Genomic DNA, 55994 nt, shown 5'->3' with positions numbered 1-55994 from the left:
GACTCCCCGGGTGGCGAGGTCAACGGCTGCGCCGAGTTCGCCAACATGATCTACGAGGCCCGCGGCATCAAGCCCATTCTCGCCTATGCCTCGGGCGACGCCGCCTCCGGCGCCTACTGGATCGCCTCCGCCTGCGACCAGATCGTGGTGTCGGAAACCTCCTCGCTCGGATCGATCGGCGTTGTGGCGGTGTACCGGGGTGGCGAGGCGGCCTCGGATCGGGTGGAGATCGTCTCCTCGCAAAGCCCGCTGAAACGGCTGGATCCCCAGTCGGACGAGGGACGGCTGCGACTGCAGGCCCGCATCGACGCCATGGCTCAGGTGTTCATCGACACCGTCGCGCGTAACCGCGGCGTCGACCCGACCAAGGTGGTGAAGGATTTCGGTGCGGGCGACGTGCTGGTGGGCCGCAAGGCGGTTCAGAACGGCCTGGCCGACCGCACCGGGTCGCTCGAGAAAACCATCGCCGACATCCCGGACAGCAAACCCGCGGGCAACCCGTCACCCGGGCCGTCCCGACAACCCCACACATCGACTTTGCAACACGAGGAAACCGTCATGGATTTGGAAACACTGCAGGCGGAGCACCCGCAGCTGGTGGCCGCGCTGATCGCCCAGGGGGTGGATCAGGGGCGCGCCCAGGAGCGCGAACGCATCGGCGCCATCGTCGGTGCCGAGTCGGCCCAGGGGCGTGAGCAACTGGCCCGGCACTTGGCCTTTGCCACCGACATGCCCGCCGAGATGGCGGTGGCCGCGCTGGAGGCGGCTCCGGTGCAGGCGGCTCAGGCCCCAGAGACACCGACCGCCACGAGCGGTTTCGAGCAGGTGATGGCCGCCATGGGCAACCCGGCGATCGAGCCGGATGGTGATGACGAAGAGGACGCGCTGGAAGACGTTGCCAAGCGCCTCGCAGCCTATCGATAGGAGGTAAGACGTGACGATTCCAGGCATTGCTGCAGGGTTCACCGATCAGGGCGCCACGCGGCCCGACAACCTGATCGCCGGCGAGTACCCCAGGGTGAGCCGGCTGGTCACTATCACCGGTGGCGTCGCCCTGCCGGTCGGCGCCGTGCTGGGGCGGATCTCGGCCAATGGCCGCTACCGCATCAGCACCCTCGAGGCCGAGGACGGCTCCCAGACGCCGGATGCGATTCTGGCGGAGGCGGTGGACACCACCGCCGGCGACCGGCAGGCCGTCGTCTATTTCACCGGTGAGTTCAACGAACTGGCCCTGTCCCTGGGCACCGGCCACACGCTGGACAGCGTCCGGGAGGCCTTCCGTGACCGCAGTCTGTTCCTGCGCAAAAACCAACCGGTGTAAGGAGCGAGCACCATGATTGATATCTTTTCGACGCACGTCCTGAACCGGACCGTGGAACACCTGGAGCGATCCGCCTCCTTCCTGCTGGACACCTTCTTCGGCTCGGTGCAGACCGAGGACTCCGAGGAGATCCACTTCGATATCGACAAGTCGCGTCCGCGCCTGGCGCCGTTCGTCTCGCCGCTGGTGGCGGGCAAGGTGGTCGACGAGGAGGGCTTCGAGACCAAGAGCTTCAAACCGGCCTACGTGAAGGACAAACGCCGCTTCGATCCCAATGCGCCCCTCAAGCGCCTGGTGGGCGAGAAGATCGGCGGCGCCCTGTCGCCCCAGTACCGGCGCGAGGCGGCGCTGAACAAGGCGCTGGTCAACCAGCTGGAAAACCTCACCCGGCGCGAGGAGGTGATGGCCAGCGAGGCGTTGCGCACTGGCAGGGTCACCGTCTCCGGCGAGAACTACCCGACCGTGGTGGTGGACTTCCAGCGCGACCCGGCCCTGACCCTGGCTCTCAGCGAGGGCAACACCTGGGACCTGCCGGCCACCAACGTGCTCGACGACATCGAGGACTGGGCGGCGCTGATCCAGAGCAAGTCCGGGGTGGCGGCCCGCACCGTGGTGATGGATCCCAAGGCCTGGCGCCTGTTCAAGAACAAGGACAAGGTGGAGCGCCTGCTGGATATCCGCCGAGGCACCGGCATTACCCTCAGCGTCGACCCCATGGTACGCGGCCAGGGCAATGAGAAGGCCCGCTACGTGGGCTCCATCGGCGACTTCGATTTCTGGGTCTACAACGACCTCTACGTGGACGATGACGGCCAGCCCCGGAACCTGCTGCCGGACTACACGGTGCTGATGGCCAGCCAGTCCATGCTGGAAGGCACCCGGTGCTACGGCGTGATCCAGGACGAGAAGGCCCGTTACAAGGCCAACCGCTACTTCGCCAAATCCTGGCTGGAGGAGGACCCGGCGGTGCGCTGGCTGCTGATGCAATCGGCGCCGTTGATCGTGCCCTACCGTCCCAATGCATCCTTCTGCGCGACCGTTCGATAGGAGGCCGGTATGCAGATCATTCCCCTCATTGCCCTGCGCGTCGGACGCGCGGAGCAGGCCGCCACGGTGCTGCCCGGCGAGCCGGTGGATGTTCCCGAGGACGAAGCCCGGCGCCTGATCGACCGTGGCTTCGCGCGACCGGGTGAGCCCGTCGCCATCGACACCGCCGAGCTGATCGATGCCATCGTGGACGCCATCGCCGATCTCGATTCCGAGTCCTTCGGCAAGGACGGCAAACCCAACGTGAAGGCCATCGAAGCGGTGCTGGGGCGGGACATCACCGCTGCCGATCGCGACCAGGCCTGGGCGACCTACCAGCGCCTCGCCGCCGACACAGCAGACGATGAATAGCCGGGCGCGTTTCGCCCGCGCCATTGACAGTCAGTTCCGGCACCTGGGCCGGGAGGCCACCTATATCCCAGCAACGCAGGCGGCGATGACCATCCGGGTGATCGCCCGGCGCCCGGAGCAGTTGTTCGAGCTGGGTGAGGGGCGAGTGCACGGCGAGGATGCCGAGCTGGAGTTCCGTGTCTCGGAAGTGCCGCAGCCCCACCGGGGCGATGAGATCCAGCTCGAGGGCCGGGTCTACCGGCTCGAAGCCGAGCCGCGGCTGGATTTGCACCAGCTGGTGTGGATCGCACCAGCCTTGCCGGTGGAACGAGAGTGACAACGGAGTGAACCATGTTGGCACTGCAAATTACCCCCAAGCCGCCGCTGTCCCAGTGGCCCCAGGCGCTGGCCGCCAGCGAGGACCAGACCCGCAAGGCGGCGGTGCGGGCGTTGAACAAGACGGCGCGCTGGCTGCGTACGCAAGTGACGCGGGATACCGCCCGTTCGCTGGACGTCAAGGTGGGTGCGGTGCGCCCGGGCTTGGTGCTGCTGCGGGCGCGCAACAGCCGACCCGAGGCCGGAGTGGCCCTGGCGAAGACGGCCGGCGTGATCAAGGCCGCGGCCCTGGGCACCCCACGGCAAACGGCAAGAGGGGTGCAGGTGGGTCGCCGCCACTGGGATCACGCCTTCCTGGCCGACATGCCGAATGGACACCAGGGCGTGTTTCGGCGCCGCGGCAAGGCGCGGCTGCCCATTCAGGAGGTGCAGTTGGTGGTCACCGGGCGCATGGCCAACGTCATGGAGGATCTTTCCGATGGGCCGGCCTTGCGCCACTTCGAAACCCTATTCCAGCGCGAGCTGCGTTACTTGTCTAGGGTCGCCTGATGGACCGATTGACCCTGCTGCATCAAACCCTGCTGGAGGGGCTGGCGCAGATCGCCGGCGTTCGGCACTGCAGCCCCTTTCCCAAGCGCCGGGACGAGGTGCGCCTGCCGGCCATCTTTTTGGATCTGGCAGAGCTGGAGCCGGCCCGGGATCCGGGGACCGGCGAACTGGCCCTGATCACGCACTGGGAGGCGCGAGTCCTGGTCTCGGACCGGCAGCCCGAGACCGTGCTCTGGAGCCTGGTACAGGGCGTGATGCTCTGGCTCTACGATCACGCCTGGCCGGCGCTCAATGTCGGGCGTGCCAACCTCAAACAGGCAGCCCCCGATCATTTCAGCCCGGAGTACCAGGGGCACCGCATCTGGCTGGTGGAATGGACCCATACCCTGCGCGTGGGCGACAGCGTCTGGGCGGGCGAGGGCATCGTTCCAGACACCGTCATCCTCGGCTGGAACGGCGAAGCCGGAGATCAACTGGAGCTGACAGGCGATGACCCTGACGTTTGAAGTCACCGAATTGCACCGGCGGCTGGCCAATCTGATCCGGCTGGGGCGCGTCATCGCTGCGGATTACGCCGGCGACATCCCGCGCCTGCGGATCCGGATCGGTGAACTGGAGACCGCCTGGCTGCCCGTGATGACGTCGCGGGCCGGCGGGGACAACTGCTGGTGGCCGGTGGAGATCGGCGAGCAGGTACTCGTGCTGTCGCCCAGCGGCGATCTGGCCCAGGGAGTGGTGCTGGGCTCGCTGCATCAGCAGGCGTACCCGGCTCCGGGGCATGCGGCCCATGTTCACCGGGTCGTCTACGGCGACGGTGCCGTCATTGAATACGACCGCAAGGCCCATGCCCTCAAGGCGGTGCTGCCGCCCGGGGCGACCACCCAGCTGATCTCGCCGGGCGGTGTGCGCATCGTCGGCGACGTCGAGGTGGAAGGCCATATCCGCGCCTCCGGTGACCTCACCGACCACACCCGCTCGATGCAGGCCGACCGGGAGATCTACAACGGTCATAGCCATCCAGGCGTGGTTTCAGGGCCGAGTTCAACCGGTACACCTGATCAAACGCAGTAGGTGATGACCTATTTGCTGGTGACGCGTTGATCATGTTCTTTGAAAGCCGCGATCAACTTATCGTTGAAGTGAACGGGGGAGCACAGCCTTTCAAGAAAGGTTGCTGAGTCCTCGGCAGTGAGCTTGATTGCCTGAGGTTCTTCGCTGATTGATTGAGGCGACTTGTGAGGCCGGCTGTGTTCTCTTGTCGAATCCACAACTCCCTCCTAGTCAATTGAAATTACTTGATGTGCAGTTGGGGATCCTGCCTGGCATGCAAGACCCGAACAATTTGCACCTGAAGCTCCTGCAAGCGGTAGAAAACCACATGGCTGTCAACGGAAAGACTGCGCATGGCGGGCAGTAGCTCGTCGCGCATTACGCCCATTTCCGGGTGTTCAGTTAAGTGCCACAGCTGTTCCTTGATATGCTCAAGGTAACTGGTTGCCCGCGATATTCCCCAGTTGAGGGCTCCGTATTGGTAGATCTGTTTTAAGTCATCGCGAGCAACGGGGGATATAACCAGGGTATAGGCCATCATGCAGTGTCGAGCCTATCCCTGGATGTCTTGAAAGAGCGCATCCAAAGCGCCTTTTGACCGGATGGCCACACCTTCGCCGCGATCGAGCTGATCCAGGCCAGCCTGCAGTTGCTCACGCAGACGCGCGAGCTTGATCTCGTGAATCCAGTCCTCGTGGGTCTCCATAAAGCGCAGCGCCTCGCGAATCACTTCGCTGGCGTTGTTGTAGAGGCCGGTCTCGACCTTGGCCTTGACTCGGGCTTCCAGTTCGGGGGTGAGAGAGACGTGCATCTGCCTGCTCCAAAGTTCACGTGTCTAACTGCAAAGGTAGCACAGAATACAAATATTGTCAAAGTTTGTATGGACGGAATGAACCGAATCACCGGCCAATGGTTGACCGGTGAGGCCCACTTGCGCCAGTCGATCGTCGACATCCTGACCACACCCCTGGGTTCGCGGGTCATGCGGCGGGACTACGGGTCCCGGCTGTACCAGTGGGTGGATGCGCCCATGAATCGCAAGACCCTGGTGGAGATCTACGCGGCGGCGGCCGAGGCCCTGCGCCGGTGGGAGCCGCGTCTGGAGGTCAGCCGCATCCAGGTGGAGCAGATCGCCTCAGGTCGTCTGCATCTCTTGCTGGAAGGCGAGTACCGTCCCAGCGGCCGACCCATACGACTGGAAGGGATAGAGGTATGACAAAACGACAGGATTGGCGTTTTGCACGCCCGAAGGGCGCCTGTCAGGGTGCCGCACAGGGAGGTGCGGCATGACAGGTTTCAGCGCCATCGACCTGGCCCGACTGCCCTCGCCGGAAGTCGTGGAAAGCCTGGACTACGAGGCGATCCTGGCGGCCATGCTGGAGGACTTGCGGTCGCGAGCGCCGGGGTTTTCCGCGCTGGTGGAGAGCGACCCCGTCTACAAGATTCTCGAGGTGGCGGCCTACCGGGAGTTGCTGCTCCGAGCCCGCATCAACGACGCCAGCCGCGCTGTGATGCTGGCCTACGCCCGGGGTGCGGACCTGGATAACCTTGCCGCCTTCTTCGGCGTGGAGCGCCAGCTCATCGATCCCGGCGATGCCGAGGCCATTCCACCCGTGCCACCCCGGTACGAATCCGACGACCGGCTGCGCAAGCGGGTGCAGCTGAGTCTGGAGGGGCACAGCACCGCCGGCCCGGTGGGCAGCTACGTCTTCCACAGCCTGGCGGCCAGCCCGCGGGTGAAGGATGTGGACGTGACCAGCCCCGAACCCGGCAAGGTGGTGGTGACGGTCCTGTCCACCGAGGGCATCGGCATGCCGGACGACGCCTTGCTGGCGGCGGTGGCGCAACGCCTCGATGCCGAGTCGGTCCGCCCGCTGACGGATCAGGTAAGGGTCCAGAAGCCGCGGATACTGAAATACCGCGTGGAGGCCGAACTGCGGCTCTACGAAGGGCCGGATGCTGAAGTAGTGCGCCAGGCGGCGGAAGCGGCCGCCCGTGACTATGTGGCGCGCCACCATTTGCTCGGCAACGACATCACTCTTTCGGGTTTGTATGCCGCGTTGCATCAGCCCGGTGTCCAGCGGGTGGTGTTGCAACAACCCACACGCGATCTGGTGATCGCTCCGCAGGAGGCCGCGTGGTGCACCGAGGTGTCGGTGCAGACGGGAGGTAGGGATGAATAAACGACAGGACTGGCGTTTATCACAGCCGAAGGCTGCCCTAAGGGTGGCGCACAGGGAGGTGCGCCATGAATAACAGCCTGCTACCGCTGAATGCCACGTCCAGTGAGCGCGCGCTCGAACAGGTGACCGAGCGCGCCAGCAACTTGCCGGTGCTGGTCCAGACCCTGTGGGACCCGCAAACCTGCCCGGAAAACCTGCTGCCCTGGCTGGCCTGGGCGCTGTCAGTCGATGCCTGGGACAGCGATTGGCCCACCGTCGTCAAGCGCAAGGTCATCGCCGAGAGCGTCGTGATCCACCGGCGCAAGGGCACCGTGGAGGCCGTGCGCCGCGCCATGGCCGTGTTGGGAGTGCAGGTGGAGCTGCGCGAGTGGTTCGAGATCGACGGACCACCCCACACCTTCTCGGTCACGGCTTGGGCCGGTGACAACTTTCGGGAAGACGACGCACCGCTGCTCACCGCCGACTACTACCGGTCGCTGAAACGCGCGGTGGATACGGCAAAACCGGTGCGCAGCCACTACGACTTCAAGGTCGGCGCCCGTTTCGGCGCCGAGCTGGGACTGGCCGCCGTCGCTCAAACGACGGCGCGAACGCGCGAGGCCGGAGAGGCCCATTACCTGGGTGCGAGACTCGCCGGCGCCGTTCACCTGGGCGGCTTTCAACGCCTCTATACCGTCTTTCGTGTAGCGATGGAATCCGTATGAGCACAGCTTTCAAACCGGTGATCACCCAGGCGGGGATCACCGCCGTCTTCAATGCCACCCATTCCGGCCTCCAGGCCAACATCGTCGAGGTGGCCCTGGGGGATCAGGGCTGGTCGCCGGAGGCTTCGGCCACCGCTCTGAAACGCGAAAAGCGCCGGATCCCGATCAGCAACGGCAACCGGCTCTCCGACAACCAGATCCATATCACCGCAATCGAGGACGGGCAGCTGGCCTACTGGGTGCGCGAGATCGGCTTTTATCTCGACGACGGCACCCTGTTGGCGATCTGGAGTCATCCGAGCCAGCCCCTGGCCTACAAGGCCGCCGGGGTGGATCTCCTGTTGGCCTTCGACCTGGCCCTGAGCGCCCTGCCGGCGGACAGCGTCAAGGTGATCGGCACCGGCGGGGTCAATCTCTCTCCGGCCACCACGGAACAGTTGGGCGTGGTGCGGCTGGCGACCCTGGCCGAGGCCAAAGCTGGCACTGTGCCAGACGAGGCCGTCACCCCGGCCGGGATGCGCGCCCATGGTGACGCCCGCTATGCCCGGGTATCCCATCACCATCCTTGGGATCAGATCGACGGCAAGCCGGCGGCCTATCCTCCGTCTGCGCACCAGCATGGCTGGGCTGAAATCGATGGTAAGCCCTCGACCTACCCGCCGGCGAGCCACAACCACGACGGTCGCTATGTGCTTCTGGCATCACAGACGCGTGTGACCTACGGTCGCCTGCAAACCACCGCACGCCGCTCCTCGGTGGGTTGGTGGAACGGCTATGACAGCACGGCGTACAACTACGTCGATATCTACCCACCTTACGGTTACACCATGAGTCACCTGATCGGATTCATCGCCAGCATCGGCGCGGTGCACTACGCGGGTGAAGTGGACGACAACGATTCCATTTGGCTGAAGTGGCACCGGCAGAGCGACAGGGTCCGCGTAGTGTGCAACAACTCCGAAAACCGTGCTGCCTCCCAGATCAATTACTTGGCACTTTGGAGGAAGTGATGGCTTGGCTGGAAATCGATGACGGCATCATACTGGGTGTCCACAATGAGCGCTGCGAATCCGAACTCGAGTGGGTGGAATTCGACGGCGAGGCCAACCCCGGCGACGGCTGGGTGGATGGCACGTTGATCCCCGCTCGGGAAGACATCGCACCGGAGGAGCTGCGCCGGCGCCAGGCCCGGGCGCACATCCTCGAATACTACCCCGAGTGGCGCCAGCTCAATGTCCTGCGCGCGGGCGACAGCGAAGCCATCGTCACCATGGGTAAGTTCATCGATGCCTGTCGCAATTGGTCCAATGATCCTGCCGCCGATCCGGCGGATCTGGCCGCGATCCAACCCTGATAATCCCCTGGAGACTCTCATGGCAGAACAGTTTTTACACGGCGTGGAGGTCGTCGAAATCGACAGCGGCCCGCGTCCGATCCAGACGGTCCGTTCCTCGGTGATCGGCCTGATCGGTACCGCACCCGAGGCGGACGAGGCGGCCTTTCCCCTCAATATGCCGGTGCTGATCGCCGGCAAGCGCGGTGAAGCCGCCGCCCTGGGATTGCGCGGCACCCTGCTGGCGGCGCTGGACGACATCTTCGACCAGGCCGGTGCCATGGTGGTCGTGGTGCGCGTGGCGGAGGGTAGTGCTGAACTGGAGATGGACACCCTCTCCAACGTGATCGGCGGCATCGATCCGGAGACCGGGCAGTACCTCGGAGTGCAGGCCTTTCTCGCCGCCGAGAGCGAGGTCAAGGTCACGCCGCGCATCCTGATCGCACCGGAGTTCAGTCACCACCCGGCGGTGGTGGCGGAGCTGATGGGCGTGGCCGACCGGTTGCGTGCGGTGATCATCGCCGACGGCCCCAACACCAGCGACACCGAGGCCATCACTTACCGCGAGCGGTTCGGCAGCCCGCGGGTCTACCTGGTCGATCCCTGGGTGAAAGTGTGGGATACCCGCAGCAACGGCGAGGTGGCGCGTCCGGCCAGCGCCCGCGTGGCCGGCCTGATCGCCAAGTCGGACAGCGAGCGAGGCTTCTGGTGGTCGCCCAGCAACCGGGAGATCTACGGCATCACCGGCACGGTGCGCAGCGTGGATTTCGCGCTGGGCGATGCCAATGCCCGGGCCAACTTCCTCAACGCGCACGAGGTGGCCACCATCATCCAGAAGGACGGCTTCCGCCTGTGGGGCAACCGCAGCTGCTCGGCCGACCCCAAGTGGGCTTTCCTGAGCGTGCGCCGCACCGCCGACATGATCAATGAGTCGCTGCTGCGCGCCCATCTGTGGGCGGTGGATCGCAACATCACCAAGACCTATCTCGAGGACGTGCTGGAAGGGGTGAACGCCTACCTGCGCCACCTGCGCACCGTGGGGGCCATCATCAACGGCCGCGCCTGGGCGGACCCGGCGCTGAACAGCCCCGACCAGATCGCCCAGGGCAAGGTCTACATCGACTTCGATTTCACGCCGCCGTACCCGGCGGAACACATCACCTTCCGCAGCCACCTGGTCAACGACTACCTGGTGGAAGTGCTGCCCGAAGCGGCTTGAGGAGGCGACGATGCTGGATGACATCCTGAAAAACATGGCGTTGTTCGTCGACGGCCGCGGCTATGCGGGCAACGTGGAGGAGCTGACCCTGCCGAAGCTGACCCTCAAGACCGAGGAGTTCCGCAACGGTGGCATGGACGCGCCCATCGAGGTGGAGATGGGCATGGAGAAGCTGGAATGCGAATTCACCCTGACCCGCTTCGACAAACAGGTGCTGAAGCTGTTTGGCCTGGCGCCCGGCCAACTCACTCCCCTGACCATCCGTGGGGCGGTGGTTTCTGACTCGGGAACCCAGACCGCGGTGGTGGTGAACCTGCAAGGCATCGTGCGGGAGATGGATCCGGGCAACTGGAAGCCCGGTGAGAAGGCCACCCTCAAGGTGGTCATGGCACTGCGCTACTACAAGCTGACCCATGGCAGCGAGGTCGTCCACGAGGTCGACATTCCCAACATGGTGCGCACCATCGGCGGCATCGACCAGTTGGCCGCGGTGCGTAACGCCCTCGGTATCTGAAGCAGGAGACACTCATGGACCAACACACCTATTACGTGATCAAGCCCACCACCCACAACCGCAAGAAGGTCAGCTACGGCGACGAGCTGCTGCTCACCGAATCCCAGGCGCGGCCTCTGCGCAACGGCGGTTTCATCAGCCCGGACAAGGCGGCCGCCGAGCGGATCGGTGAGCTCGTTCGGGAGGTGCAGGCGCTGAAGGCGGGTGACACCGAGACCGCGGACACCGACACCGATTCGAACAAAGAGGACGCCGCCCAATGAGCAGCATCGAAGTGGAACTGCAGCACCCCATCAGCATCGACGGCGCGCAAGTGAAAATCCTGCGCCTGCGCCGTCCCAAGGTGCGCGACATGCTCGGTGTCGAGCAGGGCGCCCGCAGCGATGCGGAAAAGGAGATCCAGCTGTTTGCCAACCTCTGTGAGGTGACGCCAGAGCAATTGCTGGATCTGGACATGGCGGATTACGCCAAGCTGCAGAAAGCCTATCAGGATTTTTTGTCCTGACGCCCCGCGACGCCCGTCGCGCCCTCGTCGTCCTCGCCAGCCACACCGGCTGGTCCCTCACCGAACTGCTCGAACTCGACGGCCATGAACTCATGGCCTGGCTCGACGTATTGCCGAAAAGGAAGGATTTACAGCCATGACCGCGTCGTCCTTCAAGCTGGCGCTCCAGATCGGGGCGACGGTGGGTCAGAGCTTTCGTCAGGCGGTACGGGGCTCCCAGGCACAGCTGGGTCGGCTGGGGGCGACCCTCGATAAGCTCAAGGACCAGCAGGCGGCGGTCCGCCGGTTCGAACTGGCCGAGGCCAATGTGGGCAAAGCGCGGGCGGCCTACAACGCCGCCTCCCGGGAGCTGATGCGCCTGCGCAAGGAACTGGCGCAGACGGACCAGCCCAGCCAGCGCCTCACCCAGTCCTTCGAGGCCGCCCGGCAAAAGACCGAGCGGCTGTCCCGGGAGCTGGCCAAACAGCGTGAGCGGTTGCAGCGCAGCGGCCGGGAGCTGGACGGTGCGGGCGTCTCCACCGCCGGTCTCGCCCGTGACAATGTCCGGCTGGGGGCGACGGTCGACCGCCTGAGCCAGAAGTATCAGCGGCTGGCGCGGGTCATGCGTGCTCAGGAGGCCGTCAAGGCCCAGCGCGCAGACCTGCGCGGCCAGCTGTTCGACGCGGTGGCCCTGGGGGCGAGCGTGGCGGCGCCGGTGCGGATCGCCGTGGGGTTCGAGCAGTCCATCGCCAAGCTGGGCGCCATCACCCGGGCCAGTGACGAGTCCCTGCAAAGTCTCGAGCGGACCGCGCGGCAGTTGGGGGAGAGCACCCTGTTCTCCGCCTCCGAGGCGGCCTCCGCCATGACCTTTCTCGGCATGGCCGGTTTCAAGACCAACGAGATCATCGCCGCCACGCCGGGCATGTTGAGCCTGGCCCAGGCCGCCGGCAGTGATCTGGCCCAGACCGCCGACATCGCCTCCAACATCCTCAGCGGCTTTTCGCTGAAGGCGGAGGAAATGGGCCGGGTCGGGGATGTGCTGGCGGCTACCTTCACCAGCTCCAACACCACCCTGCAGATGCTGGGCGACACCCTGAAATACGCGGCACCGGTCGCCAGCAGCGCCGGCGCCGGTATCGAGGAGGTGGCGGCCATGGCCGGCCTGCTCGGCAACGTCGGCATCCAGGGCAGCATGGCCGGCACCGCGCTGCGGGCGGCCTTCCTGCGCCTGTCGGCACCGCCCAAGGCGGCCGCCGATGCCTTGGCGGCGCTGGGGGTGGAGGTCACCGACCTGGACGGCAACCTGCGGCCGGTGCCGGAACTGCTCAAGGAGCTGGCCGAGGCCACCGAGGGGTTGGGGTCTGCCGAGCGGGCCGAAGCGGTCAAGCAGATCTTCGGCGAGGAGGCCTCGGCGGGACTCACCGAGTTGCTCAAACAGGCCGGCAGCGGTGCCCTGGACAGCTACATCGCCGAGCTGCGGCAGGCCCAGGGCACGGCCGAGGCCATGGCGCGCAAGATGAGCGCCACCACCCACGGTGCCCTCAAGCGCCTGGGCAGCGCGCTGGAGAGTGTGGCCATCAGTCTCGGCAGTGTCCTGCTGCCCACGGTGGCTGCCGGGGCCGAGCTGTTCGCCGGCATGGCCTCTTGGGTTTCCGGAGCGGCGCAGGAATATCCCTTGCTCACCAAGGTGATCGTGGGCGCGACCGCGGGGCTGATCGCTCTAAAGGTGACAGCCATCGCCGGCGCCTATGCCTACACCTTCTTAAAGGGCGGGGTGCTGTCGCTGGTGACGGCCTACCGCACTCTGAGTGCCGGACTGGCTCTGGCGCAGCTGGGGATGACGCGCCTGAATGTCCTGTCGGCGCTGAGTGCCGCCCGCATGGGCGTGGTTACCGCCGCGCAGTGGGCGTTGAACATCGCCATGACGGCCAATCCCATCGGCCTGATCGTCGCGGGTATCGCGGCTCTGGCTGGCGCGGCCTATCTGCTGATCCAGTATTGGGAACCTATCGGCGCCTTCTTCAGCGGGCTGTGGGAGGGCGTCAAGTCGCTCACCGCCGGGGCGGTGGACTGGCTGCTGGGCAAGCTCCAACTGCTGGCCAAACCCTTCGAATTGCTCGGTCAGGCCTGGGACAAGGTGTCGGGCTGGTTCGGCGACGATGAACAAGCCGAGGCCAAGCCGGCGAACCGGCGCCGCAACCGGCTCGCGACGGCGGCCGTCGGCTCGGCCCTCGCGGCACAACCGGCCATGGCCGTCCCTACGGCGACGGTCGAGGCGCTGCCACAGATCGAGTCGGCCAGTCCGGTGCACAAGACCTCGCGATACGTGCGCATCGATGCACCGATCACCATCCACGCCCAGCCGGGCATGGACGAGAAGGCCATCGCGGCCGAGGTGCAGAAAGCGCTGGAAGCGCAGCGGCTGCGGGCTGAGACCGATCGGCGCTCGGCACTGTACGACGGTTAGGGCGAAGCCCGCCGTTTTTCCGTGAGGCAATCCGATGAACGAAACCATGATGGCGCTGGGCGACTACCGCTTCTCGGTGGACACGGCGGCCTACCAGGAACTCAAGCGCAGCCAGGCCTACCGCTGGCAACCCCAGGAGCGCTTGCTGCGCCGCCCGGCCCAGCAGTTCCTCGGGCCGGGTGAGGAGACCCTGGAGCTGACCGGCGTGATCTATCCGCACTACCGCGGCGGCCTGCAACAGCTGGAGCTGATGCGCCGGCAAGCCGGCCGCGGAGAACCGCTGCTGCTGGTGGACGGCCTCGGCTTCATCTGGGGGCGTTGGGTGATCACCCACCTTGAGGAGACCCAATCGATCTTCCAGGGCAACGGGCAACCGTTGAAGCAAGGCTTCCGGCTGCAGCTGACCCACTATGGCGAGGACAACGACTGATGGCCCGCTACCGAACCAAAGACGGTGACGTCCTTGATGCCGTTTGCTTGGCTTGGTACGGCCGGGCTCGAGGAGTCGTGGAAGCGGTACTGGCGGCCAATCCCGGCCTGGCCGAGCGCGGCCCGGTGCTACCCGCCGGCATCCTGATCGAACTGCCGGAGTTCAACCGTACGCCGGTGAATGAGGCCACGATCCGCCTGTGGGGTTAGATGTATGAAACCGGACTTTCGCATCCTCGCGGATCGGCAGGACATCACCGCCCGGATCCGGGACCGGCTGCTGTCTCTGCGCATCACCGACGAGGCGGGCATCCAATCCGACACCGTCGAGATCCTGCTGGACGACCGCGACGGCCGCATCGAGTGGCCCGCCCACGGCGTGGAACTGGAAGTGTTCCTGGGCGATGGCCGCACCGGCCTCAGCCGCATGGGGCTGTATGTGGTGGACGAGGTCGAGCACTCGGGGCCACCGGCGAGCCTCACCATTCGCGGCAAGGCGGCGGACCTGCGCGCGGCCATCAAGGCACCGAGGACCCGCAGCTGGCACGACCTGAGCCTGGGCGACCTGGTGGCCACCATCGCTACCGAGCACGGGTTGACCCCCCGGGTGGCGGAGGCCCTGGCCGGCATTCCCATCACACACCTCGACCAAACCGAGGAGTCCGATCTGCACCTGCTGACCCGACTGGCACGGGAGCACGGCGCTGTGGCCAAGCCGGTGGCCGGCTTTCTGGTGTTCGTGCCCAGGGGCGAGGCCAAGGCAGCGACTGGCCGCGACCTGCCCACCATCCCTATCACTGCCACCGACGTCAGCCGGCACCGGATGACCCAGTCCGAACGCGGCAAATACCAGGCGGTGCGCGCCTGGTGGCACGACCCAAACGGCGCGGACCGGGTGCCGGTGCTGGTGGGGGATGGCAAACCGGTCTACACCCTGCGCCACCCCTATCCGGACGCCGAGGCGGCAACCCGCGCCGCCTCGGCCAAGCTGGAATCTTTGCGCCGCGGCAACGCCACCCTGTCACTGACCCTGATCGGCAATCCGGCGCTGCAGGCCGAGGGCAAGATCCGACTGACGGGGCTTCGCGACCCGGTGGACGGGGTGTGGCTGCTCCAGCGGGTCGAACACCAACTCGACGGCCGGGGTTTCGTCACTCGCATTGAAGCCGAAACCCCCAACCGCTGATTTCAATACCGATTCACCCTGACGGCCGCTCATGCGCATCCATGCGCTCGCGGCATACCGTTCGTCCTGAACATACCCGCCACCGAGTGGTCGTTGTGTTTTTGGGAGGGCCTATGGCGCCACAGGACAAGCACACACCCCTGGTGACCCTGCCGCAAGAAGACCTCGAGGACATGCTGAGCCGGGCCGCCGAGCGCGGTGCTCGGCGAGCACTGGCCGACGTCGGTCTGGACGGGGAGAACGCCCGGGAGGACATCCGCGAGCTGCGCTCTCTGCTGCAGGCACTGAACCTCGCCAAGCGCACCGCCTGGCAGACCATGGTGCGCATCGCCACCACCGGCCTGCTGCTGGCCCTGATGGCAGGGCTGGCAATCAAGTTCAAACTGTTCGGAGGACAATAAACATGCTAACCCTGCTCGGTAGCCTGCTGGGCTTCATCTCCAGCGCCTTTCCCGACCTGCTCAAGCTCTGGCAGGACCGCCAGGACCGCAAACACGAACTCGCCATCCTGGACCGCCAGATGGAGCAGATGCGGCTGGGGCACAGCCAGCGCCTGGAAGAGATCGCCGTGGAGGCGGACATCGCCGAGAGTCAGGCTCTCTACAAGTACGACAACCGGCTCACCGGCGTGAAATGGGTGGACGGCCTGCGCGCCTCGGTGCGCCCGGTGATCACCTACGCCTTCTTCCTGCTGTTCACCGCCGTGAAACTCAGCGCCCTGTACGTTCTGATGGCCGACCAGGGACTCGCCTTCGTGGTGGCCCTGCCGCAGATCTGGGACCCGGAAACCCAGGCGCTCTTCGCGGCGGTGATGAGTTTCTGGTTTGGCCAGCGCGCACTGGCCAAGGCGCGAGGGCAGTGAGATGCGGCACATCACCCAGGACGGGCTGGACCTGATCAAACGCTTTGAGGGCTTCAGCCCGACCGTCTACATTTGTCCGGCGGGATATCCGACCATCGGCTACGGCCATCTGGTGCGGGATCATGAGCAGGACCGGTACCAACAGGGCATCACTGAGCAGGAGGCCGAGGACCTGCTGCGCCGGGATGTCCAGGTGGCCGAACGCGCCGTCCTGCGGCTGATCGATGTGCCCCTAAGCGACGGCCAGTACGATGCGCTGGTGTCCTTCACCTTCAACCTGGGGGCCGGGGCGCTGCAGCGGTCCACATTGCGGAGGAAGGTGAATCGGGAGGCGCATGCTGAGGTGCCCCCTCAATTCAGACGATGGGTATGGGCTGGAGGTAAGCGGTTGAGAGGCTTGGAAAAAAGGCGTACTGCCGAGTCGGGGATGTACCTAAGGTCCTGAATCTATTGTTCTATCACCGGATAAAATCGTCTACTATTGCACCCGAGGGGGCACAAGGAAACCATGGCTACAGCTGAGCAAATAAAAGCGTTACTTAAGAGCCACGCTGATCGCGACGATCAGCGGTTCTATGCTATTGCTTTGCAGGTGGCAGCAAAAGAAGCACGTCAGGGGCACCATAAACTGGCGAGCGACATAAAAGCGATGGTTGAAAGGTCTCAAAAGGGCCTAAAGGATATGGGGCTCGCGGCTGCCAAGCCTACCCCTCTGGCTCAGCAGCCAAAGGGCGACCTTAAAGGGCTTCTTGAGCTAACTCACTCGACGGTTCGCAGCAGCGAGCTGGTGTTGTCTAGTGAAGTTAGCGAACGTCTGGAGCAGGTTCTTTTGGAACAACGCCAAAAAGACCGGCTTGCTCAGTTCGGACTTTTTCCTCGACGTAAGCTGTTGTTTACAGGCTCACCTGGTACAGGCAAGACGATGTCAGCAGCAGTCTTGGCGACAGAGCTGAAATTGCCTTTGTACACCATCGTGCTCGATAACTTGATTACCCGGTTTATGGGGGAAACTGCGGCTAAGCTTAGGTTGATATTTGAACACATAAAGCGAACCCGTGCGGTGTATCTCTTTGATGAGTTTGATGCCATTGGAACACAGCGTGGTGCTCAGAATGATGTTGGGGAAATCCGCAGGGTTTTGAACTCATTTCTGTTGTTTGTAGAGCAGGATGCTTCCGAAAGCATCATAGTAGCTGCCACCAATCATCCCGAGCTGCTTGATAAAGCACTCTATCGGCGGTTTGACGATATCATCCGATTTGAAAAGCCAGGACAAGATCAGATCAGAAAGCTCATCGAAAATCGCTTGTCTGTGTTTGATACCGATTCATTGGCGTGGGCGGATATCACTGCTGCAGCGGATGGGTTGAGTTCGGCGGAGGTAACCCGCGCCTGTGAAGACGCGGCGAAAGAAGCCGTCTTGCATCATGACACTAAAATTACGACAGCGTTGATCACGAAAGCGATTAAACGCCGTCAGTCTGGAAAACAATAAGAGGTCCAATGACGGAACGGAAGCCACATATCCTGCTGGACGGATTCGCAAACCATGAGGCTTTTCGATCACGCCGCACTGGTCGTAATCCCGTCATTCCACCACAAGATCGTCATTCACATGGTCGATCCTTATCTCACCAATACTCAGCTGTGCTCTCGCAGTTTCAAAGTCAAAGAGAGCAGGCAACTGAGCCTGTCACAGACGATATAGGCATCTATGTTGAGATCATAGGGACGCCAGGTTGTGATCTGCCGCTGGATAGTCTGGATACTAGTCGTGATTTTAAGCTTCGCTCCTGTCGCCAGGTAGATGGTCGTGAAGTAGCCGTTGTTTTTATTCCTGAATCGAGACGGGACGTATTTCAGCGAAAAATTGAGCAATATTTGGACCCTGATAAGGATGGGAAGGGTGGCCCCAGAAACCATAACCTGATTGATAGTATCGTCGAGATCAAGCTTGCAGATTTACAGTCATTCTGGACGGATGATTTGTCACTCTACCCAGCTGATCCACAGCAGCAGGTGTGGTGGGAGCTCTGGTTAAAGAAACGACCAGAAGACGAAGACCCTATTCAGATCGCGCATCAATTGGCTGAGCGGATTGGAGCTCAGTTGGGCAATACATCTCTCAGTTTCTTTGACAGCGTAGTAATCCTGATCAAAGCTTCAGCCCATCAGCTCGAGAGAGCACCGGAACTGATCGCCAACCTCGAAGAACTCAGGCCGGCCAAGGAAACGCCGAATGTCTTTATTGCGTTGTCGCCCAAAGAACAACATGAGTGGGCCGATGACCTGAAAGGACGACTTCATCTCGACGAGAATGCATCGGCTTCCGTGACGATTTTGGACACAGGCGTCAACTACAACCACCCTCTTCTTGGTGAGGTGTGCACGGAAAAACAGGCTGAACGCTGGCACCCAGATTGGCCGAAATATGATGACTTTAATCCGACGAATCCCCTTGCTCCGTTCAATGACCATGGGTCTCGGCAGGCTGGATTGGCAGCGTTCGGCGACTTGTATGCGGCCTTGGTCAGTAATGAGCCAATAATGCTGAATCATCGAATTGAATCAGCACGAATTTTACCCCCAGCCGGTAGCAACGATCCCGAACTGTACGGAGCCATTACTGTAGGTACTGCAGCAAAGCTGGAAGTAGGCATGCCGGATTGCTCTCGTGTGTACTCGCTAGCAGTAACTGCTGCGCCGGAGAGAGAAGGCGGGCAGCCGTCTTCTTGGTCCGCTGAAATTGATCTGTTTTCCTCAGGCATGGAAGATGGTAAACAGCGTCTTTTTATAATCTCTGCAGGTAACAATAGGGACATCTCACCGGACCTGGACTACTGGGAGCAAGTTCACCTTGCCCAGATAGAGGACCCAGCCCAGGCGTGGAATGCTCTCACGGTTGGTGCTTATACCGAAAAGACTACTAATGACGATCCAAGTTTCGACGGATGGTCACCTTTGGCAGAATCGGGCGATGTCGCACCTGCAACACGTTCCTCAGTTAACTGGGCCTGGAGGAAGCATGCACCCTATAAGCCGGATGTAGTTGCAGAGGGCGGTAATCGGCTGCTCTCATCAGATGCTACGGAAGTTTCGAACGCTGACGTTATTTCGTTGTTAACAACATCTGGCAGAACCACAGGACAGCTGTTCGAGACCACTGCCGATACCAGTGCTGCGTGTGCTTTGGTTTCAAGGCAAGCTGCGATACTCATGGCTGAATATCCGGAATATTGGCCTGAAACCATTCGCGCACTTATAGCGCATTCGGCCGAGTGGACGCCCAAAATGTGGGAACGTTTCGGGCTTTTGTACCAGCAACACAGCCCAAAGCTGTCCAAGGAGACCATGCTCCGGTGTGTTGGCTACGGGGTACCTGATCTCGAGCGCGCCAGATACAGCGCCAATCATGCCTTGACGCTCATTGCTCAGGACAGTTTGCAGCCCTTTGCCAAAGATGCTGATGCTTCGAACTCAAATGATCCCAAGCTGAATGAGATGCAGCTCTACCAGTTGCCATGGCCTATTGAGGTATTACAGCAATTACCGCCTGAGTTGGAGGTGAAACTCCGGGTAACCTTGTCCTACTTTATTGAGCCCAATCCAGGGCGCCGAGGGTATCGTCGACGTTACAGCTACCAGTCTCACGGGCTTCGCTTCGAGGTTATCCGTCCTGGCCAGTCGCTGGAAAATTTCCGGGCATCGATCAATCAAAAGGCGAATGAAGAAACTGAAGATTACAGTGGTCCGGAAGGAGCCAATGATGGCTGGCGACTTGGTCCTCAGTTGCGTACTCGGGGTTCATTGCATTCCGATATTTGGACAGGCGCGGCCGCGGACTTGGCTGATATGCACACCATAGCTGTCTATCCAGTGGGCGGTTGGTGGAAATATCGGACGGCTCAGGATCGGTGGCAAAACTCCGTGCGCTACAGCCTGATTGTCAGTATTGACGTGCCCGATGAGAGTATCGATATATATTCTGTTGTCGAGAGCCTGGTTGAGACTGCCGTTGAAGTCAGTACGGAAATATAGCCGATGAGCCTCCTCGGACGTTTAGCGGCTTGCTCCCCACCCAGTGCTCATCAATTGCGCAAAATCCCTTCGTGACAGAACATCAGAACAATCCCTCCAGTCCTTTTCAGAGGGCTGCATGGTCGTGGTGTAGCGGAGGTCAAATCCGGTTGCTTCTTTCTGAGCGTTGATATATTCATCCATCTTCTCGCCCAGGGTTTCGATGTCATCAATCCATTCGTCCTTTATGGTATCCGGCAGTGAGCCAAATAAGTTGTAGCGATCACGCATTCGTTCCGAAAGCCGTTCATATACCGTCTCGTCTACGGTTTGTTCGTTGACAAGATTGAGCATATCGACTTTCTCGCGCACTTGGCCAAAACGCTTGATGCGACCAATGCGTTGTTCCAGGCGGGTGGGGTTCCATGGCAGGTCGATGTTAATCAGCGTTCCCAGTGTTTGTAGGTTGAGGCCTTCACAGGCGGCATCCGTAGCTACCATGATTCGGATCTCATGCTCCGCAACCATCTTCTTCAATATTTCGCGTTCGCTGAAGACGCTGTCACCTTTTTGATAGAGGCGGCTGCGTCCAGCACCGGCATATAAGCCGATGGCTTCATCCGGGTAACGGTCCGCGAGTGCGTCGGCGACCCACTTGGCGGTGTCGTAGTACTGGCTGAAGATGATGACGCCGTGGTCGAGCCACTTTTCGCGCTCCAGGTAATGAATCACAGCGCTGAGCTTGGGGTCTTTTTCAATACGCTCCAAGCGATCGATCAGGCGCTGCAGCACCGTGCGCTCCTCCCCCGTTTCCAAGGTCAGGTCTACTTCTTGCTCGTCTTCCTCTTCATGTACGGTGCGACCTTCCAATAGCATGCGTGCAGTACTGAGCCCAGCGGCGATACTGGAGCAAATACGCTGTTCCATCAGGTTCTTCATGAAGCCGCCACCTTTACCGCGCTTCGCCAAGGCCTTGCCGAAATTGCGCGCCTCGATATAGGCCTGTCGGAAGTCCTCGCTGGTACGCAGCGCCTTACCTTCGAACAAGGCGTTGAACAGATGAATTTCCTTGGCCAGGCTGGAATCCGGATGAACATCCACACCCACTTTGGTTAGTAAACCGGCATCTTCCAGTGTTGTCCGTTTCCGCAGCACAATATGGCGCACAAACGGGTTTTCCCGTTGAAAAAAGCTCGCACCGGCCATCTCGCGGTGGAGTTCATCTTCCAGTATTTCGCGTGTTTCTTCGGTCAAATCCGTGAATGGCTTTGCTGTCTGCCAATCCTCGTTTGTGAGGCCAAGATCCTGGCGGATGGCACTGTATAAGCGCCGCGCCCGCGGCTCTTGTGTTGAGTCCACAACCGGGAGTGGTGAACGGAGGAGTTCCCAGGCAAACGAGGGTTCAACAACTTCTTGCTCTCCAGCCAGTATGGGTAGCACCTCCCGCGGGCGATGCCATTTGGCGAAATCGTTGCCCAGAACGAACTGCCCCTTGCCTTGATGGAGAATGCCCATCAGGTCCCATAGGTCTTCTGGTCGGGTCTGGATCGGTGTAGCCGTCCCCAACAAAACGTGATCTGCCCTTGCGGAGATCTCTCGCATAAACGCAAGCAGCTCGTTGGGAGTGCCCGCGTCGCGACCAAATCCCTGGCGGCTGCGGGCCTTATGGGCCTCGTCGAGAATGACCAGTCCGTAACGCAAACCCAGCAAATGTTGTTTTTCCAGCGAGTCGCGCATCATTAAACCAGTGGAGACAATCCCAATGCGCAACGGGCACTTGGCGATTTGCTCGCGGCCTGCGGCGGATATTGTGCGGCCATCATAGTCCAGCCAGACTTTCTTTTGGGTATCCCAACGGGCACAGGGGATGCCGAGTTTATCAATCATCTCCGTCTGCCACTGCTCACAGAGCGTCGCCGGAGCGAAGATCACTACCGGCCGGCGCGCTTTCTGTTCCTTGTCGCTGAGAAGGCACAACGCCAGAGCGGCCGTACCCAGAGAAAGTGTCTTGCCAAGCCCCACTTCATCCGCCAGTAACAGTCTTACAATGCCGTGGTTACGGTAATGACGCAGGCATTCCGTGACAAACCCTTGCTGCCAGGGCTGAAGGGACAGGCCTTCCCGGTAAAGAGGTGATTCCACCAGCGCCGCCGGTGCCAAATCCTCGTCATCGTCTATCTCGTCAAACACCACTTCCCGGCGATAGCCGCGCCTGCGCACTTCGCGTATCACGGCCTCAGGTAGTGGTCGGGCGGCATTCCAAAGGAAGTCAAACTCCTCTTCGATCCACGCCACCCCTTCGGCTGATTCATCCTCCCAAAGAATTTCGTAGTGGCGTTGCCACCCGCTACGGGTTTCGTTCATCGAACCGATAAAGCCAAGCTTGCGTCCATCAGCCAGTTCGATGACGCCAGCCTTGCCGTGCAGAAAACCGCAGATGCTATCCGGCGCCACACGCACCGCTTGGCCATGCTGCACCAGGAAGGCATCCAGGCGGCGATAGCGTTCACGGTTGAGCAGCGCTTCAGCCTCCAGCCCCTGTTCGTTCCAGCGGCCAATCATCTTAGATTCGCGCAACTGGGCGACTTTGAGGTCGTCCGGATGGATATCCACGTTGCAGACAATCTTGACCTCAGGGATCGATTCCAATAGCTCATTGGCGACTTCAAACAGTGAGCTGGTGAAATAGCCCGCGATGCGTTTATAGCTGCGTGCGCCCTTGAGGTGCTCCAGCAGAAATGAGCGATCCAGCCGATGGGTGCGGGAGGAAAACCGGCGTATGGTCATGGGTTAGCATCCGTCCACTGACATTACTGTCCCAGTGCCCTCAGGTTTTTGAGCCTTGCGCCGAGTACTTCGGCGGCTTCGCGCACTGTGGTTTCCGGTGCTTTTCTCTCCATAAAGCTAAGCATATCGATCAGGAGCGGGCGCACTTCCATAAAGTCCGGCAGGTTTTGCTGGAGTTGTTGGATTACAGCCTGCGGCTCCACCTCGGCCAGTACCTGCTGCAAACCGATGATCAGATGGCCCAGCCAGGTTGGCCCGATCTCCGTGCTATCGGTAAGGTCGCGGGAGGTGAATTCAGTGACGCGCTTGAGGCGGGCCGCGTTGGCTTTCATGTCCGCCATGACCCTGGCGTAGTCCTGTACCCGGAAGGCCTTGGCGAAGTTCTGATAGTTATCCAGTTTGGACGCGCCGGTGGTTTCCATGTCCATCATGCGCAGGTAAAAGCGCTGAATGCCGGACAGCCGGGCCCAGGTTTCTGCACCCAAGCCTTCCGGTACCAGCAGGCTATTGGCCGCCTCGGCAGCCTGCTGCACGATTTCGTCAACAACGGTGACCTCACCTTTGGCACGCGGACGCAGCGCAAAGCGGGTGACATCCTCACCGCCGATGGTGGTATAGGCGGTCAGCACCTTGAGGGCGGCGGCGTACCCGGCCATTTGCAGGTCGGAGTCGTTGAACACCGGCTCACCGTGCTTGTCCTTGACCTCGTCGTTGAGGTGCATCATGGTCTCGATCTGGCGCTTAACTTCAGCCCGCACCGCCGGCAGTATGCGCTGCTTGAAGCCGGCCCGCTCGCCGGCGGGCCGCTTGCGCAGCATCAGAATCACCGTGCCCTGTACATAGCCGCCTTTTTTCAGTTCCGAGGTGGTCTCGGTAGCGATATACCAGGCGGCGACCACTTGCAGGCCCGCCGCCCAGAAGATGCCCACCATATCGGACCAGACGCCCGTATCCTGATGGGTGAACATCACGCACTGCATGCCGTTGTCCGGCATATGCTCCGCCATGGCCCTGTAGGCATCCACCATACCGCGTCGGAAGTCGTCGCCGGAGCCCTTGATGGCCAGGGCGCGGCGGGAGTCCCATGTCCACTCATCGAATGGCTTGGGTGGATGCTTGCGCAGCCAGGCGATGAAGAATTCGGTGATTTCGTGATAGTGAACAGCATCCGCATAGGGCGGATCAGTAACCCATAAATCTGAAGAAGCTTCTAGTGCAGTTGCATCATGACAGCTTATATATTTAGCCACTTTGGGAAGTGGGCTGTTCGCAAAGCCAAAGGAGCGCCCTGCCTCATGGCTGACAAAACACCGGATTCCGTAGTTATAGAAAGTATTTAATGCTTGGTTATAAAAGACATTGTTCGTTTTTTCCCAGTGATTCATCCAGTTAGCGATTCTGGCATTCCAGTCCAGCGACTTGGCGTTGAATACATAGTCCTCGGGCGTTGAGTACTGAAAGTACCTTGAAAAGAGCAGCAACTGCCTCGCATTGAACAAATGATGCCAATAGGTCCAGCCGCGCTCGCGAATAGGTTGATCTGTGTTATAGCCTGGCTCGATTTCCATATCAGGTAACAGCCCCTCTTCCTGCCAGCGGGTAAGGTTGTCAGCCACAATCTGCTCCACCTTTCTTTCCCGCTCCAGGTCGGCCTCGGTGACCGAGGCGAAGAAGGTCTCCTGCCGAGATTTATCCAGAGTCTCCTTTTTAATCCACTGGATGGCGTAGAGCCGCTCCCGGAAGATATCGTCGGGCCGGGGCTTGAAGTCGTGTTTCTCCCAGCGGCGCAGCCTGTTGCCGGTGGTACCGTCGGGTAACCGGTAGTCGCCGCGCAGGGTCTTAATCGGTGTACGGTAGACTTTACCGTCCAGCTCATAGACCAGGGCGCCGTCCTGAACGGTGCCCTTCTCGGCGGCTTGCATCTCTTCCTTGGAAACGCCGCTGACTACCTCAATATTGAAGCGCTCGTTTTCCTGGTCAGGGATAAGCTTGGCGATGACATTACGGCTTTTGGAAATCACCCAAGATGGAGACATGGGCACCATCCAGCCTGTCTCGGGGCAGCGGGTTTCGAGGCAGTAGAGGTAGGCCTTGGCACGGTTGCCATGTTCGTCGTGCTCGATGCCCAGCGCCGTGATTTCCTTATCCACCGCCTCTGCCACCTCACGCTGGGCCTGTTCGATTTCGGCACGGCGCTCGGGGGAGGCGCCGATGATATTGAGCGCGCCCCAGGTCAGCATACAGGCGATAGGATTAAGGTCAGAAGCATAGACATCACAACCAATGCGTGCCGACTCGAACGGGATGGAACCGCCGCCGCAAAAGGTGTCGCCAACGCGGGGGCGGTGACCATAGCGCAGGATGCCCAGTTGCTCGATCAGCTCCGGGAAGGAATGGGCCTCGATGCCCAAATGCGCGTAGTGGCGGTTGACGGCGGGCCACACCGGGGCATAGAGCCAGTCCTGATCCACCTCTTCCGGACGTTTGCACAGGGCGGCCTTCTCTTCGTAGCTGGCAAAAGTGGCCAGTGCTTTACGATAGAGCACTAATTTATCGCGCTCCTCGATGTCTCGGCGCCAGCGTAAAGTGACTCCTTCCTTATCGGCGTCAAAAGGGCAGCACCAGGACTCAATCTGCTCGGCGGTGAAGCGGCTGTTTTTGATGGTGTAACTGAAATAGTCCCAAGGGTTGTTCAGTTCGGTTCGGGCTGCAATATCCTTCGGCTTGAGCGCGCCTTGAACCAAAGCACGCCGAGCCAGGCCTTCGTCATCGAAGGCCATTAGTTTCTCGAAAATAGCAAGGTCTGCTTCGGCATCCCCCGTTTGCGGCAGTAAGCTGCCCAACACAATCGCACGCACCAAAATGAGCGGCTTGCGGCCTTTCCAATAAGAACCCAGACCCGTCAAGGTCTGCCCGAGGTTCGCCTTACGCTCTTTTTGCGCTTCAAAGGAAACCTTCTGCGCAGGAAAGACTGCTTCGATCAGCGCCGGGGCGTCCTTAAGTGCGAATGGTGTCAGAGCCATGGTGTTTGTTTGTGTTGTGTCTTCCGTCATGGGTTACTCACTATCGAATAGGTCGGGCATGGGTAAGTCCAGGCCCTGACGGGAAAATTGTTTGCGGGCTTGGGGCTGAAGCAGTTCGCTCTGGGCCACGTCTCCCAAAGCGTGGCGCAGAGCCAACCGCCAACCCTTGTTGCCGTCTTTGACACCGCCTGTGCTCATCGCGGTCATGCCAAAGAGCCACCAGCGTTCCTCTGGCCGCAACGCAAGCCAGTTGCGTACTGCCACGGGAATCTTGTCCATATCCATCCCTTCCACCGCCCAGGCCAGCACGCAGAGCTCCTTGCCCAGCAGACGATCCACCGGGTTTTCCCCCACCTTCCAGGCGGAGGTTTTAAGGTTGTGGGCCTTAAGCCGGGCGTTGAAGGCGCGCTGCACTTCGGCACGGATCGCAGTCCAGCGCGGACGCTCCAGCAGCACACGGTCGATCACTGCAAGTTCCGCGCTCTGGGTTTGCAGCCCCAGGTATTCGCTGATCTGTACCCGGCCGGTGTTGGCTTTGGGGATGATGACCTTAAAATGGTGCGGGTCGGAGGTGGCGGGCACGCCAAAACCCAACGTCCGGGTTACCCCCTGATGCTGGGCTTTGGTACTGCGACTGGCGCGCGCTGCGGACATGGTGTTATTCCTCCTGGGCGACATCGCCCGGGCGCAGTTCGAGGCCGGCTATCTTGGCGAACTCCTTGGCCTCGAAGCCGCTTTCAAACTGGATGCCATCCGCGACCGTGACAGCCACCGCTGCCTGAGGGTCTTGCAGAACGTCCCTTAAGCTGTTGACGGTGCCTTCGATCATGGCTGCCGTGACCTCCCGCTCCTGAAAGCGCACGGTGACGGTGTTTTCACCCTCTCCGATCTCAATTCTCACCCCTTTGAAGCGGGTGCCGGCCTGGTCCCGGAACCGATTGATCACGCCAAACACCCGGTCTGTCGTATCCAGGGACACTCGCTTTCCGCTTGCCAGACGTGCCGGTTTGGTGTCGTCGATCTGGACCTGCTTGTCACCGCTGGCAGGAATCTGAAAGTCAGCGTTTTTGGTCGCTTCGCCCGCTTTGGCGTGGACCAGCAGTCGCACCGCCTCGGGGCCGATTTCGAAAGGCCCCTCGTAGAGTTTGCCATCCTTGGGGTTGGAGCCATCCAGGGTGTAGTGCATCTCGGCGCTGGGGGTGGACTGCAGCGTGACAGTGCGCTTATCGCCAGCGGGGGAGACCTGATGGCGAATTTTCAAATCCGCTAACCAGCGGGCCGGTGCGCCAACCTCGTATTTACCGGTGGGATCTTTAACCAGGAAATAGAGCGTGCCCTCGGCAGTGTGGAAGTTTTCAAGGTCATCCACCTGCGGCTCGCTTCCGGAAAACTCGGGCTTGGTGGAGTAATACACTACCGGGCTTTCGCCTGCATGGCGTGGCGTCAGGCTGAGTATGGACTCCCCCGTCTCAGGGTGGGTGCCCACAAGAGAAACGTTGACGCTGGTTTTCTCCTTCGGGAAGGGGCCTTTCTCGATGTAGCCATCCTCGCCCAACCGCCAACGACCTTGTTTGAGCGCCTCTGTTTTGAGGGTGTCCATACCACTTGCACCCGGCATCCACGGCCAGGCAGGGTTGCTTTTGGCCCGGGAAACCACGTCCTTCCATGGGGTTCGACGGTTTTCCTTGCCCGCAGGCCAGAGGTATTCCTCGGCCATGGCAAAGTACTGGTTGAAGTCGTCTGCCAGATCCATCGCCAGCTTGTAGTTGGCGCGCGGGCTGGCCAGGAGGGCTTCAATTTGTGCCTCGGCCGACTGATCGCCTTCGCCCAGTTTTAATCCGTTATCTATCGTGACAGGAGCCAGAAACTCACGGCCGTCGATGTCGTCGACGCTGGGGAAATAAACGCGGTTGTAAGCAGCAGAGAGGGCCTTGTTGAATCGGTCCTCGGCCTCTTCCATGCGATCGCGGGCTTCTTCGTACAGGGTGTCACCTGGTTTAAGCCGCTTGCTGATCTGCTCGATGGCGTAGAGCTCACGCAGGCGATCCTCGACAGCGTCGGTGAGGTGGCTGTCCTGCCCGGTGAGTACCAGCAGGTTGTTCTTCTCCTGCTGGTAATCGAAGAAGTTCTGCAGCTCGCTGGGCGGCACCTTGCCATCTGGCTTGATGACAATCAGCACACGAGGGCCGCTCAGTTTTAGTTCGTCCAGCTGTGGTAGCACCTGTACGTCCTGATAGGCGTTCTTGCGAACGGGTTGCAAAATGCCACTGAGCCGGTTTATCAGTGCCTGATCAATCTTGGGCTGGGGGATTTCTTTGGCGTTACGCTCGATCTGGCGCGAGAGGTTTTCCGTCTCTTTGATGAATAACCGTTGATCTTCTCGGTGCAGGTACCACGCCTGTTCCCTTAGCCGCTGCAAGGCATTGAGAAAGGCGTCCGCTTTGCGGTTTGGCGCGGCCAGAAACTCGATGATCTCGCTTTCAGATAGGCCAATGCGTCCGCCTACGGCGCGAGACAGGGAGGATGCCAGAAGCAACGTCATGACTTGTTGGGCTGCGTCTTCACCGAGCTCGTTGTCAATCATCTCTGCAATCGCGTCGCCATCATCGGCGATATCGTGCGTGATCGCAGGGATCAGGTTGGGAGCGATGCGTTCGATTTCATCTTTGACTTGAGCATCGTTTAAGTCGAGGTGCTGGGTACCCACTAGGAACACATCATCGGTTTCCCGCTGATCCACACTCTTGAGAAGTCGTGCGGTGAACTGCATCAGACCGCGGGTCTGGCGGAAGCCTTCATTTTCCTTGAACAGGGCGACCAGGTGTTTGAACGAGGGGTGGAAGGGATACGTTTCTCGCACCTGCTCCGCGATCTGTTCAATACTGGCCGCGACGATATAGCCGCCATCCTCGGCCTTTTTGACTTGCTGTGCGTATTCTTCCGCAATCTCCGCGATGGTGTCTTCATCGGGGAGCTCGTCGATCAAGCGCTTCTTGAGGATTTCGTAGATTTCATTGCCGGCCAGCTGCACCGGCGTGATGGTCATTGCCTGGCGGCGAGCTTCCTGCTGAAGGTTGTCTATGGCTTCGGCCAGTGCTTTGGTCTGCGCCTTGTAGCTGCCGGAAAGGTTGGCGATGACGATACAGCAGTTCGGCAGCTCCAGAGCAGCGCTCATCAGCGCACTCAAGCTGTAGACCACCATATCGGCGAGTGTGCCATTGCCGAACATCTGGGTTGAGGCATTCTGCAGGTAGGGCGGAAGCTCGTCGAGCAAGATCAAGGTGGGCTGATCGCCAATAATTTCCTTCCACTTGCGTTGGTCCACGGCCTTGGGGCCATTGATCCAGTAAGGTTTGATCGCTTCTTCTTCACCTAGCTGGGATGCAATTTCACCCCAGATGTAGTTGTCCGGGTTGTTTCGTCCGTTAAAAGCAGCGATGCGCGCATTGCCGAACTCGATACGCTCATTCAACTCTGCCGGCAAGACCTCGGGGCGAAGGTGTGAATGCTTGGCCAGCAAGCCGAGGGCGATCATCATATGGGTTTTACCGCCGCCCATGGCCTGGGTGAGTTCGAACACCGCTTGATCGGATTTCCCAGAGAGGCGAAGCATGCCCTCGCGGAACAGTTGATCCATGCCGTGGGTGACGAAGTTTCTGGCGAAGAATTCGCGACCATCCCCGGCATCGTTAATCAGATCCGCCAGATTCTCGATCCCTGAGCTCATCCGATAATCCTGGATAACCGGGTTAAAGCGGCAGGCCTGTTTAACTGTCTTGATCATACTGAATGCTCCCCACTGTTGTCGGTCTCTCCAGGGCTTTCGATGGCGATACCATGCCGCTCGCAGTAATCCCGAATCAGCACTTCCACCATGTTGGCGATGGAGCGGTGTTCCTGCTGAGCCGCGGTGCGCAACGCCTCCTTCAAACTTGGATCGATCCGAAAGGTGAGCGTCGCGGTTTTGGTGGTGGCCATATCCCCCTCCAGGAGCCCCTGCAAATGTACTGCAATATACTGTAATGGAGTGCTGAGTACAATCGGAAGGCGATGGGGTGCCCGGCAGCCTGAAGATCCCAGGGAAACAACCACTTGGAGAGTTGGGGAGGGTGTACATCAGTAGCGCCTTAACAACCTTAGCTGTTTATCCGCCACCCTGCGTGCTTTACCGGGCCGTGCCCCAAGTGGGGCTATATCTGCTGACTTTACTAGGGTGATCGCTACCATGTGAAACCTCGCGTCTAGGGTGCGTGGACCTATGAACGCTCAGCTGGAAAAAGATAGCAAGATCATTGCCTTGTGGATCCCGGGCCAGAGCAGGTGGAACGACGGATAGGGCTGAGGGCGCGAGCCCTGTTTCCTTCGCCCAACCGGTTTCCCCAATCAAACCTTTCGCCAAGTCCGAGAATAAGTCGTTGATTACAAAGGGTGTGGGGTTCTCCGGTCACGGACTTCGCCCATTTCGAGCGGTGAGAGTGGCAGAGAATATTCGGCCGGAGAGAGCGGATTCCGGCGCAAGGCGGGCTAGGTGGCCGTTCCGCGAAGTCCGTGGGATTCCGCACGAGCCTGCACAGGTACGCGGCCCCAGAAATGAAAAACCCCAACCGAGAAGGGTTGGGGTTTCATTATTGGTGGAGACGGCGGGAATTGAACCCGCGTCCGCCAGCACTCAGCCTTGAGGTCTACATGCTTAGTGTCCTTCTATTGATTTAACCTCGGGCGACCCGAAGGCCAGGGTGCCAGAGGCGAGCTCTTTGGTCTTAGCCGTGTGTCAGTGAGCTCTGACGCACGGAGCAGCCTGTAAGCGATGACGTTCCGGAAAAACTGAGTTACAGACACCTCAGCCGGAACGACCGGCGGGCTTAAGCCGCCAGTGCGTAGTTTTCGTCGTTTGCGACTATTTTAACGCAGCTTTGGATTAACGAGATTCGCTGCCATCTCGGCATGCACCCAAGGGTTCGTCACCGGCGTCGAAGCCATGTCGTCCCCTTGTCTGACTGAGTATATGGGGCCGGGTGTGTGGACTTCAAGGGGAATCTCCGGGATTTGTACCTACCGGCTGCGGCGCTCAGCCGGCTTGGCGGGCACCGGCGCCGGGCCTGCCGGCGAGGGCCGCATGGCTGAGGGCCTGGAAGGCATCCCGGAAGTGTTTCATCACGGTGTTGGGGTCCGCCTGGATGGCCTTGTCCATGGTGATGCCGAATTGCACGGTGCCGGCGTAGCTGAGGATGCTCATGCCAATGCCAATGCTGCCGCTCTGGGGCACCCAGAACATGGGCTGCACCAGTTTGCTGCCCGCCAGGTAGACGGCTTGTCGGGGGCCCGGGACGTTGGTCAGCACCGCCGAGGCCTTGTTGCTGAGCAGTGCCAGCGCCCGGCGTTCCAGGATATCGGGGCCGCGGCCGAACAGGTCAAGGAGGCTGTAGGTGACTTGGGCCTGGTAGGACCGCTTGAGGCGGTTCATGTTCTCCTGCACCTGATGAAAACACTGGATCGGGTCGGCTACATCCACCGGTAAGCGTACCAGTACCAGGCCGAACTGGTTGCCCAGGGTTTCGATGGGTTGGTCCAGGGGCCGGAGGTTGAACGGCACGGCCACCCGGATGCCGCATGTGGGCAGGGCTGCGCCGGTGTTTCGGAAATGTCGGTGCAGTGCGCCCGTGGTCGCGCTCAGCAGCACGTCGTTGACGGTGCCACCCAGCGCACGGGCGCAGGCCTTGACCTCGGCTAAGTCGAGGGGGTCGGCCCAGGCTACCTGTTTGCGTCCGGATAGGGACGATTTGAGGCCGGTGCTCGGTTCGAACGGCGCCAGCCCCAGTTTGGCCAGATCCAGGGCGATGTCGCCGGCGGTGGTGGCCAGTTTCAGCGGGTAGCCCGGGTCTTCCCGGACCGACTGGTACAGCAGGCGGGCCTGTTCGATGGCGGTTTGCAGGCTATCCACGGTGCGGTGGAGGAGGCGTTGGAGCATCGGCCGCGCGGTTTGCGGTGCCGGGGAGTGGCCGGCCACCCGATGCAGCCGCGGCTCGGGGCTCTTGTCGGTGAGGGACAGAAGAACGCGGACCAGGGAAATGCCGTCGGCGATGCAGTGGTGGATCCGAATCAGCAAGGCGCAACCACCGTTATAGCGGTCGATGTAGTGGATCTGCCAGAGGGGGCGGCGGAAGTCGAGGGCGGTGCTGTTGAGGTCGCCGGCCAGCTCCTGAAGTTCCGCCTTGCCTGCCGGCCCGGGCAGGGCGATGCGATGCAGGTGGTTGTCCAGGTTGAAATGCGGGTCATCCTGCCAGTAGACCCTGTCGCCCTTTTCGACGATGCGCTGACGGAACCGGCGAAAACACAGGAACCGGGTTTCCAGAAGCCGGCGCAGGCGTGGCATGGGAATGGGCTGCGCGAGCATCAGGACGGCGCAGATCATCATCGGGTTTTCCGGCGTGTCCATGCGCAGCCAGGCGCGGTCCACCGCCGACATCGGGATCCGTTGAGATGGCATGGGGGGCTCCCTCCGTGGTCCATCGGCCGGTGCCGTGGTATCGCGTGTCCCGAACCGGTCAGAGAGTTTCAGTATAGGTGGGTGGAGTGGGGGTGCAAGGTGCTCCGGAAGCGACACGTGGGCGGCACCACGGCGTGGTGGCGAGGCGGGCGGAGCCCGCCGCCGTCAGTGGTTGGCCTCGCGCAGGATGCGCTGTTTCTGGCGATTCCAGTCGCGCTCCTTCTCGGTGGCGCGTTTGTCGAACAGTTTTTTGCCCTTGGCCAGGGCGATCTCGCATTTGACCTTGTTTTTCTTCCAGTACAGGGCCAGGGGAATACAGGTGTAGCCGGCTTGGTTCACCTTGCCGACGATCTTGGCGATTTCCTTTTTATGCAGGAGCAGTTTGCGAGTCCGGGTCGGGTCCGCGATCACATGTGTCGAGGCGGTGCTCAGCGGTGTGATGTGGGCGCCGAACAGCCAGGCCTCGCCGTCTTTGAGCAGCACGTAGGCGTCCACCAGCTGGGCCTTGCCGGCACGCAGCGACTTGACCTCCCAGCCCAGCAGGGCCAGGCCGGCTTCGAACCGCTCCTCGATGTGATATTCGTGCCTCGCCTTCTTATTCAGGGCGATGGTGCTGCTGCTTGGCGTTGCGGTTTTCTTCTTGCTCATGTATCGGAAATCCGGGTTCGGACGGATGAATGCTTGGCCGGCGGGGTGCCGGCAAAGCGCGCATTGTAGCGCAGGACTGCCAGACCGGTCACGAAAACGCCGAAAGCCATCCGCCAGGAGGCGCCAGGCCGTCGCGCATCCGCTACAATGTCCGGCCTGGGACCGTCAGGGGAGCGCATGTCCAGGCCGTATCAGACCTCAATCGGGTCGTTTACCCGAAAATCCACGTTTTTCTGGGCGTCGGTGGGAGCCACCGTGGGCCTGGCCAATCTGTGGCAGTTTCCCTACCTGGCCAGTCACCATGGCGGCGGGTTGTTCCTGCTGGTCTACCTGGCGTGCCTGCTGTTGGTGACCCTGCCGTTGATGGTGACCGAGGCGGCGTTTGGTCGTTACGCACGCCATGGCCTGGTGCTGGCACTGGATGGTCTGGTCAGCAGCGCCCGCTGCTCGCGCGGCTGGATGCTGGCCGGCCGGCTGGGCATTTTTGCGGCGTTTCTGGTGCTCTCTTACACCGCGGTATTCGGTGCGATCGGGCTCGCCTATGTGTTTCAAGGGGCCGTTGGCCGTTTTTCCGGGGGCGGCGAAGCCGGCGCGGCGGCGGTGCTGGCGGAGCTGGTGTCGGATCCGGGCCACTACCGCCAGTTCATGGCCTGGCATGCGTTTTTTCTGGTGCTGGTGGTGACGGTGTCGGCGCGTGGTGTGCGGGCCGGGTTGGAGCGTTCGTTGCGGCTGCTGGTGCCGACCACACTGGTGCTGATGCTGGCGCTGTTTCTGCTGGCGGCGACGGTTGGGCGCCTGGACTTGGCGCTGGACCGGGTCCTGGGGTTGCACTGGCAGGATCTGTCCTGGACCAGCGTCTCGGCGGCGCTGTTCCAGGCGTTCTATACCCTGGGACTCGGCATGGGCGTGTGGACCATCCTCGGCGCCTATACCGCACCCCGGACGCGATTCAAGCGCTCGCTGCTGGCGACGGTGCTGATGGACACCCTGGTGGCGATTCTTGCCGGTCTGACGATCTTTGCCCTGACCGTCGGGGGGGCCTCCGCCGGCGACGCCCATGGTTTCTCCCTGTTGTTCGTGTTGCTGCCGGCCTCCCTGGCGCCGCTTGCCGCCAGCCAGTTCCTGCTGGCGGCGATGTACTTGCTGGTGGTGCTGATCGTCTGGGCCACCGCGCTGGCGCTGATGGAGCCGGTGGTGGCCTGGCTGCGGGAGTGGACCGGAGCGCCCCGGCTGTTTTCCTCGGTCCTGGTCGGCGTTGCCGTGTGGGCGGCCGGTCTGCTGTCGCTGCTGTCGTTCAATCTTTGGGCGGATGTCCGCCTTGGCGGGGCCACGGTCTTCCGCTGGCTGGAGTTGGTCTCCGGTGGGGTATTGGTACCCGTGGTGGCGGTGCTGGTTTCCGTGTTCGCCGGCTGGTGTCTGACCCGGCGCTTGGCCCATCGGTTGATTGGCGAAACGCCCGCGGCCTTTGCCGCCATCTGGTATGGGGTGTTGCGCTGGGTGCTGCCGGTGGCGGTGGTGGCGATGGGTTGCATGTACTCCGTTGCTTCGCTGGAAAGCGTGTGTGATGCCGGCGCGGCGGCGCTGTGGTGTGATCGCGGCGAGCCGTTGCAGGTGCCTGGGTCCGGGAGCGGTCGGCCTGGCGACGGCGGCGACGGGACGGCCGCTCCGGCGGTGCCCGGGCCACTGGAGCCGGTGCCGGCGTCGCCGGGGGAGGGTGCCGACGCTCCGGAAAATGCCCCAAACGACGATGAGATCCTATATCATAGCGTCTGAGTTGCACGGGCTCCCGTGGAGTCCGTGGGTGTATCCAAGCATTGATCCGCAGGACAACGGGAGCCCATGGCCCATCAGATCGATAAATCCGCGCTTGTCATGCACTCGGCCGAGCGCATGTTTCACTTGGTCAACGACGTTGCCCGCTATCCGGAGTTTCTGCCCTGGTGCGCGGGCGCCGAGGTCCATGAACGGGATGAGGCCCAGGTGACGGCGTCCCTGGAGATTGCCAAGGGCGGGTTGCGTCACCGGCTGACCACGCGAAACCGGCTGTACATGCCGGAGGCCATCGAGATGAACCTGGTGGACGGCCCCTTCCAGAACCTGTCCGGCCGCTGGCACTTCAAGTCGCTGGACGACAATGCCTGCAAGGTGATCCTGACGCTGGAGTTCGAGTTTTCCGGTTCACTGTCTCGCATGACTTTCGGGCCGGTTTTCAGTCAGGCCGCCAACACCCTGGTGGATGCCTTCTGCCGCCGGGCCGACCAGCTGTATCGGGAGGTGGTGTAATGCTGCGGGTGGAGGTGGCCTACGCGCGGCCGGACCGGCAGGAGATTCTGTCGCTGGAGGTGCCGGAGGGGACCACCGCCCTGGCGGCGGTGAAGCAGTCCGGCATTACCCGGATTTTTCCGGAGATCGACCCGGACCGCAATGACATGGGTATTTTCGGTAAGGTGATCAAAGACCCGGCGAACCATCCGCTGCGGGAGGGTGACCGGGTGGAGCTGTACCGCCCCCTCAAGATCGACCCCAAGCAAGCGCGTCTCAACCGCGCCAGAAAGAAGTCAGCCTGAACCCGCCTTAGTAGGCGGGTGTGTCTTCCAGCAGCTGCGCTTCGTAATGAGAAAAGCTATCACCTTCATAATAGATAACGATGCGTTGCTCTTCGATGTCACCGCCTGCGCGCTGGAGGGTGTACACATAATACTCCCGTGAATCGTCCACCGGATTGAGCAGCAGGGGCGTGCCGAGCACAGCGTGCACCTGGCTTCGCGGCATGCCGGGGGTCAGGGAGGTCAGCTCCTCGTCGGTGACGATGTTGCCCTGCTGGACATTGATTTTGTAGACGCCGGGGAATGCGCAACCGGCCAGAACGAGACTCAGAATGAGAGCGGTGAGCTTTTGCATCGCCAGGGGAAATCCTCTATCTTGAAATCGCCTGCCGGAGGCAGGTTTGAGACGGGTCGACCGTTAATGGCGGCTTCATCATACCGGAAGCCGTGAGGCACACCAAAGAGCGAATGATAGCATGTCATCTGAAAACGCCGAATTGCGAAAAGTCGGTTTGAAGGTCACCCTGCCGCGGGTGAAAATCTTCAATATCCTGGAGAACTCCGAGGAGCATCACCTCAGTGCCGAGGATGTCTACAAGAAACTGCTGGAGCAGGGAGATGATGTGGGGCTGGCGACGGTTTACCGGGTGCTGACCCAGTTCGAGGCGGCCGGTCTGGTGCTGCGGCACAACTTCGAAGGCGGGCACGCGGTCTTTGAAATGGCCGGAGAAGAACATCACGACCATATGGTCTGTACCCAGACCGGCGAGGTGATCGAGTTCGTGGACGAAGTCATCGAGGAGCGTCAAAAGAAGATTGCCGAGGAACACGGCTACGAGATTGTCGATCACAGCCTGATCCTTTACGTGAAGCCCCTCAAGTCCAAGGAATAACCCAATAAAAAAGGCGGGCCCGGAAGGCCCGCCAAAGCAGCTCTCAGGATCGAGAGGGGTTAGGTTGCGCGTGGCGTTCGTCAGTGATGCGTGGCCTGCCCTCTGGAAAACATCTCCCGGGCGTGGGCCAGGGTCTGTTCCGTCACATCCACGCCCCCCAGCATGCGCGCCACCTCGGAAATCCTCCCCTGATCATCCAACGCCTCGATTCTGGAGTAGGTGGTGTCCTGTTCCGTGAACTTGCTGACAAACAGGTGCTGATGGCTTTGGGCTGCCACCTGGGGCAAGTGAGTTACGCAGATCACTTGGCCATGGTTGCCCAGAGTCCGGAGCAGGCGCCCCACCACTTCGGCGGTGCCGCCGCCAATGCCGACGTCCACTTCGTCGAACACCAGGGTCGGTGTGGTGGAGGTCTGGGCGACCACCACCTGGATGGCGAGGCTGATACGTGACAGTTCGCCCCCGGACGCGACCTTGGCCAGGGCACGGGCCGGCTGGCCCGGGTTGGCGCTGACCAGGAATTCGATGTCTTCCCAGCCGTGCGGCGCGGGCTCGTCGTCGTGCCGGGCCAGGTGGGTTACGAACTGCACCAAGGGCATGCCCAGTCGGGCCAGCTCCTCGCCGATTCGCTGGTCAAGGTCCGCGGCGGCCTGCTGCCGGGCCTCCGAGAGGCGGTTGGCGAGCGTCTCGAATGCCTGTCGGTGTCGGTCGAGTTCGGCTTCCAGCTGTTCCAGGCTGCCTTCCCCCGCGTCCAGCTCCGCCAGTTCCTCGGCCAGCTGCCGGTGCAGGGCGGGCAGTGCCTCCGGCGCCACCCGGTGCTTCCGGGCCAGCTGATAGATGGCGCTCAGGCGTTCTTCCACGTCCGCCAGGCGGGCGGGGTCGGCGTCATAGTCATCGACGAAGCGGCGCAGGTTGTCGCCGGCCTCGGCAATCTGGATCCGGGCTTCGGTCAGCATCTGCAGGGTGTCGGCCAACGCGGGGATTTCCACCGGCAGCTGCTCCAGCTGTTGCAGGGCCTGCCGCACCAGGTCCGCGGCACTGGTTTCTTCGCCCACGCACAGCTCCGCCGCCAGGTGGCTGCGGTGCCGCACCGTATCCGCCTGGCTCAGGCGGGCCTGTTCCTGTTCCAGCTGGCCCAGCTCATCGTCGGCCAGCGCCAGTCTATCCAGTTCCTCTACCTGGTAGCGAAGCAGCTGCAGGCGTGCTTCCGCTTCGTCCGCGTGCTGGCGTCGCTGCTCAAGCCGTTGCCGGGCTTGCTGCCAGGATTTCCAGGCGGCGTGAACCTCGCCCGCCAGAGCTTGGGCGCCGGCAAACTCGTCCAGCAGTTTCCGGTGGGTGTCCTTGCGCAGCAGCGACTGGTGCTGGTGCTGGCTGTGGATATCCATCAGCAGGCCGCCCAGCGCCCTGAGGTGGGTGAGCGGGCAGGGCTGGCCATTGATGTAGGCCCGGGAGCGCCCGTCGCGGCTGATGACCCGGCGCAGGATGCAGTCGTTGTCGTCATCAAGTTCATGGCGTTCCAGCCATGCCCGCGCTTCTGGTACCCGGGAAATGTCGAAGGTGGCGGTGATGTCTGCACGCTTGGCGCCGTGGCGGACAGCTCCGGCGTCAGCGCGATCGCCCAGGGCCAGGCCCAGGGCGTCCAGCACGATGGATTTGCCGGCGCCGGTCTCCCCGGTCAGTGCCGTCATGCCCTGGCGGAACTGCAGTTCGATTCTTTCGGCGATGGCGTAGTTGGACACGGTGAGTTGTGTGAGCATGGATGGCCTCCGCTCCCTCGGGGGCCGGCGGCAGGGTGCGCCGTGGCCCGGGTGGATACTGTGTGCTTGTACAGTATCTGGAAATATATACAGTGTTTTTGCGGTTTGCAAACAGCGGAAATTGAAATTCGTCATGAATCGGGCGTGGGGAGGTTGAAACCCGGGCCGGGGGCCCCATATCGGTTCGCAACTACCGTTTTCCGGCGTGCTTCGGCCGGAAGCAAAGTCCACGGCCGTGTTGTCTGGCCGCTTTCGTTTTAGCAGGAGTAGTCATGAGTACTGACGAAAACCGCAATGAGCAGGTAGAGGACGTTCAGGAAACAGCCGAGGCGGCCGCCGGAGAAGGGCCGGAGGTGCAGGCCGAGGCGCAGGGTGAGTCCGAGGTCGAGGCGCTGCAGGCCCAGCTGAAGGAAGCGCAGGATCAGGCGCTGCGGGCCCAGGCGGAGATGCAGAACGTGCGCCGGCGAGCCCAGATCGATGTCGAAAAGGCGCACAAGTTCGCACTGGAGAAGTTCGTCAAGGAGCTGCTGCCGGTGGCGGACAGCCTGGAGAAGGCGGTGGAAAGCACCACTGGCCACCAGGAGGCCGGCGAGCTGGTGGCGTCCATCCGGGAAGGCGTCGAAATGACGCTGGACCTGCTGCTCAAGAGCTTCGCCAAGTTCAATGTCGAGCAGATCAGCCCGGAAGGGGAACCGTTCGATCCGCAGCAGCATGAGGCGATGTCCATGGTCCCGGCGCCGGGCGCGGAGCCCAATACCGTTGTGTCCGTGGTGCAGAAGGGGTACCTGCTGAATGGCCGCGTGGTGCGTCCGGCCATGGTGGTCGTGGCCAAGCCGGCGGATGCGCCGAAAGTGGATGAGCAGGCTTGAAAAGCGGAACGGCGCGCCAATATAGCCAGTAAACAGTCAAGAGTCGGGGCAGACTCTCCGGGCAAGCATTCAAGAGATTTGGAGTGATTCAATGAGCAAGATTATCGGTATCGACCTGGGAACCACCAACTCCTGTGTCGCCATCATGGATGGTGACAAGGTCAAAGTGATCGAGAACGCCGAAGGTGACCGCACCACCCCGTCCATCATCGCCTACACCGACGATGGCGAAACTCTGGTGGGCCAGTCCGCCAAGCGTCAGGCGGTGACCAACCCGCAGAACACCCTGTTCGCGATCAAGCGTCTGATCGGCCGCCGCTTCGAGGACGATGTTGTCCAGAAGGACATCAAGATGGTGCCCTACAAGATCGTCAAGGCCGACAACGGCGACGCTTGGGTGGAAGTGAAGGGCAAAAAGATGGCGCCGCCGCAGATTTCCGCGGAAGTGCTGAAGAAAATGAAGAAAACCGCCGAGGACTACCTGGGTGAGAAGGTCACCGAGGCGGTGATCACCGTGCCGGCCTACTTCAACGACAGCCAGCGTCAGGCCACCAAGGACGCGGGCAAGATCGCCGGTCTGGACGTGAAGCGGATCATCAACGAGCCGACGGCGGCCGCCCTCGCCTATGGCCTGGACAAGAAGAGCGGTGACCGTACCGTGGCGGTGTATGACCTGGGAGGCGGTACCTTCGACCTGTCCATCATCGAGATCGCGGACGTGGACGGCGAGCACCAGTTCGAGGTTTTGGCCACCAACGGCGACACCTTCCTCGGTGGTGAGGACTTCGATCTGAAAATCATTGAGTACCTGGCGGACCAGTTCAAGAAGGATACCGGCATTGACCTGCGCGGCGACTCCCTGGCCATGCAACGCCTGAAGGAGGCTGCCGAGAAGGCCAAGATCGAGCTGTCCAGCAGCCAGCAGACCGACGTCAACCTGCCGTACATCACCGCCGATGCGTCCGGTCCGAAGCACCTGAACGTGAAGCTGACCCGCGCCAAACTGGAGTCCCTGGTCGAGGATCTGGTGCAGCGCAGCCTGGAGCCCTGTAAGGTGGCGCTGCAGGATGCCGGCCTGAAAGCCTCCGAAATCGACGAGGTGATCCTGGTTGGCGGCCAGACCCGGATGCCGCTGGTTCAGCAGAAAGTGAAAGAGTTCTTCGGCAAGGAACCGCGCAAGGACGTCAACCCGGATGAGGCCGTGGCCATGGGGGCCGCGATTCAGGCCGCGGTGCTGTCCGGTGATGTCAAGGACGTACTGCTGCTGGACGTGACGCCGCTGACTCTGGGCATTGAAACCATGGGTGGCGTGGCCACGCCGTTGATCGAGAAGAACACCACCATCCCGACCAAGAAGTCGCAGATCTTCTCGACGGCCGAGGACAACCAGACGGCGGTGACCATTCACGTGGTGCAGGGTGAGCGCAAGCAGGCATCCCAGAACAAGTCCCTGGGCCGGTTCGACCTGACCGACATTCCGCCGGCGCCGCGGGGCGTGCCGCAGATCGAGGTGACCTTCGACATCGACGCCAACGGCATCCTGAACGTGTCCGCGAAGGACAAGGCCACCGGCAAGGAGCAGTCCATCGTGATCAAGGCCTCGTCCGGCCTGAGTGACGAGGAAATCGAAAAGATGGTCCGCGACGCCGAGGCCAACGCCGAGGAGGACCGCAAGTTCGAGGAGCTGGTGCAGGCCCGTAACCAGGGCGACGCCATGATCCACGCGGTTCGCAAGACCCTGAACGAGGCCGGCGACAAGGTCAGCGACAGTGAGAAAGCGTCCATCGAGGCGGCCATCAAGGACCTCGAAGAGGCTTTGGAAGGCTCTGATAAGGAGGCCATCGAAAGCAAAACCCAGAAGCTGACCGAGGTGTCCGCTGAGCTGGCGCAGAAGATGTACGCGGATCAGGCGGAGCAGGCCCAGGCGGGTGGTCAGGACGGCGCCCAGTCCTCCGCTACCGCCGACGACGCGGTCGATGCCGAGTTCGAAGAGGTCAAGGACGACGACAAGAAGTAACCGGGGCGTACGTCAGTGAGCTGGAAAACGCGGGGCCTTCCCGCGTTTTCCGCGTTAATAATACAGGGTTTGAAGCATGGCCAAGCGCGATTATTACGAAGTCCTCGGCGTATCCCGGGACGCGGACGAGAAGGAGATCAAGCGAGCGTACCGTAAGCTCGCCATGAAGTACCATCCGGACCGCAACCCCGGTGACAAGGAGGCCGAGAACAAGTTCAAGGAAGCCAGCGAAGCCTATGAGGTGCTGGCGGACGCCAACAAGCGGGCCGCTTACGACCAGTTCGGCCACGCCGGTGTCGATGGCCAGGCGGGGGGCGGCTTCGGTGGCGGCGGCGCCAGTTTCTCCGATATCTTCGGCGACGTGTTCGGCGACATCTTCGGCGGTGGCCGTGGCCGCAACACCCGGGGCGCGGATCTGCGTTACACCCTGGAGCTGGACCTGGAAGAGGCGGTTCGGGGTAAAACGGTTAAGATCACGATTCCCAGCTACAAGGAATGCGAGGCCTGCAATGGCACCGGTGCCGAGAAGGGCTCCGGTATCGAAACCTGCGGCACCTGCAAGGGTCTGGGGCAGATCCGGATGCAGCAGGGCTTCTTCTCCGTGCAGCAGACCTGTCCCACCTGCCGTGGCACGGGGCAGATCATTCGCAACCCCTGCAAGGTATGCCATGGGCAGGGGCGCGTGCGCGACCAGAAGACGTTGTCGGTCAAGGTGCCGCCCGGCGTCGATACCGGCGACCGGATCCGCCTGTCCGGCGAGGGGGAAATGGGCGTGGACGGCGGTCCGCCGGGGGATCTGTACGTTCAGATTGCCGTGCGCGAACATCCCATCTTTACCCGGGACGGCCGCAACCTGTACTGTGAGGTGCCGATCAGCATCGTGGACGCAGCCCTGGGCGGTGAGCTGGAAGTGCCGACCCTGGATGGCCGCGTGAAACTGAAAATTCCGGCCGAGACCCAGACCGGCAAGCTGTTTCGGCTGCGCGGCAAGGGGGTCAGCCCGGTTCGGGGCGGCCCTCCCGGCGACCTGCTGTGCCGGGTGGTGATCGAGACGCCGGTGAACCTGACCAAACGCCAGAAGGAACTGCTGGAAGAATTCCAGAAAACCCTGGATGGCAGCAACGGCACGCACCATGCGCCCAAGAAAACCTCCTGGTTCGAGGGTGTGAAAAACTTCTTCGACGAGATGAAGTTCTGAGCCGTTGCCGCATCGCACGCGAGGAAAGAGAGACGGTATGAAGGTAGCAATCATGGGCGCCGCCGGGCGCATGGGGCGGGTCCTGATCGAGGCTGTTGAGGCTGCCGAAGGGCTGACGCTGGGCGCGGCGATTGTCGAACCGGTCAGCAGCCTGATCGGAGCCGATGCCGGTGAGCTCACCGGCATCGGCCGGACCGGCGTGGCGCTGGCCGGAAGCCTGGCCGAGGTGAAGGACGACTTCGAGGTACTGATCGACTTCACGTTCCCCGACCTTACCCTGGAGAACGCCGCCTTTTGCCAGGCCAACGGCAAGAAGCTGGTGGTGGGTACCACCGGGCTGTCCGACGCGGAAAAGGCTCAGCTGGCTCTGGCGGCGGAGGCGGTTCCGGTGGTGTTCGCGCCGAACATGAGCGTGGGGGTCAACGTGGTGTTGAATCTGCTGCGCACAGCTGCCGCGACCCTGGGCGACGACTATGACGTCGAAATCATCGAGGCGCACCATCGCCACAAAAAGGACGCACCCTCCGGCACCGCGCTGCGCATGGGCGAGGTGGTGGCCGAGGCCCTGGGGCGGGACCTAAAAACCTGTGCGGTGTATGGTCGCGAAGGCTTTACCGGCGAGCGCAGCCGTCATGAGATCGGCTTCGAAACCATTCGCGCCGGCGACGTGGTGGGCGACCATACGGTGCTGTTCGCCACCGAGGGCGAGCGCATCGAAATCACTCACAAGGCCAGCAGCCGCATGACCTTCGCCAAGGGCGCCGTGCGTGCCGCCCAGTGGCTGGCGGACAAGCCTGCCGGACTGTACGACATGCAGGACGTGCTGGGGCTGAGGTGAAGCTCCGGTCGGGGGCGATTGGTCGTGGACAAAAAATGCCTAATTTTTTACAATGGGGCGATTTGACTGCACCAAGCGTAGCTTTGATAAGCTTTAATCAAGTGTAATGAAAGGCGGGACGGAGTGTTTACTCCCTCTCGCTTTTTTGCGACCTGAATTTGCGCTTGCGTTCCTGTTCGTGACGAACCTATCCGCCACTCGATGAGGATACAAGCCTTGAGCACACCAGCAATCCTTGCCCTCGCAGACGGAAGCCTCTTCCACGGTACCGCCATCGGCGCCGAGGGGGAGACCAGCGGTGAAGTGGTTTTCAACACCGCCATGACCGGTTATCAGGAAATCCTGACCGATCCGTCCTATTCCCGCCAGATCGTAACCCTGACCTATCCCCACATCGGCAACACCGGCGTCAACGCCGAGGACGTAGAGTCCGATCGGATTCATGCAGCGGGCCTGATCATCCGCGACCTGCCGCTGATGGCCAGCAACTGGCGTAGCGAGGGGCGCCTGGACGACTACCTGCGGGACAATGGCATTGTCGGCATTGCAGACATCGATACCCGGCGGCTGACCCGCATTCTGCGGGACAAGGGCTCCCAGAATGGCGCCATCGTTGCTGGTGAGGGCGCCACCGCGGAGCGGGCCCTGGAGCTGGCCAGGGCCTTCCCGGGGCTCAAGGGTATGGATCTGGCCAAGGAAGTGACCTGCGATACCGTGTGGCGCTGGGATCAGACCGAGTGGACCCTGGGCGAGGGTTACGGTCGGCAGGACGCGCCTCGGTTCAAGGTGGTGGCCTGGGACTACGGCGTCAAGCTCAATATCCTGCGGATGTTGGCGGCCCGAGGCTGCGACATTACCGTGGTGCCGGCCCAGACGCCCGCTGCCGAGGTGCTGGCGATGAACCCGGACGGCATTTTCCTTTCCAACGGCCCGGGTGACCCTGAACCGTGTGACTACGCCATCCAGGCCATCCGGGAGGTCCTGGAAACCGACATTCCCGTATTCGGCATCTGTTTGGGGCATCAGCTGCTGGCGCTGGCCAGCGGAGCCCGGACCGTAAAAATGGGGCATGGCCACCACGGCGCCAACCACCCGGTCCAGGACTTGGAAACCGGCACCGTGATGATCACCAGTCAGAACCACGGCTTCGCGGTGGACGAAACCACCCTGCCGGCCAACCTGAAGGCGACCCACAAGTCCCTGTTCGACGGCACGTTACAGGGCATCCGCCGGACCGACAAGCCGGCCTACAGCTTCCAGGGCCATCCGGAAGCCAGCCCGGGCCCCCACGACGTGGCGCCCTTGTTTGACGAGTTTATCCGGTTGATGGAGGCGCGTTCCGCCTGAGGCGGGCGCGCGGGGATACGCTCACGGGCGCCGCGTTTGGCGCAGCCAGAATTCAAAGTTGCTGACAGGTTTATCGAGACATGCCAAAACGTACCGACATTGAAAGCATCCTGATCCTGGGCGCCGGTCCCATCGTGATCGGTCAGGCGTGCGAGTTCGACTATTCCGGGGCCCAGGCCTGCAAGGCGTTGAGGGAAGAGGGCTACCGGGTGATTCTGGTGAACTCCAACCCGGCCACCATCATGACCGACCCGGCGATGGCGGACGCCACCTACATCGAACCCATCACCTGGAAGACGGTCGAGAAAATCATCGAAAAGGAAAAACCGGACGCCCTGCTGCCGACCATGGGGGGGCAGACCGCCCTCAACTGCGCGCTGGACCTGGAGCGTCATGGCGTGCTGGCCAAGCATGGGGTGGAAATGATCGGCGCCAACGCCGACACCATCGACAAGGCCGAGGACCGCGACCGGTTCGACAAGGCCATGAAGAAGATCGGCCTGGAATGCCCGCGCGCGGCCATCGCCCACTCCATGGAGGAGGCCTGGAAAGTGGCCGAGGAGATCGGCTTCCCGTGCATCATCCGGCCGTCCTTCACCATGGGCGGCTCCGGCGGTGGCATTGCCTACAACAAGGATGAGTTTGAGGAGATCTGCCAGCGCGGGCTGGACCTCTCGCCCACCAACGAGCTGCTGATCGACGAATCCTTGATCGGCTGGAAGGAGTACGAGATGGAGGTCGTTCGGGACAAGAACGACAACTGCATCATCGTCTGCTCCATTGAGAACTTCGACCCCATGGGCGTGCACACCGGGGACTCCATTACCGTGGCCCCGGCCCAGACCCTGACCGACAAGGAGTATCAGATCATGCGCAACGCCTCGCTGGCGGTGTTGCGCGAGATCGGAGTTGAGACCGGTGGTTCCAACGTGCAGTTCGGCATCAACCCGAACACCGGGCGCATGGTGGTGATTGAAATGAACCCCCGGGTGTCCCGCTCCTCGGCGTTGGCCTCCAAGGCCACCGGCTTCCCGATTGCCAAGGTGGCGGCCAAGTTGGCGGTGGGCTACACCCTGGACGAGCTGCGCAACGAGATCACCGGAGGGGTCACCCCGGCCTCGTTCGAGCCGTCCATCGACTACGTGGTCACCAAGATTCCCCGCTTCACCTTCGAGAAATTCCCCCAGGCCGACGCCCGCCTGACTACCCAGATGAAGTCCGTGGGTGAGGTGATGGCCATCGGCCGGACTTTCCAGGAGTCGTTGCAGAAAGCTCTGCGTGGCCTGGAGGTGGGCTCCGAGGGCTTTGACGAGAAACTGGAGGACCTGGATTCCGAGAATGCCCGCGAGGCCCTCACCCGGGAACTGAACGTGCCCGGAGCGGACCGCATCTGGTACATCGGTGATGCCTTCCGTGCCGGCCTGACGGTGGACGAAGTGTTCCGTCACACCAACATCGATCCCTGGTTCCTGGTGCAGATTGAGGACATCATTCGGGAAGAACAGGCGCTCAAGCAGGCAGGCAAAGCGGACATCGACCGGGCCACGCTGTTCCGGCTCAAGCGCAAGGGTTTTTCCGACGCCCGCCTGGCGAAGCTGCTGGGCATCTCCGAGGCCAGCCTGCGTAAGCTGCGCCATGAGCTGGGCATTCGTCCGGTGTACAAGCGGGTCGACACCTGCGCCGCCGAGTTTGCCTCCAGCACCGCCTACATGTACTCCACCTACGAGGAAGAGTGCGAGGCTGACCCCAGCGATCGCGAGAAGATCGTGGTCATCGGCGGCGGCCCCAACCGGATCGGCCAGGGCATCGAGTTCGACTACTGCTGCGTGCACGCGGCCCTGGCCATGCGCGAGGATGGCTACGAGACCATCATGATCAACTGCAACCCGGAGACGGTGTCCACCGACTACGACACCTCCGACCGGCTGTACTTTGAGCCGATCACCCTGGAGGATGTGCTGGAAATCATCCACGTCGAGCAGCCCAAAGGGGTGATCGTGCAGTACGGCGGCCAGACGCCCCTGAAGCTGGCGCGCGGCCTGGAAGCGGCGGGTGTGCCCATCATCGGCACCAGCCCAGACGCCATCGACCGGGCCGAGGACCGGGAGCGGTTCCAGCAGATGATCTCCCGTCTGGGCTTGAAACAGCCGAAGAACGCCACCGTGCGCAGCCACGAGGAAGGTATCCTGGCGGCGCGGGAAATCGGTTACCCGCTGGTGGTGCGCCCATCCTACGTATTGGGCGGCCGGGCCATGGAAATCGTCTATGACGAGACCGAGCTGGTGCGCTACATGCGGAATGCGGTGCTGGTGTCCAACGACAGCCCGGTGCTGCTGGACCACTTCCTGAACGCTGCCATCGAGGTGGACATCGACGCCATCTGCGACGGCACCGACGTGGTCATCGGGGGCATCATGCAGCACATCGAGCAGGCCGGCGTGCACTCCGGTGATTCCGCCTGCTCACTGCCGCCGTACACCTTGTCGCAGGACGTGCAGGACCGGATGCGCGAGGCGGTGAAGAAGATGGCCATCGAGCTGGATGTGGTGGGCCTGATGAACGTACAGCTGGCCTATCAGGACGGCGAGATCTACGTAATCGAGGTGAACCCCCGGGCCTCGCGCACGGTGCCGTTCGTCTCCAAGGCCATCGGCGTGTCCCTGGCTCAGGTGGCGGCCCGGGTGATGGCGGGCAAGACCCTGAAAGAGCTGGGCTTCACGGAGGAAATCGTGCCGCGCTACTATGCGGTGAAGGAATCCGTGTTCCCGTTCAACAAATTCCCGGCGGTGGACCCGATCCTGGGGCCGGAAATGAAGTCCACCGGCGAGGTGATGGGCCTGGGCGACAGCTTCGACGAGGCGTTTGCCAAGGCCGCGCTGGCGGTGGGCGAACGCCTGCCGGCCCGGGGCACCGCTTTCATGTCGGTGCGTGACGTAGACAAGCCGGGGGCCGCCAAGGTGGCCCGGGACCTGGTCGAGGCCGGCTTCCGGATCATCGCCACCACCGGTACCGCCAAGGCCCTGGAGGCCGAGGGTATCGAGGTGGAGCGGGTCAACAAGGTCCGTGAGGGGCGCCCGCACATCGTGGATGCGATCAAGAATGGCCAGGTCCAGCTGATCATCAACACCACCGAAGGTCGCAAGGCCATTTCCGACTCGGCGCAAATCCGCCAGTCGGCCCTGCAGACCAAGGTGACCTATACAACGACTCTGGCGGGCGGCGAAGCCTTCTGCCGGGCCATCAAGTTCGGCCCGGAGCGGACGGTGCGCCGGCTGCAGGACCTACACGCAGGAAAGTAAGACTATGGCTGACAGAGTACCCATGACCAAGACGGGCGAGGCCCGTCTGCGCGAGGAATTGAAGAGGCTGAAGTCCGAGGACCGCCCGCGGGTGATCGCGGCCATCGCCGAGGCCCGCGAGCACGGCGACCTCAAGGAGAACGCGGAGTATCATGCCGCCCGCGAACAACAGAGCTTTATCGAAGGCCGGATTCAGGAAATCGAGGGCAAGCTTGCCTCGGCCCAGGTGATCGATGTCACCACCATGGAAAACAACGGCAAGGTGATTTTCGGGGCCACCGTGCACCTGGTGAACATGGAAACCGATGAAGAGGTGACCTACCAGATCGTTGGGGAAGACGAGGCTGACATCAAGGAAGGCAAGCTGTCGATTTCCTCGCCCATCGCCCGGGCCCTGGTGGGCAAGGACGAGGGCGACGTGGTGGCCATCCGTGTACCGTCCGGCACCGTGGAATACGAGATCGCCGAGGTGGAGTACATCTGACGGGTGAGCCCGGGCGGGTGCTCGGGCCACAAAAAAGCCGGCCATGGCAGACCCTGGCCGGCTTTTTCATTGAGTCGCCTCAGTGGGTGTGCCGCAGCAGGTTGGACAGCCTCGGGTTGGGGGTCCTGGCGCGACGCAGCAGCACGGCGATCTTGCCGATGGTCTGGACCAGTTCGGCGCCTGAAATCTGGCACAGGGCTTCGATGATCTCCCGGCGAACCTCCCGGTCCTGACTGGCCACCTTGACCTTGATCAGCTCGTGATCGTTGAGGGCCCGCTCGAGTTCCTCCTGCAGCCCTTCGGACAAGCCTTTGTCCCCCACGATGATCACGGGTTTGAGGTCGTGGGCAATGGCCCGGTAGGCCCGGCGCTGTTCCGGTGAAAGGCTCATGATGTAATCTCTTAATGATTGCAATTAACAAAAGGTCAGCGAAGTGCTCGCTGACGGCATCTATAATCCGTGGATTGTAACAGATCGCTTCGCCCCGGAAATGCCAGTTAACCCGTATCCGGGGGCGGGCGCGGTCGTTGCTAAGTTGGAGGTTGGTTTGGCACGCTCCAAGTCCAGTGACCGCTGGTTGAAGGAACATTTCAGTGACGTCTGGGTCAAAAAGTCCCAGGAAGAAGGCTACCGTTCCCGGGCCAGTTACAAGCTCATCGAGCTGGACAGGAAAGACCGGCTGTTCCGGCCGGGCCAGTTGGTGGTGGACCTGGGCGCCGCACCCGGCGGCTGGTCCCAGGTGGCCATTGAGCGGGTGGGGGACACCGGCACCGTGATCGCCAGCGACATTCTGCCGATGGATCCGATCGCCGGGGTGGAATTCGTGCAGGGTGACTTCACCGAGGATTCGGTGTTCGAGTCGCTGCTGGCGTTGTTGGGGGATCGCCGGGCGGACGTTGTTATTTCGGATATGGCACCCAATATGAGTGGTATGGCCGCAGTGGATATCCCCCGGGCCATGGGGCTGGTGGAGCTGGCCCTGGACATGGCGCAGCGGGTGCTGCGACCGGGCGGCGCTTTCGTCGCCAAGGTGTTCCAGGGCGAGGGGTTTGACGCCCTGCTGGCGGACATGCGCCGTGACTTCCAGACGGTGGTCAGCCGCAAGCCGGATTCGTCCCGGGCCCGTTCCCGGGAGGTGTATCTGGTGGGCAAGGGCTTTCGGGGCTGACAGGGCACGTCGGCCGGCCTGGCACCGGGCGGATGGGCCGTTTCTGGTGGACAGGCGTACAATTGGTGTAAGGTGTCGAAAAAGGATGTCCCCGAAGGGGCGTCCTGCAATTCACAGGTGACGATCCTTGAACGATATGGCAAAAAATCTGGTTCTCTGGCTAGTCATAGCCGCCGTGCTGCTGATGGTGTTTCAGAATTTTTCTCCCACCACCAGCGGTCAGCAAGTCAACTATTCCCAGTTCGTCCAGATGGTGCAACAGGGACAGGTCAGCCGGGTGACCATCGACGGCCTGGAAATCCAGGGGACCCGCAGTGACGGCTCCCAGTTCCAGACCATCCGCCCGCAGGTGGTCGATACCAAGCTGATGGACGACCTGTTGGCCAACAACGTCGAGGTGATCGGCAAGGAGCCGGAGCGTCAGAGCCTCTGGACTCAGCTGCTGGTGGCGGCGTTCCCGATTCTCATCATCGTGGCGCTGTTCGTGTTCTTCATGCGGCAGATGCAGGGCGGCGGTGCCGGCAAGGGCCCCATGTCGTTCGGCAAGAGCAAGGCGCGGCTGATGAGCGAGGACCAGATCAAGACCACCTTCGCCGATGTCGCGGGTGTCGACGAGGCGAAGGAGGACGTCAAGGAGCTGGTGGACTTCCTGCGTGATCCCAGCAAATTCCAGCGCCTGGGTGGCCGCATCCCCAGGGGCGTCCTGATGGTGGGGCCCCCCGGTACCGGTAAGACGTTGCTGGCCAAGGCCATCGCCGGCGAAGCCAAGGTGCCGTTCTTCTCCATCTCCGGTTCCGATTTCGTGGAGATGTTCGTGGGCGTGGGCGCGTCCCGGGTCCGTGATATGTTCGAGCAGGCGAAGAAGCAAAGCCCGTGCATCATCTTTATCGACGAGATCGACGCCGTCGGTCGCCACCGTGGCGCCGGCATGGGGGGCGGTCACGACGAGCGTGAACAGACGCTGAACCAGCTGCTGGTCGAAATGGACGGCTTCGAGGGCAACGAAGGCGTCATCGTGATCGCGGCCACCAACCGACCGGATGTGCTGGACCCGGCATTGCTGCGCCCGGGCCGGTTTGACCGCCAGGTGGTGGTCAACCTGCCGGACATCATCGGCCGGGAGCAGATTCTCAAGGTGCACCTGAAAAAAGTGCCGCTGGCCGACGGCATCGACCCGGCGGTTATTGCTCGCGGCACACCGGGCTTTTCCGGCGCCGACCTGGCCAATCTGGTGAACGAGGCGGCCCTGTTCGCCGCCCGTCGCAACCAGCGTCTGGTCACCATGGAGGAACTGGAGCTCGCCAAGGACAAGATCATGATGGGCGCCGAGCGCAAGTCCATGGTGATGAGCGAGAAGGAAAAACGGAACACCGCCTATCACGAGTCCGGCCATGCCATCGTCGGGCGCCTGATGCCAGAGCATGACCCGGTGTACAAGGTCAGCATCATCCCCCGCGGCCGCGCCCTTGGGGTCACCATGTTCCTTCCGGAGGAGGACCGCTACAGTCACTCCAAGCGCTACCTGATCAGCTCGATCTGCAGCCTGTTCGGTGGCCGGATCGCCGAGGAACTGACGCTGGGCGTCGATGGTGTCACCACCGGTGCTTCCAACGACATTGAGCGGGCAACCAGTCTGGCCCGTAACATGGTCACCCGCTGGGGGCTGTCGGAAAAACTCGGCCCGCTGCAGTACGATACCGACAGCGAGGAACCGTTCCTCGGTCGTTCCGCCGGCCAGGTGCATACCGTGTACTCGCCGGAGACTGCCCAGCGCATCGACGAGGAAGTGCGGAACATCATTGATGAGTGCTATGCCAAGGCCAAGCAGATCCTGATCGAGAACCGGGACAAGCTGGACATGATGGCGGAAGCTCTGATGAAGTATGAAACCATCGATCGCTACCAGATCGACGACATTATGGAAGGCCGCGAACCCCGGCCGCCCGCGGGCTGGGGTGACAGTAACCCCACCGGCGGTGTGCGGGCGGAGGAGCCGGAGGCCGCCAAGGCCAAGGGCTCCGACAGCGGTCGCCAGCCCGGCGTGGGCCGGCCGGCGGGAGAGCACTGAGCCGCCACGCCACAACCATCGGTTGCTTGCGCCGCCCGGATATCGGGCGGCGTTTGTTTTTGGGAAACCAGTGAAAGTCAGCAAGACGGGTTCGTTATGAAAATGAGTTTTGCCGGACGGGTGGTCGACCTGTCCCGCTGTCACGTGATGGGAATACTCAATGTCACCCCCGATTCCTTCTCCGACGGGGGCCGGTTCAACTCGTTCGACGCTGCCATGGCGCGGGCGCGCCAGATGGTGGCGGATGGTGCGACCTTCATCGACGTGGGCGGCGAATCCACCCGCCCGGGCGCGGCCCCGGTGTCCGTTCAGGAAGAGCTGGACCGGGTGTGCCCGGTGGTGGAGGCCATCGCCCGGGAGCTGGACGTGGTGGTGTCCGTGGATACCAGCTCCCCGCAGGTCATGACGGAAACCGCCAAGCTCGGCGCTGGCCTGATCAACGATGTCCGGGCGTTGCAGCGGGAAGGCGCGCCGGAGGCTGCGGCGGTGGCCGGGATCCCGGTGTGCCTAATGCACATCAAGGGGGAACCGGCGACGATGCAGGAACGTCCGTGCTATCAGAACCTGCGACGCGAGGTCTGTGCTTTCCTTGCCGAGCGGGTGACGGTGGCGGAACAGGCCGGGGTGCGTCCCGAACACATTCTGCTGGATCCGGGGTTTGGTTTTGGCAAGAACCTGGACCACAACCTGGCGCTGCTGGCGGCGCTGGAACAGCTCGATATTCTCGGTTACCCGCTGCTGATTGGCGTGTCCCGCAAGTCCATGCTCGGGCAGCTGACCGGGCGTGAGGTGGGTGAGCGCTTGCCCGCCAGCCTCGCCGCCGCGACAATAGCGGCCATGAAAGGGGCCAGCATTGTGCGGGTGCACGATGTCAGGGAAACGGTGGATGCCGTCAAGGTGGCGACGGCGGTGAAGGAGGCGGGTTGATGGCCAAGCGGAAATACTTTGGAACGGACGGAATCCGCGGGCAGGTGGGAGATTTTCCCATTACGCCTGAGTTCATGCTGAAGCTGGGGTGGGCCGCCGGCCAGGCGTTCAAGCGGGACGGTCAGCGCAACAGTGTGCTGATCGGCAAGGACACCCGTCTTTCCGGCCACATGTTCGAGTCGGCGCTGGAGGCCGGCCTGTCCGCGGCCGGTGTCGACGTCAGGCTGTTGGGGCCGATGCCGACGCCGGCCATCGCCTATCTGACGCGCACCTTCCGGGCTTCCGCCGGAATCGTGATCAGCGCCTCCCACAATCCGCACCATGACAATGGCATCAAGTTTTTTTCCGCCGCCGGTACCAAGCTGGACGATGCCCTGGAAGCGGAGATCGAGCGTTGGCTCGACAGCCCGGCGGTCCAGGTGTGCGCGCCTTCCGAGCTGGGCAAGGCCTCGCGGATCGACGATGCGCCCGGGCGCTATGTGGAGTTCTGCAAGAGCACCGTGCCGAACGAGTTTTCCATGGAAGGGCTGCACATCGTGCTCGATTGCGCCCATGGCGCCACCTACCACGTCGCGCCCAAGGTGTTCCGAGAGCTGGGGGCCCGGGTGTCGGTGATCGGCGGCGAGCCGGATGGCTTGAACATCAACCTGAACGTCGGTTCGACACACCTGGACGCGCTCAGGCAGGCGGTGCTGGAAAAGAAAGCCGACCTGGGGATCGCCTTTGACGGTGACGGTGACCGTGTCCAGATGGTGGACCGGGACGGCTCCGAAGTGGACGGCGACGAGCTGCTTTACATCATTGCCTCGCAGCGCCAGGCCGAGGGCCGTCTCCGGGGAGGCGTGGTCGGCACCCTGATGACCAACCTGGGGGTGGAGCTGGCCCTGCGTGAACGGGGGATTGAGTTCGAGCGCGCCCAGGTGGGCGATCGCTACGTCATGGAGCGCCTGCTGGCCAACAACTGGCTGTTGGGCGGTGAGGGCTCCGGGCACCTGGTGATCCGGGACTGCACCTCCACCGGCGACGGTATTATTTCCGCCCTGCAGGTGATGCTGGCGATTTACAAGTCGGGGCAGACCCTGGCCGAGTTGCGCCGGGGCATGACCAAACTGCCGCAGACCATGATCAACGTCCGGGTGGCGGAGCGGTTCGATCCGCTGGCCCGGGACGACATCCGCGAGGCGGTACGCCAGGCCGAGCAGACCCTGGGAAATGCCGGTCGGGTGCTGTTGCGGGCGTCTGGCACGGAGCCGGTCATCCGGGTGATGGTCGAGGGCCAGTCGCAGACCGATATCGCCCGCGTGGCGACGGCACTCGCGCAAGCGGTCGAGCGGTCGTCGTCCTGACCGCGCTCCTGCCCGGGGTGGTTGTCTGGGGGCAGGGACTGCTGTATAGTTCCGCCTCCCTTGGATTCGGGAAGCGTTATGCGTCGCAAGATCGTTGCCGGTAACTGGAAAATGAACGGCTCCACCGAACTGGTGGAACAGCTGGTTGACCCGGTCAGGGACGGAGTGGGCGCTCTTGATAATGGCGTGGAGGTTGTTATCATTCCCCCCGCGCTGTATGCCCGTGATGTCCTGGTGCGCGCGCGTGGCCGGCTGTCCGTCGGGGTTCAGAATGTCAGCCAGTGGCGCTCCGGGGCCTACACCGGCGAGGTGTCGGCGGCCATGGCGGCCGATCTCGGATGTCGTGTCGCCCTGGTGGGGCACTCCGAGCGTCGCCAGTACTTTGGTGAAACCGATGCGGTGATCGCCGAAAAGGTGGCCCAGGCGCTGTCGGCGGAGCTGGAGGTGATCCTCTGTGTCGGCGAGACCCTGAATGAGCGAGAAGCCGGCGACGCCGAGGCCGTGGTGACGGGCCAGGTTCGCCAGGGGTTGGCTCGGGTGGCAGCGGCGCAGTGGTCCCGGGTAGTCGTGGCGTACGAGCCGGTCTGGGCGATTGGTACGGGCCAGACGGCGACGGCGGAGGATGCGCAGTGTATGCATCGGGCCATCCGTCAGGCGCTGGCCGAGGCCGGGGCACCGGCGGAGACAATTTCGGTGCTTTACGGCGGCAGCGTAAAAGCGGATAATGCGGCCGCACTTTTTGCCCAGCCGGACATCGATGGCGGGCTGATCGGCGGCGCGTCATTGGTCGCTGAGGATTTTCTGAGCATTTGTCGGGCGATGCCGGCGGGTGCCAAAGGTTAACTGTTCGCGGGATTCGATATGGGTTGGTTGGAAACACTGGTCGTCGTTGTGCACGTGGTGATTGCCGTCGCGCTGGTGGGCCTGGTGCTGATCCAGCAGGGCAAGGGGGCCGATGCTGGCGCCGCCTTCGGTGGGGGTGCGTCCCAGACCGTGTTTGGTAGCCAGGGCAGCGGCAGCTTCCTGACCCGACTGACCACATCGCTGGCCATCGTGTTCTTCGTGACAAGTTTTTCGCTGGCGGTATTCGCCAAGCAGCGGGCCGAAGTTGCGGCCGACGCGGGTATTCCTGTGGTTCAGGAAAGCGTCAAGGTCGAGGAGCAAGCACCGGCCGAGCCTGCTGACAAGGCGGATGCGGCGGCCGGTGAGGCCGAGAGTGGGAAGGCCGATCTTCCCGAGCTCGAGTAAGGTTCATGCCCGGGTGGTGAAACTGGTAGACACGCTATCTTGAGGGGGTAGTGGCGCAAGCCGTGCCGGTTCGAGTCCGGCCCCGGGCACCAAATACAAGAAAACGGCTTGGAATATCCAGGCCGTTTTTTTTGGTCAGTCCTTGACCAGTCCGCCGGGCGTCTCTATACTCCGGCGCATAGTGGAGCCGCTGGGCCTTGCCCCGGTTTCCTGGCAGGCCAGGTGTCTGTCAGCAGGATAAAGCCGTTCACCGGTCTTTTCCTGTGAGTTCTTGCAACAAAAGGCCCCAATCACGGGGCTTTTTGATTAAGGGGCCTGGCGCATCGGGCCCTGATGCATAAAAAGGGCTGATCTAACAGCCCTTTTTTTGTTTGTAGGGTCGGTAAGTGTTCCAAGTGGAGAAGGCATAACCTTGTCAGCCAAGCTTAAACAACTGGAAGATCTGCTTCGGCCGGTGGTCGAGGGGATGGGGTACACCTTCTGGGGGCTCGAGTTCCGCTCCCAGGGGCATCACTCCCTGTTGCGGGTGTTCATCGACGACGCCGAGAACGGCATCACCATTGATGATTGCGAGAAAGTCAGCCGGCAGATCAGTGGTGTCATGGATGTGGAGGACCCCATTCAGACCGAATACACCCTGGAGGTGTCGTCCCCGGGGATGGACCGGCCGCTGTTCCGACTTGAGCAGTACCAGGACTTCGCCGGACACCAGGTTCAGGTCCGGTTGCGGATGGCCTTTGAGGGGCGCCGGAAATTTCAGGGTGTGCTCAAGGGCGTGGAAGGCGAGGACGTCGTCGTCGTCGTGGACGATCACGAATATCTGTTGCCGTTCGACAGTATCGAGCGGGCCAACATTGTTCCGGTTTTTGAATGATTTCATTTGAATGTGTCAGTGGACGAACAGCTTTTGAGGGCAGGGCAATCCAATGAGTAAAGAGATCTTGCTGGTGGTCGAATCCGTCTCGAACGAAAAGGGTGTCGAGAAGGACGTGATTTTTGAGGCGATCGAGCT

General features: G+C 62.1%; 57 protein-coding genes, 1 tRNA gene and 1 other RNA gene (2 of these 59 cut by a window edge). 46 read left to right on the top strand and 13 right to left on the bottom strand.

The genetic code is table 11. The annotated features are described in order from the left end of the window. The 8 genes in view from BTO32_RS11410 to BTO32_RS11375 are tightly spaced (at most 14 nt apart) and all read left to right on the top strand, a layout consistent with a single transcriptional unit that may run on beyond the window. Positions 1-924, top strand: the 3' portion of a protein-coding gene (locus BTO32_RS11410; protein ID WP_076724756.1) for a S49 family peptidase. Its footprint begins 312 nt before the window's first position; the window shows 924 of its 1236 coding nt (coding positions 313-1236); its start codon lies off the left edge, out of view; its stop codon occupies positions 922-924. A gap of 10 nt (positions 925-934) precedes the next feature. Next, on the top strand, positions 935-1321 hold the full coding sequence (locus BTO32_RS11405) for a head decoration protein (RefSeq protein ID WP_217697020.1): 387 nt from the start codon (positions 935-937) through the stop codon (positions 1319-1321). 12 nt (positions 1322-1333) lie between these two features. Further along, the gene (locus tag BTO32_RS11400; protein ID WP_084206835.1) at positions 1334-2368 is read left to right on the top strand and encodes a major capsid protein; all 1035 of its coding nucleotides are present in this window, start codon (positions 1334-1336) and stop codon (positions 2366-2368) included. Positions 2369-2377: 9 nt separating this feature from the next. Beyond that, on the top strand, positions 2378-2719 hold the full coding sequence (locus BTO32_RS11395) for a hypothetical protein (protein WP_076724755.1): 342 nt from the start codon (positions 2378-2380) through the stop codon (positions 2717-2719). Then, positions 2712-3035: a head-tail joining protein gene (locus BTO32_RS11390; RefSeq protein WP_076724754.1), complete on the top strand. Its 324-nt coding sequence runs from the start codon at positions 2712-2714 to the stop codon at positions 3033-3035. Before BTO32_RS11395 ends, BTO32_RS11390 begins: the two co-directional genes overlap by 8 nt. 14 nt (positions 3036-3049) lie before the next feature. Then, the gene (locus BTO32_RS11385; protein ID WP_076724753.1) at positions 3050-3583 is read left to right on the top strand and encodes a phage tail protein; all 534 of its coding nucleotides are present in this window, start codon (positions 3050-3052) and stop codon (positions 3581-3583) included. Beyond that, on the top strand, positions 3583-4089 hold the full coding sequence (locus tag BTO32_RS11380) for a hypothetical protein (protein ID WP_076724752.1): 507 nt from the start codon (positions 3583-3585) through the stop codon (positions 4087-4089). Before BTO32_RS11385 ends, BTO32_RS11380 begins: the two co-directional genes overlap by 1 nt. Continuing rightward, positions 4073-4654 (top strand): phage baseplate assembly protein V, encoded by a 582-nt coding sequence (locus tag BTO32_RS11375; protein ID WP_076724751.1) that lies wholly within the window; start codon positions 4073-4075, stop codon positions 4652-4654. The genes BTO32_RS11380 and BTO32_RS11375 overlap by 17 nt, the downstream gene beginning before the upstream one ends. 220 nt (positions 4655-4874) lie before the next feature. Here BTO32_RS11375 and BTO32_RS11370 read toward each other — a convergent pair whose 3' ends face one another. Then, positions 4875-5174: a type II toxin-antitoxin system RelE/ParE family toxin gene (locus BTO32_RS11370; protein ID WP_027853048.1), complete on the bottom strand. Its 300-nt coding sequence runs from the start codon at positions 5172-5174 to the stop codon at positions 4875-4877. A gap of 12 nt (positions 5175-5186) precedes the next feature. Beyond that, entirely contained in the window at positions 5187-5444 is a 258-nt protein-coding gene (locus tag BTO32_RS11365; RefSeq protein ID WP_027853047.1) for a type II toxin-antitoxin system ParD family antitoxin, read from the bottom strand. A gap of 78 nt (positions 5445-5522) precedes the next feature. Here BTO32_RS11365 and BTO32_RS11360 point away from each other — a divergent pair, with 78 nt between their 5' ends. The 18 genes from BTO32_RS11360 (at position 5523) to BTO32_RS11275 (ending at position 20052) form a co-directional block, all read left to right on the top strand. Next, on the top strand, positions 5523-5849 hold the full coding sequence (locus tag BTO32_RS11360; protein ID WP_281171138.1) for a GPW/gp25 family protein: 327 nt from the start codon (positions 5523-5525) through the stop codon (positions 5847-5849). 70 nt (positions 5850-5919) lie between these two features. After that, complete coding sequence (locus BTO32_RS11355; protein WP_076724750.1) at positions 5920-6816, top strand: baseplate assembly protein; 897 nt, start codon at positions 5920-5922, stop codon at positions 6814-6816. 65 nt (positions 6817-6881) lie between these two features. After that, complete coding sequence (locus BTO32_RS11350) at positions 6882-7520, top strand: phage tail protein I (RefSeq protein ID WP_076724749.1); 639 nt, start codon at positions 6882-6884, stop codon at positions 7518-7520. After that, positions 7517-8530, top strand: a complete 1014-nt coding sequence (locus BTO32_RS11345; RefSeq protein WP_076724748.1) for a phage tail-collar fiber domain-containing protein — start codon at positions 7517-7519, stop codon at positions 8528-8530. Before BTO32_RS11350 ends, BTO32_RS11345 begins: the two co-directional genes overlap by 4 nt. Then, on the top strand, positions 8530-8874 hold the full coding sequence (locus BTO32_RS11340; RefSeq protein WP_076724747.1) for a hypothetical protein: 345 nt from the start codon (positions 8530-8532) through the stop codon (positions 8872-8874). The genes BTO32_RS11345 and BTO32_RS11340 overlap by 1 nt, the downstream gene beginning before the upstream one ends. Before the next feature lie 19 nt (positions 8875-8893). Further along, on the top strand, positions 8894-10072 hold the full coding sequence (locus tag BTO32_RS11335) for a phage tail sheath C-terminal domain-containing protein (RefSeq protein ID WP_076724746.1): 1179 nt from the start codon (positions 8894-8896) through the stop codon (positions 10070-10072). A gap of 10 nt (positions 10073-10082) precedes the next feature. Beyond that, positions 10083-10586 carry a phage major tail tube protein gene (locus BTO32_RS11330; protein ID WP_027853040.1) on the top strand — a complete coding sequence of 168 codons (504 nt, stop codon included), beginning with the start codon at positions 10083-10085 and terminating at the stop codon, positions 10584-10586. A gap of 14 nt (positions 10587-10600) precedes the next feature. Next, on the top strand, positions 10601-10849 hold the full coding sequence (locus BTO32_RS11325) for a hypothetical protein (protein WP_076724745.1): 249 nt from the start codon (positions 10601-10603) through the stop codon (positions 10847-10849). Further along, a complete protein-coding gene (locus tag BTO32_RS11320; RefSeq protein ID WP_076724744.1) occupies positions 10846-11091 on the top strand; it encodes a phage tail assembly protein in 246 nt (81 codons plus the stop codon). The genes BTO32_RS11325 and BTO32_RS11320 overlap by 4 nt, the downstream gene beginning before the upstream one ends. Before the next feature lie 136 nt (positions 11092-11227). Then, positions 11228-13537, top strand: a complete 2310-nt coding sequence (locus tag BTO32_RS11315; RefSeq protein ID WP_076724743.1) for a phage tail tape measure protein — start codon at positions 11228-11230, stop codon at positions 13535-13537. A 34-nt stretch (positions 13538-13571) separates the two neighbouring features. Next, the gene (locus tag BTO32_RS11310; protein ID WP_076724742.1) at positions 13572-13967 is read left to right on the top strand and encodes a phage tail protein; all 396 of its coding nucleotides are present in this window, start codon (positions 13572-13574) and stop codon (positions 13965-13967) included. Continuing rightward, positions 13967-14176, top strand: coding sequence for a tail protein X (locus tag BTO32_RS11305; RefSeq protein ID WP_076724741.1), 210 nt, complete (start codon positions 13967-13969; stop codon positions 14174-14176). The genes BTO32_RS11310 and BTO32_RS11305 overlap by 1 nt, the downstream gene beginning before the upstream one ends. 4 nt (positions 14177-14180) lie before the next feature. After that, a complete protein-coding gene (locus BTO32_RS11300) occupies positions 14181-15152 on the top strand; it encodes a contractile injection system protein, VgrG/Pvc8 family (RefSeq protein ID WP_076724740.1) in 972 nt (323 codons plus the stop codon). Positions 15153-15265: 113 nt separating this feature from the next. Next, positions 15266-15553 (top strand): DUF6127 family protein, encoded by a 288-nt coding sequence (locus BTO32_RS11295; protein WP_022993575.1) that lies wholly within the window; start codon positions 15266-15268, stop codon positions 15551-15553. A gap of 2 nt (positions 15554-15555) precedes the next feature. Beyond that, entirely contained in the window at positions 15556-16014 is a 459-nt protein-coding gene (locus tag BTO32_RS11290; protein ID WP_076724739.1) for a hypothetical protein, read from the top strand. A gap of 1 nt (position 16015) precedes the next feature. Beyond that, positions 16016-16459, top strand: a complete 444-nt coding sequence (locus BTO32_RS11285) for a lysozyme (protein WP_076724738.1) — start codon at positions 16016-16018, stop codon at positions 16457-16459. A 63-nt stretch (positions 16460-16522) separates the two neighbouring features. Beyond that, complete coding sequence (locus BTO32_RS11280) at positions 16523-17509, top strand: AAA family ATPase (protein WP_076724737.1); 987 nt, start codon at positions 16523-16525, stop codon at positions 17507-17509. Between the two features lie 8 nt (positions 17510-17517). Continuing rightward, on the top strand, positions 17518-20052 hold the full coding sequence (locus BTO32_RS11275) for a S8 family peptidase (RefSeq protein WP_076724736.1): 2535 nt from the start codon (positions 17518-17520) through the stop codon (positions 20050-20052). Positions 20053-20073: 21 nt separating this feature from the next. On the opposite strand, the gene BTO32_RS11270 is transcribed toward BTO32_RS11275, so the two are convergent. From BTO32_RS11270 to smpB, 8 genes are all read right to left on the bottom strand, one after another. Further along, complete coding sequence (locus BTO32_RS11270; RefSeq protein WP_076724735.1) at positions 20074-22818, bottom strand: phospholipase D-like domain-containing anti-phage protein; 2745 nt, start codon at positions 22816-22818, stop codon at positions 20074-20076. Between the two features lie 23 nt (positions 22819-22841). Next, positions 22842-25871, bottom strand: a complete 3030-nt coding sequence (locus BTO32_RS11265; protein WP_245820319.1) for an anti-phage-associated DUF1156 domain-containing protein — start codon at positions 25869-25871, stop codon at positions 22842-22844. 3 nt (positions 25872-25874) lie between these two features. Further along, a complete protein-coding gene (locus tag BTO32_RS11260; protein ID WP_076724733.1) occupies positions 25875-26495 on the bottom strand; it encodes an anti-phage-associated DUF3780 domain-containing protein in 621 nt (206 codons plus the stop codon). A 4-nt stretch (positions 26496-26499) separates the two neighbouring features. Next, entirely contained in the window at positions 26500-29625 is a 3126-nt protein-coding gene (locus BTO32_RS11255) for an anti-phage-associated DUF499 domain-containing protein (protein WP_076724732.1), read from the bottom strand. Then, positions 29622-29819: a type II toxin-antitoxin system antitoxin gene (locus BTO32_RS11250; RefSeq protein WP_076724731.1), complete on the bottom strand. Its 198-nt coding sequence runs from the start codon at positions 29817-29819 to the stop codon at positions 29622-29624. The genes BTO32_RS11255 and BTO32_RS11250 overlap by 4 nt, the downstream gene beginning before the upstream one ends. 651 nt (positions 29820-30470) lie before the next feature. After that, positions 30471-30830: a transfer-messenger RNA gene (gene ssrA / locus BTO32_RS11245) on the bottom strand. A gap of 79 nt (positions 30831-30909) precedes the next feature. Further along, entirely contained in the window at positions 30910-32328 is a 1419-nt protein-coding gene (locus BTO32_RS11240) for a wax ester/triacylglycerol synthase family O-acyltransferase (protein WP_076724730.1), read from the bottom strand. A 165-nt stretch (positions 32329-32493) separates the two neighbouring features. After that, positions 32494-32976: an SsrA-binding protein SmpB gene (gene smpB, locus BTO32_RS11235; RefSeq protein WP_076724729.1), complete on the bottom strand. Its 483-nt coding sequence runs from the start codon at positions 32974-32976 to the stop codon at positions 32494-32496. 177 nt (positions 32977-33153) lie between these two features. Between smpB and BTO32_RS11230 the strand changes: the two genes are divergently transcribed. From BTO32_RS11230 to BTO32_RS11220, 3 genes are all read left to right on the top strand, one after another. After that, entirely contained in the window at positions 33154-34749 is a 1596-nt protein-coding gene (locus BTO32_RS11230; RefSeq protein WP_076725085.1) for a sodium-dependent transporter, read from the top strand. Positions 34750-34815: 66 nt separating this feature from the next. After that, a complete protein-coding gene (locus BTO32_RS11225; protein ID WP_076724728.1) occupies positions 34816-35259 on the top strand; it encodes a type II toxin-antitoxin system RatA family toxin in 444 nt (147 codons plus the stop codon). Then, the gene (locus BTO32_RS11220; protein WP_076724727.1) at positions 35259-35543 is read left to right on the top strand and encodes an RnfH family protein; all 285 of its coding nucleotides are present in this window, start codon (positions 35259-35261) and stop codon (positions 35541-35543) included. Before BTO32_RS11225 ends, BTO32_RS11220 begins: the two co-directional genes overlap by 1 nt. Before the next feature lie 7 nt (positions 35544-35550). On the opposite strand, the gene BTO32_RS11215 is transcribed toward BTO32_RS11220, so the two are convergent. Next, positions 35551-35877 (bottom strand): outer membrane protein assembly factor BamE, encoded by a 327-nt coding sequence (locus BTO32_RS11215; protein ID WP_076724726.1) that lies wholly within the window; start codon positions 35875-35877, stop codon positions 35551-35553. 121 nt (positions 35878-35998) lie between these two features. On the opposite strand from BTO32_RS11215, the gene fur reads away from it, so the two are divergent. Beyond that, entirely contained in the window at positions 35999-36415 is a 417-nt protein-coding gene (gene fur / locus BTO32_RS11210; protein WP_076724725.1) for a ferric iron uptake transcriptional regulator, read from the top strand. An 80-nt stretch (positions 36416-36495) separates the two neighbouring features. Here fur and recN read toward each other — a convergent pair whose 3' ends face one another. Next, complete coding sequence (gene recN / locus BTO32_RS11205; protein ID WP_076724724.1) at positions 36496-38172, bottom strand: DNA repair protein RecN; 1677 nt, start codon at positions 38170-38172, stop codon at positions 36496-36498. A gap of 272 nt (positions 38173-38444) precedes the next feature. On the opposite strand from recN, the gene grpE reads away from it, so the two are divergent. From grpE to greA, 7 genes are all read left to right on the top strand, one after another. Beyond that, the gene (grpE, locus tag BTO32_RS11200) at positions 38445-39041 is read left to right on the top strand and encodes a nucleotide exchange factor GrpE (RefSeq protein ID WP_076724723.1); all 597 of its coding nucleotides are present in this window, start codon (positions 38445-38447) and stop codon (positions 39039-39041) included. A 91-nt stretch (positions 39042-39132) separates the two neighbouring features. After that, positions 39133-41058 carry a molecular chaperone DnaK gene (gene dnaK / locus BTO32_RS11195; protein ID WP_076724722.1) on the top strand — a complete coding sequence of 642 codons (1926 nt, stop codon included), beginning with the start codon at positions 39133-39135 and terminating at the stop codon, positions 41056-41058. Between the two features lie 76 nt (positions 41059-41134). Further along, entirely contained in the window at positions 41135-42256 is a 1122-nt protein-coding gene (gene dnaJ / locus BTO32_RS11190) for a molecular chaperone DnaJ (RefSeq protein WP_076724721.1), read from the top strand. A gap of 37 nt (positions 42257-42293) precedes the next feature. Further along, positions 42294-43094, top strand: a complete 801-nt coding sequence (dapB, locus tag BTO32_RS11185; RefSeq protein WP_076724720.1) for a 4-hydroxy-tetrahydrodipicolinate reductase — start codon at positions 42294-42296, stop codon at positions 43092-43094. A gap of 216 nt (positions 43095-43310) precedes the next feature. Beyond that, positions 43311-44441: a glutamine-hydrolyzing carbamoyl-phosphate synthase small subunit gene (carA, locus tag BTO32_RS11180; protein ID WP_175618660.1), complete on the top strand. Its 1131-nt coding sequence runs from the start codon at positions 43311-43313 to the stop codon at positions 44439-44441. An 80-nt stretch (positions 44442-44521) separates the two neighbouring features. Beyond that, positions 44522-47740 carry a carbamoyl-phosphate synthase large subunit gene (gene carB, locus BTO32_RS11175; RefSeq protein ID WP_076724718.1) on the top strand — a complete coding sequence of 1073 codons (3219 nt, stop codon included), beginning with the start codon at positions 44522-44524 and terminating at the stop codon, positions 47738-47740. A gap of 4 nt (positions 47741-47744) precedes the next feature. Next, positions 47745-48224, top strand: coding sequence for a transcription elongation factor GreA (greA, locus tag BTO32_RS11170; protein ID WP_076724717.1), 480 nt, complete (start codon positions 47745-47747; stop codon positions 48222-48224). 79 nt (positions 48225-48303) lie between these two features. On the opposite strand, the gene yhbY is transcribed toward greA, so the two are convergent. Then, positions 48304-48615, bottom strand: coding sequence for a ribosome assembly RNA-binding protein YhbY (gene yhbY, locus BTO32_RS11165; RefSeq protein WP_076724716.1), 312 nt, complete (start codon positions 48613-48615; stop codon positions 48304-48306). A gap of 157 nt (positions 48616-48772) precedes the next feature. On the opposite strand from yhbY, the gene rlmE reads away from it, so the two are divergent. The 9 genes from rlmE to nusA all read left to right on the top strand — a co-directional run. Continuing rightward, entirely contained in the window at positions 48773-49393 is a 621-nt protein-coding gene (gene rlmE, locus BTO32_RS11160; RefSeq protein WP_076724715.1) for a 23S rRNA (uridine(2552)-2'-O)-methyltransferase RlmE, read from the top strand. Positions 49394-49529: 136 nt separating this feature from the next. After that, positions 49530-51461 (top strand): ATP-dependent zinc metalloprotease FtsH, encoded by a 1932-nt coding sequence (ftsH, locus tag BTO32_RS11155; protein ID WP_076725084.1) that lies wholly within the window; start codon positions 49530-49532, stop codon positions 51459-51461. Positions 51462-51557: 96 nt separating this feature from the next. Next, positions 51558-52388 (top strand): dihydropteroate synthase, encoded by an 831-nt coding sequence (gene folP / locus BTO32_RS11150; RefSeq protein WP_076724714.1) that lies wholly within the window; start codon positions 51558-51560, stop codon positions 52386-52388. Continuing rightward, complete coding sequence (gene glmM / locus BTO32_RS11145; protein WP_076724713.1) at positions 52388-53734, top strand: phosphoglucosamine mutase; 1347 nt, start codon at positions 52388-52390, stop codon at positions 53732-53734. The genes folP and glmM overlap by 1 nt, the downstream gene beginning before the upstream one ends. A 78-nt stretch (positions 53735-53812) precedes the next feature. Continuing rightward, the gene (tpiA, locus tag BTO32_RS11140) at positions 53813-54577 is read left to right on the top strand and encodes a triose-phosphate isomerase (RefSeq protein WP_076724712.1); all 765 of its coding nucleotides are present in this window, start codon (positions 53813-53815) and stop codon (positions 54575-54577) included. An 18-nt stretch (positions 54578-54595) separates the two neighbouring features. Next, positions 54596-54982 (top strand): preprotein translocase subunit SecG, encoded by a 387-nt coding sequence (secG, locus tag BTO32_RS11135; protein WP_076724711.1) that lies wholly within the window; start codon positions 54596-54598, stop codon positions 54980-54982. A gap of 7 nt (positions 54983-54989) precedes the next feature. Beyond that, a tRNA-Leu gene (locus BTO32_RS11130) sits at positions 54990-55074 on the top strand. A 320-nt stretch (positions 55075-55394) separates the two neighbouring features. Beyond that, on the top strand, positions 55395-55856 hold the full coding sequence (gene rimP, locus BTO32_RS11125) for a ribosome maturation factor RimP (RefSeq protein WP_076724710.1): 462 nt from the start codon (positions 55395-55397) through the stop codon (positions 55854-55856). A 52-nt stretch (positions 55857-55908) separates the two neighbouring features. Beyond that, positions 55909-55994: the 5' portion of a transcription termination factor NusA gene (gene nusA / locus BTO32_RS11120; RefSeq protein WP_076724709.1), read on the top strand. 1408 nt of this gene lie beyond the right edge of the window; only the first 86 of its 1494 coding nucleotides appear in the window; it begins with the start codon at positions 55909-55911; the stop codon falls past the right edge of the window.

Source organism: Marinobacter lutaoensis, from assembly GCF_001981305.1.
Lineage (GTDB): Bacteria > Pseudomonadota > Gammaproteobacteria > Pseudomonadales > Oleiphilaceae > Marinobacter > Marinobacter lutaoensis.
The sequence above is the reverse complement of the archived record's forward strand: the minus strand, read 5'-3'. Positions and strand labels throughout refer to the sequence as shown.

Coding starts and splice junctions, on each gene's coding strand:
- BTO32_RS11350 (WP_076724749.1), top strand. CDS start 6,882: ATGAATAACAGCCTGCTACCGCTGAATGCCACGTCCAGTGAGCGCGCG.
- BTO32_RS11355 (WP_076724750.1), top strand. CDS start 5,920: ATGACAGGTTTCAGCGCCATCGACCTGGCCCGACTGCCCTCGCCGGAA.
- BTO32_RS11330 (WP_027853040.1), top strand. CDS start 10,083: ATGCTGGATGACATCCTGAAAAACATGGCGTTGTTCGTCGACGGCCGC.
- dnaK (WP_076724722.1), top strand. CDS start 39,133: ATGAGCAAGATTATCGGTATCGACCTGGGAACCACCAACTCCTGTGTC.
- BTO32_RS11255 (WP_076724732.1), bottom strand. CDS start 29,625: ATGATCAAGACAGTTAAACAGGCCTGCCGCTTTAACCCGGTTATCCAG.
- yhbY (WP_076724716.1), bottom strand. CDS start 48,615: ATGAGCCTTTCACCGGAACAGCGCCGGGCCTACCGGGCCATTGCCCAC.
- BTO32_RS11365 (WP_027853047.1), bottom strand. CDS start 5,444: ATGCACGTCTCTCTCACCCCCGAACTGGAAGCCCGAGTCAAGGCCAAG.
- dapB (WP_076724720.1), top strand. CDS start 42,294: ATGAAGGTAGCAATCATGGGCGCCGCCGGGCGCATGGGGCGGGTCCTG.
- BTO32_RS11270 (WP_076724735.1), bottom strand. CDS start 22,818: ATGACCATACGCCGGTTTTCCTCCCGCACCCATCGGCTGGATCGCTCA.
- BTO32_RS11335 (WP_076724746.1), top strand. CDS start 8,894: ATGGCAGAACAGTTTTTACACGGCGTGGAGGTCGTCGAAATCGACAGC.
- BTO32_RS11340 (WP_076724747.1), top strand. CDS start 8,530: ATGGCTTGGCTGGAAATCGATGACGGCATCATACTGGGTGTCCACAAT.
- glmM (WP_076724713.1), top strand. CDS start 52,388: ATGGCCAAGCGGAAATACTTTGGAACGGACGGAATCCGCGGGCAGGTG.
- secG (WP_076724711.1), top strand. CDS start 54,596: ATGGGTTGGTTGGAAACACTGGTCGTCGTTGTGCACGTGGTGATTGCC.
- BTO32_RS11300 (WP_076724740.1), top strand. CDS start 14,181: ATGAAACCGGACTTTCGCATCCTCGCGGATCGGCAGGACATCACCGCC.
- BTO32_RS11250 (WP_076724731.1), bottom strand. CDS start 29,819: ATGGCCACCACCAAAACCGCGACGCTCACCTTTCGGATCGATCCAAGT.
- dnaJ (WP_076724721.1), top strand. CDS start 41,135: ATGGCCAAGCGCGATTATTACGAAGTCCTCGGCGTATCCCGGGACGCG.
- smpB (WP_076724729.1), bottom strand. CDS start 32,976: ATGAGCAAGAAGAAAACCGCAACGCCAAGCAGCAGCACCATCGCCCTG.
- BTO32_RS11305 (WP_076724741.1), top strand. CDS start 13,967: ATGGCCCGCTACCGAACCAAAGACGGTGACGTCCTTGATGCCGTTTGC.
- BTO32_RS11385 (WP_076724753.1), top strand. CDS start 3,050: ATGTTGGCACTGCAAATTACCCCCAAGCCGCCGCTGTCCCAGTGGCCC.
- BTO32_RS11400 (WP_084206835.1), top strand. CDS start 1,334: ATGATTGATATCTTTTCGACGCACGTCCTGAACCGGACCGTGGAACAC.
- BTO32_RS11230 (WP_076725085.1), top strand. CDS start 33,154: ATGTCCAGGCCGTATCAGACCTCAATCGGGTCGTTTACCCGAAAATCC.
- BTO32_RS11315 (WP_076724743.1), top strand. CDS start 11,228: ATGACCGCGTCGTCCTTCAAGCTGGCGCTCCAGATCGGGGCGACGGTG.
- BTO32_RS11290 (WP_076724739.1), top strand. CDS start 15,556: ATGCTAACCCTGCTCGGTAGCCTGCTGGGCTTCATCTCCAGCGCCTTT.
- BTO32_RS11380 (WP_076724752.1), top strand. CDS start 3,583: ATGGACCGATTGACCCTGCTGCATCAAACCCTGCTGGAGGGGCTGGCG.
- BTO32_RS11215 (WP_076724726.1), bottom strand. CDS start 35,877: ATGCAAAAGCTCACCGCTCTCATTCTGAGTCTCGTTCTGGCCGGTTGC.
- BTO32_RS11325 (WP_076724745.1), top strand. CDS start 10,601: ATGGACCAACACACCTATTACGTGATCAAGCCCACCACCCACAACCGC.
- tpiA (WP_076724712.1), top strand. CDS start 53,813: ATGCGTCGCAAGATCGTTGCCGGTAACTGGAAAATGAACGGCTCCACC.
- BTO32_RS11295 (WP_022993575.1), top strand. CDS start 15,266: ATGGCGCCACAGGACAAGCACACACCCCTGGTGACCCTGCCGCAAGAA.
- BTO32_RS11240 (WP_076724730.1), bottom strand. CDS start 32,328: ATGCCATCTCAACGGATCCCGATGTCGGCGGTGGACCGCGCCTGGCTG.
- BTO32_RS11280 (WP_076724737.1), top strand. CDS start 16,523: ATGGCTACAGCTGAGCAAATAAAAGCGTTACTTAAGAGCCACGCTGAT.
- fur (WP_076724725.1), top strand. CDS start 35,999: ATGTCATCTGAAAACGCCGAATTGCGAAAAGTCGGTTTGAAGGTCACC.
- recN (WP_076724724.1), bottom strand. CDS start 38,172: ATGCTCACACAACTCACCGTGTCCAACTACGCCATCGCCGAAAGAATC.
- ftsH (WP_076725084.1), top strand. CDS start 49,530: ATGGCAAAAAATCTGGTTCTCTGGCTAGTCATAGCCGCCGTGCTGCTG.
- BTO32_RS11275 (WP_076724736.1), top strand. CDS start 17,518: ATGACGGAACGGAAGCCACATATCCTGCTGGACGGATTCGCAAACCAT.
- BTO32_RS11310 (WP_076724742.1), top strand. CDS start 13,572: ATGAACGAAACCATGATGGCGCTGGGCGACTACCGCTTCTCGGTGGAC.
- BTO32_RS11395 (WP_076724755.1), top strand. CDS start 2,378: ATGCAGATCATTCCCCTCATTGCCCTGCGCGTCGGACGCGCGGAGCAG.
- BTO32_RS11360 (WP_281171138.1), top strand. CDS start 5,523: ATGAACCGAATCACCGGCCAATGGTTGACCGGTGAGGCCCACTTGCGC.
- BTO32_RS11370 (WP_027853048.1), bottom strand. CDS start 5,174: ATGATGGCCTATACCCTGGTTATATCCCCCGTTGCTCGCGATGACTTA.
- BTO32_RS11285 (WP_076724738.1), top strand. CDS start 16,016: ATGCGGCACATCACCCAGGACGGGCTGGACCTGATCAAACGCTTTGAG.
- BTO32_RS11345 (WP_076724748.1), top strand. CDS start 7,517: ATGAGCACAGCTTTCAAACCGGTGATCACCCAGGCGGGGATCACCGCC.
- BTO32_RS11260 (WP_076724733.1), bottom strand. CDS start 26,495: ATGTCCGCAGCGCGCGCCAGTCGCAGTACCAAAGCCCAGCATCAGGGG.
- greA (WP_076724717.1), top strand. CDS start 47,745: ATGGCTGACAGAGTACCCATGACCAAGACGGGCGAGGCCCGTCTGCGC.
- BTO32_RS11265 (WP_245820319.1), bottom strand. CDS start 25,871: ATGACGGAAGACACAACACAAACAAACACCATGGCTCTGACACCATTC.
- BTO32_RS11320 (WP_076724744.1), top strand. CDS start 10,846: ATGAGCAGCATCGAAGTGGAACTGCAGCACCCCATCAGCATCGACGGC.
- BTO32_RS11390 (WP_076724754.1), top strand. CDS start 2,712: ATGAATAGCCGGGCGCGTTTCGCCCGCGCCATTGACAGTCAGTTCCGG.
- BTO32_RS11225 (WP_076724728.1), top strand. CDS start 34,816: ATGGCCCATCAGATCGATAAATCCGCGCTTGTCATGCACTCGGCCGAG.
- grpE (WP_076724723.1), top strand. CDS start 38,445: ATGAGTACTGACGAAAACCGCAATGAGCAGGTAGAGGACGTTCAGGAA.
- carB (WP_076724718.1), top strand. CDS start 44,522: ATGCCAAAACGTACCGACATTGAAAGCATCCTGATCCTGGGCGCCGGT.
- folP (WP_076724714.1), top strand. CDS start 51,558: ATGAAAATGAGTTTTGCCGGACGGGTGGTCGACCTGTCCCGCTGTCAC.
- BTO32_RS11220 (WP_076724727.1), top strand. CDS start 35,259: ATGCTGCGGGTGGAGGTGGCCTACGCGCGGCCGGACCGGCAGGAGATT.
- BTO32_RS11375 (WP_076724751.1), top strand. CDS start 4,073: ATGACCCTGACGTTTGAAGTCACCGAATTGCACCGGCGGCTGGCCAAT.